Source organism: Herminiimonas contaminans, from assembly GCF_015645465.1.
In the GTDB taxonomy this organism is placed as follows: Bacteria; Pseudomonadota; Gammaproteobacteria; order Burkholderiales; family Burkholderiaceae_D; genus Oxalicibacterium; species Oxalicibacterium contaminans.
In genome coordinates this window covers 1-57266 of record NZ_JADOEL010000018.1, presented here as the reverse complement: position 1 = coordinate 57266, position 57266 = coordinate 1, and the positions used below count along the sequence as shown (strand labels likewise).

Genomic DNA, 57266 nt, shown 5'->3' with positions numbered 1-57266 from the left:
TGAGTGAAGGCGAACCAGTCAGCTTTATGCGTAACTGGCGCGGCAGCCTTGCCGTCTTCCGCCTGCGGAAAAAACAATAAGGCTTAACTGTCCTGCGATGTTGTGGTTTTTGGTGCTGTGCGCGACGCAAACCACAGCAGGACGATGACCGGTAAGCCAAGCAAGGCGGTACCAGTGAAGAAGCTGGCATAGCCAAAGCTATCGACATATGCACCGGAATAACCGGCAATGAATTTCGGCAGTAGCAACATCATCGAACTGAACAAGGCATATTGCGTGGCCGAGTAACTGATATTGGTCAGGCTGGACAGATAGGCAATGAAGGCCGCACTGGCGATGCCGCTGGCCAGGTTGTCAGCTGAAATCACCAGCACCAGCGCCTGCACATCATGGCCGTGGCCGGAGAGCCAGACAAACAACAGATTGCTGGCAGAGCTCAGGATCGCACCCAACGCCAGTATGCGCATCATGCCAAAGCGCATCGACAATGCCCCGCCTATGAAAGCGCCCACCAGCGTCATGATGATGCCGAAGATCTTGGTGACGGCCGCAACCTCATCCTTGCTGTATCCCATATCCACATAAAACGGATTCGCCATAATGCCCATCACCACATCGCTGATGCGGTAAGTGGCGATCAGAGCCAGGATCAGTAGTGCCTGCCAGCGGTAGCGCACGATGAATTCGCGGAACGGCCCTATCAATACATCATCCAGCCATGCTGCAACATTCTTGGCTGGTGGCAGGATGCGCCGCGCCGGTTCAGCGGAGAACAATACAGTGATGACACCAACCAGCATGGAAACTGCCATCGCGAAGTAGGCTACGCGCCAGGCGCCCGGCTGGTAACTGCCGTTGCCGACTACTTCTGCGCGTGCTGCGATCCACAGGACACCGGCACCGGCCCAGATCATCGCGAGGCGATAGCCGGTCTGGTAGCTGGCAGCCAGCGCTGCCTGGCGGTCGGTATCCGCCGATTCAATACGGAACGCGTCGAGGGAAATATCTTGTGTGGCGGAGCCGAAGGCCACCATGAGCGCGCACCAGACCACCGGTTCCAGCGCGACATGTGGGTCATTCAGCGCCATGCCGACCAGTCCGGCCATGATCGCCAGTTGCGACAGCAGCAGCCAGCTACGGCGACGTCCCATCCAGCGGGTCAGCAGCGGGATCGGTACGCGGTCGACCAGAGGTGCCCATACCCATTTGAAGGCATAGGCCAGGCCGACCCAGCTCAGGTAACCGATGGTGCTGCGATCGATGCCAGCCTCGCGCAACCAGAAGCTGAGTGTGCCGAGTACCAGCATAAGGGGCAAACCGGCAGAAAATCCCAGCAACAGCATGCGCAAGGTGGCGGTTTCGAGATAGACCTTGAACGTGTCTGACCATGAACGCCGGGCTACATCGCTGTTGCGAAAAATCATCTTTTCTTACCTTGATTGAAGGGAGTGGCGCCACTGCGCCAACAGGCTGAGATGCTGACACAAGAGTGCCCGGGCAGCAAGCGATGCAGCGATACCTGTCGCCAGAATGCGGGGATGACGGTGTTTTTCCGCTGTAACGGCTAACGACGGTTTATCATGGGAGCCTTCCCTATACCGCTGCAATTATTCCTATGCTGATCATCACCATTAAACAAGGCAAAGAAAAAAGCCTGCTCGCACGCCAGCCATGGATTTATGCATCTGCAGTCGAGCGCGTTGATGGCAAGCCGGCGGAACGCATGAAGCAGGGTGCAACCGCGCTGGTGCGCTCGTCGTCCGGTAAATTCCTGGCGCGCGCCGCGCATGCACCGAAATCCCAGATCCAGGCACGCGTCTGGACTTTCGATGAGGCGCAACCGGTCGATCATGCGCTGATCAAACGTCGCGTCAAGGCTGCCATCCAAAAACGTGTCGCCGCAGCCAAGGGCAAGCGGGTCGGTGCGGCCAAGCGTTTGCCATTGGTAATTGGCGATGAAGATGAATTGTCGGGTTTGCTGGTGGACTGGTATGGTGACCAGAAGGGTTACCTGATTTGCGAATTCCAGTCAGCAGGTGTCGACGCCTGGAAAGTCGCCATTGTGCAGGCACTGATTGCGGAAACGGGTTGCCCCAATGTGTATGAAACGGCCGATGAGTTGATCCGCAAGGGTGAAGGTTTGCCGTTCAACTATGGCGTATTGGCCGGCGATGAGCCGCCGGATGATTTGTTGTAATGGAGAGCCGTGTGCACTGTGAGCTGACGACAGACGATCTGAGGGTATGTAAATAATGGCGGCCCCGTTCCGGCAGAACTTCTGGCCGCATTCCGGCTACCAACTGACTCGGCGTGATGTCGACGGTCGCTTGCTCTTAAGCGATGAGCTGTTGCGTGCCTGGTGGCACCGGCCGGAAGTGGCGCCGATAGATGAATCCTGTGCGCAAGAACGTGCATTGCATGCCGCTTTGCTGGCCGAGCCGCGTCGTGTTGTCACGGACGCAGAGATCAGCGCCTTGCAGGATCCTGATGCGCAGGATAACTATCGCATCCTGCTGGCATGGCGTGATCGCTTGCTGGCAGCACCGACGCTGGAAGCGGCGTATCTCGATCTGTTCCGTGCGGGCAGTATCAATGTGCCGCCGGTTTTCATTGATCAACTGACGCAGTTGATCGTGCAGGGCATGCTGGATGGCAGCGAAGAAGCCTTGCAAGTGCGAGCTGCCGAACTGTTTTTCCGCAAACAAAAAGTGGCGATAGAAAATGGTGCCGTGATGCTGGCCGATGCCGACACCGTCGAATTGCACGCGACGGGTGGCAATTACGGTGATATTGGTCGCTTGCTGATAGAAGCCAATACCAAACCACGTCGTGTCGAGCTGGATGTACTGGATCAGGAAAACGCCGAGACCTATTGGGCGCGCAATGAACGACACGATACGGTCATCAGCTTTGCCTATGGTCGTGCCGCTTTAACTGCATTTTGTCGCGTGGTCGAAAAATGGATACAGCATTTCTACGGTGTTTCTGTAGTCGTGCGACCTTTGCGTGCGATTGAAGCCAAGCACTGGGCCTGGCATATAGGTTTGGATGCAGAAGCCAGCGCTATCCTGAATGATTTGTATGCAGGGGTAGAATTGGAAGAGGAGCGCAATCGCCGCATCCTGTCGCTGTTCCAGCTCGACTTCGTTGATCCGGCCGTGGTTCGTGCTGATGTCGCTGGTCGTCCTGTGTATATGGCTTGTGCGATGAATGCAGAAGAGTTGTTGCGCATCAAGCCGCAAAATCTATTGTTGAACCTGCCGCTGGCATCAATCTCCTGATTTGCATCGACCGGCTATATGAGCGCATCCAGTAATACGCCGCTGACCGACAGCGCACCGCATAATCGCTATGACCGCATGGAGTGGGCTGGTGCTTTTGGTGATCTGGGTACGCTGATTCCGTTCATCGCTGCTTATATTGGCGTGCTGAAAATGAATCCGTTTGGCGTGTTGTTTGCATTCGGCGTTTGCATGCTGGTGTGCGGGCTGTATTACAAAACGCCATTCCCGGTGCAGCCTATGAAAGCCATAGGCGCAGTCGCGGCTTTGCAGGCGGTGCAGACTGCCGTGGTGACTCCGGCCGCAGTATATAGTGCAACGCTGGTGACAGGTGTCATCTGGCTATTGCTCGGCGTGACGGGCCTGGTCTCGCGCGTGGCGCGATTAGTGCCGCCACCGGTCATCATCGGTATCGTGTTCGGCCTGGGCTTTGGCTTCATGTTGCAAGGCGTGACGATGATGCAGACCGATTGGCTGATTGCGGTAATAGGTGGTAGCGGCACCTTGCTGTTGATGGGGAATAAGAAGATCCCCGCCATGTTTGTCTTGCTGGCCTTTGGTGCCGCAGTCGGCGTAGTACAAAATCCGGAATTGCTGACCGCACTGGCACTAAGCAATATAGGTTTTCATCTGCCAACATTCGCCCTGACTGATCTGTCATGGAATCAATTCTTTGTGGGTGCGGTTTTGCTCGCATTGCCGCAAATTCCTTTGACCCTGGGCAATGCCGTGATCGCCATTAAGGAAGAAAATAACCGCTTGTTTCCGCATCGACCCGTAACCGAGCGCAGCGTATCGATCTCAACCGGTTTCATGAATTTGTTCAGTGCATCGGTCGGTGGTGTGCCCATGTGCCATGGTGCAGGTGGTATGGCCGGACATATTGCATTCGGTGCGCGAACCGGTGGCGCGGTAGTCATCCTGGGTACAGTGTTGCTGGTGCTGGCATTTTTCTTCAGCGATTCAGTGGAAGTGCTGTTCAAGCTGTTTCCCACAGCGGTGCTGGGTGTCATTCTGTTTCTTACCGGTGCGCAATTGGCGCTGGGTAGCAGCGTCTTTCCGGTGGATCGTGGCGCCCGCGTCGTGGTGCTGCTGACCGCCGCCTTGTGCATGTGGAATGTCGGTGCTGGCTTCGTGGTCGGCGTGGTCCTGCATCACCTGCAGCAACGCGGTCGTATGCGGATGTAAACAATCCGCACGAACCTTTGTTGCATACATAGGTCTACCGTCGTTCTTGCCTGAACGAACAGGGTATTGCTGTTACTTGCCAGCATATGCCCGCTGCTTATCCATGAATACTGTAATACAGCGCCGCTGGCAGCTCGATGCCTTGCGCGGCTTGATGTTGGTCATGATGTTTTCCACCCACCTGCCTACCCGTTTCAGTATCGGCTTCGGACAGACGCTAGGCTATGTGTCAGCGGCGGAAGGCTTTGTCATGTTGTCTGCTTTCATGGCGGGCATGATCTACACCAGCAAGGCCTTACGTGATGGTGTGGATGCCATGCGCCGGGCTTTCTTCAGACGCACGCTGACGGTTTACGCCTGTCACGTCACTTGCCTGCTCCTGCTGTTTACCCTGATTGCGGCATTAGGATTGAAGTTCGATCAGCCCGGCCTGAAAAACCTGATTGGCTATTATCTGGAAAATCCGCTGACTGGTTTGCTGGGTGGCATGTTATTGATTTACAACCCGCCCTTGCTGGACATCCTGCCGCTGTATGTGATGTTGCTGCTGATCAGTCCGTGGATACTCGCGCATGGCATGCGACATGGCTGGCGTGGCATCTTTATCGTGAGCATAGCCTTGTGGCTGGCTACGCAGTTCGGCCTGTCTTCGTTTCTGTACAGCATGCTGGTTGCAGTCACCGGTTTGCCGGTTCCATTCCGTGAGACCGGATCTTTCGAAACCTTTGCCTGGCAATTGTTGTGGGTATTTGGTTTATGGCTGGGTTCGCTCGATGCAAACGGTGTTTTGCAACGACGTAAGGCATTTGCACCATGTCTGGTTTGGACTGCTGTCGTACTGGCGCTCATGTTTTTCGTCTGGCGTCATGCGGTCGGGCAGATACCGTTCCCCGGCAATGAAACACTGAATCTGTGGCTGGATAAATGGCACCTCGGGCCATTGCGTCTGCTTAATTTTATGGCACTGCTGGTAATCGTCATGCACATAGGCAGTGCCAAACGTGTAGACCTTCCTCGCTTTAAATTTCTGGAAACGATGGGCGCTGCGTCATTGCCGGTGTTCTGTGCGCATCTGATTTTGGTGTTGCTCACACTCGCCATCATCGGCGATGCATTCGATGAACGTTTCGACTGGATGGATGAGATCTTGCTGAGTGGCGGACTGGTCTTGCTGTATCTGTCGGCTGCCGCTTCTTCGCGCTTCAGGAACCGACAGCGAGTATCCAGACGTTGATGAACTATTCGAGCCAGCGTGCGCGGCTGGCTGAGATCGCAATCGCAATCGCCATGATGCCGATCAGGCCGAGCGCAACTTGCATGCCCCACCCCTGTGCCAGGAAGCCGATTACTGGCGGGCCGATCAGACCGCCGCTGTAACTGAACGTGGCGACTGCCGCCAATGCGGTAGCACCATGTCGTCCGGCCGAGCTGAAGACAAACGGAAAGACGGAAGCGAAGCCAGCACCTGCCATGGCGAAGCCGAATATGGTCAGTGGAATGTTGATAGCCGCGACGGCAATAAAGATGCCGCATGCAGCGAATGAAGCGCCGACCGCAACCACACGTCGTGCGCCGTATCTGTCCTTGAAACGATCGCACACCAGGCGTGCGGCCAGCATCAGTGCCGCGAAACCGGCGTAAGCCAGAGGTGCCACGCCGTCATGCGCACCCATGCGATCCTTCATGAAGACGCCGCTCCAGTCGGCGATCGAACCTTCTGCCACTGCGCCACAGAAACCGATGATGCCGAGTGCCACTAGCGGGCCATGCGCAATCGCAAAGTATTGTTTGCTGCTGACATGTTCTATCTGATCCGCAGGTAATGCCTGATAAGCGAGGTACAAGGGCAGGAGCAATGCAAGTGCGGTAATGATGAAGTGGGCGGTGGGTGTAATCCCTATGCCTGCCATCAGGCTGCCGAACAAGGCACCGCTGACAGCGCCCACACTGAACCACGCATGCAGCAACGACATGGTCGAACGCCCCGCCTGTTTTTCCTGCTCGGTGCCGATCGCGTTAATCGCAACATCGAAGCAACCGGAGCCTGCACCCAGTGCCACTGCGACGATCACCAGCCACGTCATGCTGGGTGCCAGTGCCAATGCGGGCAATACGATGATGAGTGCGAGTCCTGAATACCATGCCGCGCGTCGGCCGCCGAAGCGCCCGACTAGCCATGCCGCCAGCGGGAACGAAGCGACTGCGCCAAAACCGCCGCCCAGCAAGACCATACCCAGTTGCGCCGGATTCAATTGCAAGGCATCGCGGATCGCCGGTATGCGTGCTGCCCAGGATGCATAGATCACACCCAGCAGTATGAAGAGAAAGGGCGTGGCAGCAGAACCCAAACGGGCAAAGCGGGGTGCGGCAGATGAAAGGGATTCAGTGGACATCGAATAAGAAGAACTAAGCGGAACCAAGCAGGATGCTTGCGTTTGCACGCAATGCTGAATTGTATTGTGTTCGGACGGATCGCGTGCGGCAGATGTAGAAACAGGCGCAATAGCAGCGCCTGTTATTTATGCAAGACTACTTATCCCAATCGGGCTCAAGCTTTGGATAGCTTGGGCTGCATAGGATCTGCTGTCAGGTAACCAACTGCCGCGCTGAATCTGTCGTTGTAGTTAGCCTTGATCAAGGGATCCAGCTTGTCTTTGACCTTGCTGTGCAATTTGCCACTCCAGTCACCAGCGTGCTGGAAGTTGCTCATGATGTAAGTCCAGCCATTGATTTCATCAACCGCGTGCAGACCGGTGGATTCGGCACCTGCTGGTACGGACATGATGCGCGCCAGTTTTTTAGTGTCTACGTTGTAGGCCCACAGGAAGTTGTTGACGTGTGTGCTGCTGTCTTCACCGATGAAGAGCGTGCGCATCTTTTCGGAGAACTTCAGGTTGTCCGGATTCGCGATCTTGTCCGGATTGGCCAGATTGCCTAATGCATCTGCAGCGATGTCTTCACCAATTAGCAGGGCACGGGTTTGTACTGGTACCCACTCGCTGACTATCGCTGTGTCGCTGGTATCGCGTTGTCCACCGGTCAGTTTGTGCGCGTATACGCCGCCAGCCACGATAGCCTTGTTGACGCTGATGTTGCTTGCAGGATTCCATGCTGGATCGTTTTTCACCATCGAGTTCTGGATGTTTTGCAAGGCAGAGTAGGCGATCTTGTCCTTGATGTTGACAGTTGTCCCTTCCATCTTGGTGAAGCCCATGCTGGCACCGACCAGATTGGCGTAGCGATGCGTTTCGAGGAAGGCGGCGGCCTTTTCCATGGCTGGTTTCAGTTTGACCCAATTCGCAATGCCATCGGCATACAGCTTGGTATAGCTGGCGTCGTTCGGATCAGCTTTGACGCTGTGCATGATGTCGGACGGTTTCAAGGTGTTCGCCAGCTTTTCGATTTCTGCGCTGCTGGCATGACCCAATTTAATCCAGCTCAGTGCTGCGCCAGGTGCAGCCGGATCGACCGAGAAACCTGCGCCGACTTTGGCGACATACAAGGTACCGGCTGACAGGTCTTTCTCCTTGTCAGCGACGAACATGAACAAGCCACCATTGGTGTAGTCATCGCCCATCAATACCGTGCGATTGTCCGGCATCACTTGTATCAGTTCGTGCGAGATGCGGCCGAGGCAAAAATGCTTCTTGATGCTGCCGCTGCCATCTGCATGCACTGTTATTTCTGGCAGATGGCCATAGTGGTAGGGATTGGCTTTGTTTTCATCGCCAAACAAATTCTTGCTGAAAGTTTTGAAGAACGGACTGTCGTTGATGAATTGCGCATCGGGCTCGTACTCTTCACTCGACAGATGCGTGTTCCACGGCGACAGGCTGGCACCGCAAGTGATCCACAAGCCATGTACCGAGGAGGTATCAACGTTGTGATATTTGACCAGCGAGAGTTTGCCGTTGCTTTGATCCTGGTCGAGTGTCAGTACCGCTATCGGTGATGGCAAGGTGCCGTATGCATTGTTCTTGCCGCTGACTGCACCCGCCTGGTCGCGTGTGGTGTATTCAAACTGCACGACGCCGAACACGGCCTTGCCTTTGATGTTGGCGACGTTCGCATTTGGCAACGCGAGCAGCGAAGTGCCGTCCGGCGAGTCAGAGAAAAATTGTCTTTCCTTGCCCGCGACCGAACGATCGATGATGGGCTTGTTATTGATGTCGTAGTAGCCACCGCTGATGACAGTGCCACCCTTGCCATCCGGTACTGCTTGGCCGGTGATGAAGAAAGGTTGATAAGCGAGGCGATAGCTCTGTACCGAGTTGTCACCGTAGTGCACATTCAGGGTGGAGCCGACTGTAGTAGTGGCCATCGCGACTGCATCAGCCAGCGATGGCGCCGCCATAGGCGTGAAGCTGGTGGCGACGTATTCTTTGGCGGCGGATGGAGCAGCTGTGCTGCAGGCAGTCAGGAAAGCGGATGATGCGCCCAGCGGCAATAAAGGTGCGCTGGCGAGGAATTTAAGAGCTTGACGACGTGATGGATGTGGCTGATCGGACATGGCTATTTCCAGGATGGTTGAGTTGCGATGCGCCGGTGGCCGCAAGCTTAACCCCTGTCAACACTATCCGCATGTATGGAGAGGGTTGAAATGAGTCTTAGGAAATTGTCGTGCGATCCCCCGCGTAGTCGGGGATTATAAAAATGCTTTATGACCGCTTCGTGAAAAGCGGTCATGTCATCACTGTTTCCAGTCGTAATCGATCGTCAACGGCGCGTGATCGCTGAAGCGTTCATCTTTATAGATTGCGGCGCTACGTGCGGTCTCTGCCAGTGCCGGTGTTGCTACTTGGTAATCAATACGCCAGCCTACGTTCTTTGCATATGCCTGGCCGCGGTTGCTCCACCATGTGTAGCACTCGTCAGTGGTGTTTGGATGCAGGCGACGATATGCATCGACCAGCTCAACTTCATCAAATACACGCGACAGCCATGCACGTTCCTCTGGCAGGAAGCCGGAGTTCTTGCGATTGCCTTTGAAATTCTTCAGGTCGATTTCATTGTGCGCGATATTCCAGTCGCCGCAGATTACAAAGTCGCGTCCTTGTGCTTTCAGTTCCAGCAAGTGCGGCAGGAATACATCCATGAAGCGGAATTTGGCCTGTTGTCGTTCTTCACCGGATGAGCCGGATGGGCAATACACCGAAATCACGCTCAACTTGCCAAAATCGCATTGCACATAGCGGCCTTCGGCGTCGAATTCGGCGCAACCGAAACCGATCTGCACATTGTCCGGTACGGTCTTGCAGTACACACCAGCACCGGAATAGCCTTTCTTCTCGGCATAGTGGAAATAGCCGGTATAGCCCGGTGGCGTCAGGAATTCAGGCGTCATGTCCGGTGCCTGGGCCTTCAGCTCCTGCACACAGATAAAGTCGGCGTCGTGTTTGGCCATCCAGGTAAAAAAGCCTTTTTTGGCTGCTGAGCGTATGCCATTCAGGTTGGCGGAAACAATTTTCAACATAGCGTCGTTCTAAAAAATGAGGCGATCAGGATAACCGATTCGCAGCCGCGCGGCTTGCCTTCAGCCCCGGCGATGGCTGCGGGCAGGCATATCCTTTGCATTTACAGGCATGCAGACCCGATAACGCTTTAAAATGTGGCCTTAGTCGAGCAAATAACGACAATTTTCGTCACTTTTATCCGTTATGGAGTCGTTTTGAACAATTTACGGCAAGAATTCATCAAATTTTCGGTTGAAACCGGCGTATTGCGTTTCGGCGAGTTTGTGACCAAGGCTGGTCGCACATCGCCCTATTTCTTTAACGCAGGCTTGTTTAACCAGGGCGGTACGCTGGCGACGCTGGCAGAGTTTTATGCACAAACCCTGATCGATTCGGGTATCGAATTCGATATGTTGTTTGGCCCGGCCTACAAAGGCATCACGCTGGCATCGGCGACTGCGGTGGCGCTAGCGAACAAGGGACGCGACGTATCGTTTGCGTTTAACCGTAAGGAAGCCAAGGATCATGGCGAAGGCGGAACGATGGTGGGCGCCAAGTTGCAAGGGCGTGTCGTGATCATCGACGACGTGATTTCGGCCGGTACCTCGGTGCGTGAATCGGTCGACATGATACGTGCGGCCGGTGCGACACCATGTGCAGTATTGATTGCGCTGGATCGTATGGAGCGCTCGGGTGCAGACAACGCATTGTCCGCACATTCGGCGGTGCAGGAAGTCAGTAATACCTACGGCATGCCAGTGGTGTCGATAGGCAATTTGTCGGATTTGTTTGAATACCTGTCGAATGCCGGTGCGGATTCCGAACAGGCGAAATACAAAGAAGCTGTCGCGGCTTACCGCAAGAGGTACGGCGTGGCATAACAAGACTTTTTTCCGCGGGGAGTGAAATGAAAGGTGCAGTCAAGACACTGTTTTTTCTCTCGATGTTGATGGTGGCAAGTGCACAGGCAAAGATTTACATGTGCAAGGATGCATCCGGTAAAACACTCTCCTCCGACCGCCCGATTCCGGAATGCGCAGACCGTCCGGTACGTGAGTACAGCAACAATGGCAGCAAGCATAAGGACTATGCAGCACCACTCACCGCCGAGCAAAAGCGCGCACTGGAATTGCAACAGGAGCGGATAAAAGCCGAGCAGGCTGCAGCTGCCGAACAAAAGAGGAGCGACCGCGCCCTCTCGGCGCGCTATCGCAGCGAAGACGATATAGCCGCAGCCCGCAAGCGTGACACTGACCTCGTCAGCATACAAATCACGCAGTACAAGGCTGCCTTGCATAGTACCGAAAAAGAACAGGCTGCCGGCCTGGAGAAACAGCAACAAGGTGCGCTCTCACCAGCCATGCAAGCCAAACAGGATCGTCTGCAACAAAAGGTGCAGGACCTGAAGAAACACATCAAGGACAGCGAGGCTGAGCTGGCGCAGATGAATGAAAAGTATGATCTTACTTTGCGACGCTATCGCGAGATTACAAAGACCGCATTGGCACCGTAATTGATGTCTGTACAAAATAAAAACGCGCTCGTTTTACGGAGCGCGTTTTTTATGAGTAGACTGAATTAAGCAGTCAGCTTTTTCTTCAGCAATTCAGTCAGCTGTGCCGGATTGGCTTTGCCCTTGCTGGCTTTCATCGCCTGACCCATCAGTGCATTGATGGCCTGCTCTTTACCAGCGCGGAATTCTTCGACCGATTTGGCATTGGCTGCCAATACATCGTCGACCAGTTTTTCCAGTGCGCCGCTGTCGGAGATTTGCTTCAAGCCTTTGGATTCGATGATGTCATCTGCCAGCTTGGCGCTGTCCGATTTGGCTTCCCACATGGCTCCGAATACTTCTTTCGCAATCTTGTTCGAGATCGTGCCGTCCGCGATGCGCTGCAACAGCAATGCGAGCTGTGCCGCTGCAACAGGTGCGGCGGCTATTTCTATGCCTTCGCGATTCAGTGTCGATGCGACGTCACCCATCAACCAGTTGGCAGCAGGTTTGGCTTGTTCCTTGCCTGCCGCAGCGACTACGGCTTCAAAGTAGTTCGCCATTGCTTTCGATTGTGTCAGTACGGCGGCATCGTATTCCGACAAGCTGTAGTCTTGTACAAAGCGTTCACGCATCGCACCCGGCAATTCAGGCATCGCCGCTTTCACACGTGCGATCCACTCAGCGCTGACGACCAGTGGTGGCAAGTCAGGATCAGGGAAGTAGCGATAGTCATGTGCGTCTTCCTTGCTGCGCATTTCGCGGGTTTCTTTTTTGTCCGGATCGTACAGGCGGGTGGCTTGTACTACGCGGCCGCCATCTTCGATCAATTCGATCTGGCGACGCACTTCGTAGTTGATCGCGTCTTCGAGGAAGCGGAAGGAATTCAGGTTTTTGATTTCGCAACGGGTGCCGAATTCTTTTTGGCCGACCGGACGCACTGAGACGTTGGCGTCGCAGCGGAACGAACCTTCCTGCATATTGCCGTCGCAGATGCCGAGCCAGGTCACCAGTGTGTGCAAGGCTTTGGCATAGGCAACCGCTTCAGCAGCGCTGCGCATATCCGGTTCGGTAACGATTTCGAGCAGCGGTGTGCCAGCACGGTTCAGATCGATGCCGGTCATGCCCTGGTAGTCTTCGTGCAGCGATTTGCCTGCGTCTTCTTCCAGATGCGCGCGTGTCAGTTGTACCGAGCGGATTTCGGTTTTGCCATCGACTTCGAGCGCGAAGGAAACGCGGCCGCCTTGTACGATAGGCAGGTCCATCTGGCTGATCTGATAACCCTTCGGCAGATCCGGATAGAAATAGTTTTTACGTGCAAACACCGAGTGCGGTGCGACGGTCGCGCCGATGGCGAGACCGAATTGAATCGCGCGTTCAACTGCGCCACGATTCATGACCGGCAATGCACCTGGCAAGGCCAGGTCGACTGGCGATGTTTGCGTGTTTGGTTCAGCGCCGAACTGGGTCGGCGAGCCGCTGAAAATTTTTGTCTGGGTCGTCAACTGCGTGTGCGTTTCCAGACCGATTACCACTTCCCACTGCATATATTTCCTTACTCGCTTGTTAGCGTATTAACTGAGCGGATTAATTATTCTTCGCGATGTATTTGATGCTTATTCAGCAGGCTGGCGCAAGTGCCAGTCGGTCGCTTGCTGGTACTGGTGCGCGACGTTGAGCAGCTTTGCTTCAGCAAAATAATTGCCGATGATTTGCAGGCCAACCGGACGTTTGGAATTCTTTTCACCCTGACCAAAGCCGCAAGGTATCGACATGCCAGGCAAGCCAGCAAGGCTGGTCGAGAGCGTGAAGATGTCGGCCAGGTAGTTGGCGATAGGGTCATCCGCTTTGTCGCCGAGGTCCCATGCCACTGTCGGGCATACAGGTCCCATGATGACGTCGCATTGGGTAAATGCCTGCTGGAAATCCTGCGCGATCAGGCGGCGGATTTTTTGTGCTTGCAGGTAGTAAGCGTCGTAGTAACCGTGCGACAGTACATAAGCACCAACCAGGATGCGGCGTTTGACTTCTTCGCCGAAACCTTCAGCGCGGGTCTTGCGATACATGTCGGACAAGTCGCTGTAATCCTGTGCGCGATAGCCGTAACGTACGCCATCAAAACGGCTCAGGTTGGACGATGCTTCCGCTGGTGCGATCACGTAGTAGGTCGGGATCGACAGCTCAGTTTTTGGCAGCGAAATATCGACCAGAGTTGCGCCCAGTTTTTCGTATTCTTTCAGCGCTGCACGTACTGCTTGTTCTACATCCGCGGCCAACCCTTCGCCAAAGTATTCGCGTGGCAGACCGATTTTCAAACCTTGCAATGGCCGGCTCAGGTCGCGCGTGAAATCTTCTTTCGCACGTTCGATACTGGTCGAGTCGCGTGGGTCGAAACCGGTCATCGCGTTGAGCAGCAAGCCGCAATCTTCCGCTGTTTTTGCAATCGGTCCGCCCTGATCCAGCGACGAAGCAAATGCAATCATGCCGAAGCGCGAGACGCTGCCGTAGGTAGGTTTGATACCGGTGACGCCGCACAGCGCTGCCGGTTGACGGATCGAGCCACCGGTGTCGGTGGCAGTCGATGCTGGTGTCAGGCGCGCTGCAATCGCTGCAGCAGAACCGCCGGATGAACCACCAGGAATTGCGGTCTTGTCCCACGGATTTTTGACTGCGCCGAAGTAAGAGTTTTCATTCGACGAACCCATCGCGAATTCATCGCAGTTCAGCTTACCCAGATGCACCATGCCAGCCTGGCGGAATTGTTCGACTACGGTTGCGTCGAACGGGCTGACGTAGTTCTCCAGCATCTTGGAACCGGCGGTCGAGCGCCAGTCGCGCGTCACAAAAATATCCTTGTGCGCAATCGGGATGCCGGTCAATGCGGTGGTATCACCGCTGGCCAGACGCTGGTCGGCAAGCGCTGCTTCTTTCAGCGTCAGTGCCGGATCAACGTGCAGGAATGCATTCAGGTCGCTTTGCGCAATACGGGCTAGGAACAGTTGCGCGAGTTCGGTCGCGGAGATCTGTTTGGTATGCAGCAGTGCGGATAATTCTTTTAAGGTCTTGGTATGCATAGTGAATTTCTGGTGTTCGGTTAGAGGGGCAGGATGCTGCCCGCGCGCCTATCTGTATTAAATAATGCGCGACTTATTCAATGACTTTCGGTACCAGGTAGAGGCCGTCCTGGGTCGCAGGGGCGACGGCCTGGTAGTCGTCGCGGCGGTTCGGCTCGCTGACGACGTCTTCACGCAGGCGCAGCGCGAGGTCAGGCTGCATCGCAGCGATCGGGTGATTCAATGGTTCGATGCCGGTGGTGTCGACGGCACGCAGCTGTTCAACCAGCGAAAAAATGCCATTCAGCTTGTCCAGCGTTTGCGCGGATTGCTCGGCGGTCAGTTCGATCTGGGCGAGCGTTGATAGGCGTTTGACATCGGAAAGTTCGAGGGACATGGTCGGATTGCGGTCGTGCCGCTGTTCAATGTTAAGAAAATCGGAAGATGCAAAAGTCTTCTAGTGTTGGCAAAAGCTTTGCAAAATAGCCCATCCGGCGGATATTTTTGCCTTTTTAGACGACTAATTTAAGGTAAATTATAAGGTAGAATATCGGGTTAATGCCTTGCTGGCGCCGATATTGGGGTCGCCGCGGCCATAAACCCCTTTTTTTACTTAAGCGCACCACTGCTGCGCACCAGGACAATTCATGTTTGGATTTTTACGTAGTTATTTTTCGAATGATCTGGCAATCGACTTGGGTACCGCCAATACCCTGATATATGTTCGCAGTGCAGGTATCGTGCTGGATGAGCCTTCGGTAGTGGCAATTCGCCAGCAAGGCGGCCCAAATGGCAAAAAAACCATTATGGCCGTCGGTAAGGAAGCCAAGCAGATGCTGGGCAAGGTGCCGGGCAATATCGAGGCGATTCGCCCGATGAAAGACGGTGTGATTGCCGACTTTACCGTTACCGAGCAAATGCTCAAGCAGTTCATCCGCATGGTGCACGACACCAAACTCTTCAAACCTTCCCCTCGTATCATCATTTGCGTACCTTGCGGCTCCACCCAGGTGGAACGTCGTGCGATCCGTGAATCGGCGCTGGGCGCAGGTGCAGCACAGGTTTATCTGATCGAAGAGCCAATGGCAGCAGCGATTGGTGCCGGTTTGCCGGTATCCGACGCAACCGGTTCGATGGTGGTCGATATCGGTGGCGGTACCACTGAAGTCGGCATCATTTCGCTGGGCGGCATGGTCTACAAAGGCTCGATCCGCGTCGGTGGCGATAAATTCGACGAAGCGATCGTCAACTACATCCGCCGCAACTACGGCATGCTGATCGGCGAACAAACCGCTGAAGCCATCAAAAAAGAGATCGGTTCGGCTTTCCCGGGCTCCGAAGTGCGTGAAATGGAAGTCAAGGGCCGTAACCTGTCCGAAGGTATTCCACGTTCGTTCACCATCTCCAGCAACGAAATCCTGGAAGCACTGACCGATCCGCTGAACAACATCGTTTCCGCCGTGAAGAACGCGCTGGAACAAACTCCGCCAGAGCTGGGTGCCGATATTGCTGAAAAAGGCATGATGCTGACCGGTGGTGGCGCTTTGCTGCGCGACCTGGACCGTCTGCTGATGGAAGAAACGGGCTTGCCTGTGATCGTGGCGGAAGACCCGTTGACTTGCGTGGTGCGCGGTTCTGGCATGGCGCTGGAGCGCATGGATAAGCTGGGTTCGATTTTCTCTTACGAGTAATCGCCCTCTAACCGCATTACCCATCCGACTGGCTGACATGAACAATGTCATGAAAGCACAATATTTTGAAACACAGGTTGCCGCTGCCGGACGCAATGTTCCGGCAGCGCAGTTTGTTGTGGATATCCTCGGCAGGTTCGCCAACAAGTAATACATGGAATACAGCCCACCACCACTCTTCAAACAAGGTGCCTCGGCACGTGCAAAGATGGTGTTCTTCGCCTTGATTGCGTTGGTGCTGCTGGGAGTGGATTCACATATGCGCTCACTCGCAGTGGTGCGCCAGGTCATCTCGACAGCACTCTATCCACTGCAGGTAGTCGCCCTTGCCCCGCGTGACGCGCTTTATTACGTCGGCGATTATTTCACTTCGCTTTCCGATATCAAGAAGGAAAACGAAAAGCTCAAGCAACAGCAAATTCTCAACGCGCGCAATTTGCAGCAAGGTCAGCAACTGCTGGCTGAAAATACCCAGTTGCGTGAATTGCTGGGTACCAGCGAGCGCCTCCCGGTCAAGTCCGTACTTGGCGAAATCCTGTATGACACGCGTGACCCATTTACCCGCAAGATTGTGCTTGATCGTGGCACCCAGCATGGCGTCGCGCTTGGTCAGCCGGTGATAGATCATGTTGGTGTGGTCGGCCAGGTAACACGGGTATTCCCTTTCAGTTCAGAAATCACCTTGTTGACAGACAAGAACCAGGCGATCCCGGTGCAGGTGGTGCGTAACGGTTTGCGCAGTGTTGCTTATGGTCGTGGTCAGTCCAATGTGCTTGATTTGCGCTTCATGCCGACCAATGCGGATATCCAGAAGGGCGATGTATTGGTGACTTCGGGTATCGACGGCATTTATCCGCCCGGCCTGGCCGTTGCGACGGTGGCACAGGTGGAAAACAAATCGGTTGATTCGTTTGCGCGCATCATCTGCCAGCCCAGCGCAGGGATAGATCGTAACCGTCATTTATTGATTCTGTTAACGGAAAACAAACTGGCACCGCGCGCACCGGATGATGCGAAAGACAAGAATGCGAAGCAGGCCGGTATTTTGCGTCACGCTGCCAGCCGTACCAATGGAACTTCGGGCAGGGGTATAGATCTACAACCCGCGCCTCCTCCACCAGCGCAGCCAGCGAGTGCACCGCGATGAACCACCAGCCTCATTACATATTGTTGCCTGCGAGCCCGGCGTTTATTGCGCTGAGCCTGATAGTGGCATTTTTGCTGAATCTGCTGCCGTGGGGACAATGGATAGGCGTGCCTGATTTTGTGGCATTGCTGCTGGTGTTCTGGAGCATGCATCAGCCACGCAAGGTGGGCATAGGCGTCGCTTTCGCGATGGGTATCCTGATGGATGTACATGATGCGGCGGTGCTGGGCGAGAATGCATTGGCATACACCTTGTTGTCTTACATCGCGATCATGATCCACCGCCGTGTGCTGTGGTTCCCGATGGGGACACAAGCCTTGCATGTCTTCCTGTTGTTGTTGATGACGCAGATCATCGAGCTCATCGTGCGTCTGTTCGTCGGCGGGAATTTCCCGGGCTGGCTGTATTTTGCCGAGAGCGCCGTGGCTGCCCTGATGTGGCCGGTGGTGACCTGGATTCTGCTGGCACCTCAACGTCGTGCCATTAATCGCGACGATACGCGTCCGCTGTAAGCGGTTGCCCTGACCTGATGTTTAGCCGGTATTTGAACCCGCATGACTGAATTAAAAAATACCGAACGCGAACTACAACTCTTCCGCCTGCGGCTGTCGGTCGCGGGCTTTGTGGTGTTCATTTTGTTCGGCTGTCTGCTGGCGCGCTTTATCTGGTTACAGGTATACAAACACAACGATTACGTCGCACAGGCAGAAGACAATCGCATCTCCATCGTGCCAGTGGTACCGAATCGCGGCTTGATCGTGGATCGCAATGGCGTGGTGCTGGCGCGTAACTACTCCGCTTATACGCTGGAAATCACGCCCTCGAAAATCAACGGTGATCTTGAAACGCTGATTGATGAGCTGGCGACGCTAGTTGATATCCAGCCCAAGGACAGGCGTCGTTTCAAAAAGCTGCAGGAAGAATCACGCAAGCTTGGCAGTTCACCTATCCGCGTGCGTTTGACGGATGAAGAAGTGGCACGTTTTTCAGCACAGCGTTATCGCTTCCCCGGCGTTGAAATCCAGGCGCGCCTGTTCCGTCAGTATCCGCTCGGTTCGGTTGCTTCACATGTCATTGGTTATATCGGTCGTATCAATCAGCGTGAAGCCAAGGAAATCGATGAGGGTGATGACGCGACCAACTACCGCGGCACTGAGCACATCGGCAAGGAAGGCGTAGAAAAGAGTTACGAAGACAAGCTGCACGGTCGCACCGGTTACGAAGAAGTGGAAGTGTCGGCCGGTGGTCGTCCTATCCGGACCTTGTCGCGTACCGCTGCGACACCGGGCGATAACCTGATCCTGTCTATCGATATCGAATTGCAGAAGGTGGTGGAACAGGCTTTTGGTGATCGTCGCGGTGCATTGATTGCAATTGAGCCATCTACCGGCGACATCCTGGCGTATGTTTCGATGCCGACCTTTGATCCCAACCTGTTTGTGGAGGGGATCGATCAGCAAAACTGGGACATGCTGAATAACTCGCCTGACCATCCTTTGCTGAATCGTCCTTTGTCCGGTGCTTATCCACCAGGCTCGACCTACAAACCATTCATGGCGCTGGCAGCTCTGGAACTGGGTAAACGCAAGCCGTCGGATGCGATTTCCGATCCGGGCTATTTCTGGTTTGGTAACCATAAATTCCGCGACGATAAAGAAGGCGGGCACGGTTTTGTCGATATGTACAAATCCATCGTGCAATCCTGCGACACCTATTACTACATGTTGGCGAACGACCTCGGCGTCGATGCGATCCATGACTTCATGAAACCGTTTGGTTTTGGTCAAAAGACCGGTATCGATTTGCGCTTCGAACGCACCGGCGTGTTGCCGTCTACCGCATGGAAGGCGGCGGCTTATCGCAAGCCTGAACAAAAGAAATGGTATGCCGGTGAAACGATTTCCATCGGTATCGGCCAGGGTTATAACTCCTTCACACCTTTACAACTGGCACATGCGACTGCAGTCCTGGCCAATAACGGTGTCGTGATGAAGCCGCATCTGGTGAAGATGCTGGAAAACGGCACTACGCGCCAGCGTACGCTGACCGTGCCGAAGGAAAGCTACCGCATACCGCTGAAGCAGGAGAATATCGACGTTATCAAGAATGCGATGGTGGGCGTCAACAAGGAAGGTACTGGTGCACGTGCTTTTGCCCGGGCTGAATATGTATCAGCTGGCAAGACCGGTACTGCGCAAGTGATCGCGATCAAGAAAAACGAGAAGTACGACGCCAGCAAGATTTCTGATCGTCATCATGACCATGCGCTGTACACCGCATTTGCACCTGCCGACAATCCGCGCATAGCACTGGCACTGATCGTCGAAAATGGTGGTTTCGGTGGCGCAGCGGCGGCACCGATTGCGAAGAAGGCGATGGACTTCTATCTGCTCGGCAAGCGCCCGGACGACAAGCCTGCGCCTAAACCGAAGAATGAGCCGAAGGAGGAGTTCGTCGAATGAGTAATGAGATGAATCGACGCTCCGTCGGGCAAATCGTCCAGCCCTACATTCAGATGTTTGATGTGCCGTTGATGCTGATCGTTTGCATGATACTTACCGTGGGTACCGTCACCCTGTATTCGGCCGGTATCGATTTCCCTGGTCGTGTGGAAGATCATGTGCGCAACATCGCGATTGCGTTTGCTGTGATGTGGGTCGCCGCTGCGATTCCACCGCAGACGCTGATGCGTTTTGCCGTGCCTTTGTATATCACCGGCATCGTGCTCTTGCTTGCCGTGGCGCAGTTTGGCCTGATACGTAATGGTGCGCGGCGCTGGGTCGATCTTGGCGTAGTCGTGCAGCCGTCCGAAATCATGAAAATCGCGATGCCCATGATGCTGGCCTGGTTCTTCCAGAAACGCGAAGGCGTGACACGCTGGCGTGAATTCCTGGTGGCAGGCCTGATGCTGATTGCGCCAGTCGGTTTGATCATGCGCCAGCCCGATTTGGGTACTGCGCTGCTGGTGCTGGCAGCTGGTTTCTATGTTATTTTCCTCGCCGGTTTGTCGTGGAAGGTATTGGTTGCAGCTGCGGTTGCGGTGGGGGCAAGTTTGCCTGTCGTGTGGTCGATGTTGCACGATTACCAGCGCGGACGGGTGTTGACACTGATAGATCCGACCACTGATCCGCTGGGTAAAGGTTTTCACATCATCCAGTCGACCATAGCGATAGGTTCTGGTGGCATCACCGGTAAGGGGTGGCTGAATGGTACGCAGGCCCACCTTGAATTCATTCCTGAGCGCACTACCGATTTCATCTTTGCCGTGTTTTCGGAAGAGTTTGGTTTGATCGGCAACTGTGTGCTGCTGTTCCTGTATTTGTTGCTAATTGGACGCAGCATGATCATTGCAGCGAATGCGCCGACCCTGTTCAGCCGTTTGCTGGCGGGCGCGATTACGCTGATCTTCTTTACTTACGCATTTGTGAATATGGGCATGGTCAGTGGTATTCTTCCGGTCGTCGGCGTACCTTTGCCCTTTTTCAGTTATGGCGGCACCGCCTTTGTCACGCTCGGATTGGGCGTCGGCATTTTGATGAGCATTCAGCGGCACAGGAAGTTAATGCAAAGCTGATGCCACCGTTTATCGACTGCATTGCACGCAGCATGCGCAATGCGGTCATCATCAGGAGCAAACGATGCAATTTCGCACCGTATTACAAGTCCTGGCGATTTCTACTATCGTCGCTTTAGCCGGTTGCAGTACTACACCGCTTACTACACCATCCGCCGGAAAATCGGCGTCCGGCAGCTCTGCCACCCGTTCTTCGTCTACACCTGTCTTGCCGCCTGCCGGTTCCGGTCGTGGTGGTTATTACAAGGATGACGGCCCGGGTGACGATATTCCTGATGGCCTGGAAAACCTGCCTGACGCCGAGCCACGGATAGAACCGTATGCCAATCGCGGTAACAAGCCTTATGTCGTGTTCGGCAAGCAATACGTCCCTATCGCCGATGAGCGCCCGTTCAAGCAGCGTGGTCGTGGCAGCTGGTATGGCAAAAAATTCCACGGACAAAAAACTTCTTCCGGCGAGCCATACGATATGTACCAGATGACGGCGGCGCACCCGACCTTGCCTATTCCTTCGTATGCGCGCGTTACCAATTTGAGCAATGGCAAGCAGGTCATCGTGCGCGTCAATGACCGTGGACCGTTCCATTCAAGCCGCGTCATAGATTTGTCATACACTGCAGCGCTGAAGCTGGGTTACATTGGGCACGGCAGTGCCGAGCTGGAAGTGGAACGCCTGCTCGCGGCTGATATAGAACGCATTAATGCGAATAAAGGCGCGGCCAGCGTCGCTTCCGATGCATCGCCGGTGCAGGCGCCGACGGTAGAGGCGGTTGCACTGGCAGCACCTGTCATGCAAAACAGTGCGCCAGTAGCAACAGAAGCAGCTGCACAACAGTCAACGGCGGTGTTGCCTACAGGTTTCTATTTGCAATTCGGTGCTTATTCACAAATGGCGAATGCAGAAGCGTTGCGAGCTCGCCTGGTGCAGGATGTGGGGAACAGCTTGCCGCAATTGAAAGTTGAGCCATCGAACAATCTGTATCGTTTGTACAGCGGACCGTTTGCCAGTCGTGACGAGGCTGCAGCGGCCGCTCTGCAAGTACAGCAAAGCGGCGTCAATAAGCCATTTATCGTACAGCGCTGATCAAACAATCGGGATAGGCTGAGCCCGAGTCAGGCCTCGTCCTGGTCGCTGGCGTCGCGCATCTGTAAAGCGCGCTCGTACAGAGAATTCTTTTTCTGGCCAGTGATTTGTGCGGCTAGCGCTGCGGCCTGTTTCACCGAACATTCCTGCAGCAAGATGCCGAGTATGCGTTCGGCTTCGATTTGATCCTGATCACCCGCACTCGGCGCGCCTTCCAACAGGACGACGAATTCGCCTTTTTGCCGGTTGGCGTCGGCATTGATCCAGGCCACTGCTTCGGCCAGCGTGCATCTGTGGGTTTCTTCGAACAGCTTGGTCAGTTCACGTGCGAAAACAATGTGGCGGGTCGGCTCGAAAGCTGCAGCCAATGCTGCCACCGTTTCAGTAATCCGGTGTGGTGCTTCGTAAAACACCATGGTCGCGGCCACGGCCTGCAAGCTGAACAGCACGCTTTCACGCTGTTTGGCTTTGGCCGGCAGGAAGCCGACAAAGTAAAACTGGTCATTCAGCAAACCGCTGGCAGACAGCGCGGTAACCGCGGCAGAGGCACCTGGCAGTGGTATCACCCGTAAACCTGCGTTGCGTACCGCATCGACGATGCGTGCACCGGGATCCGAGACGGCCGGTGTGCCGGCGTCAGACACCAGCGCGATGCGTTCGCCAGCCTGCAGGCGGCTGATGAGTTTATCTGCCACTTCCCGCTCGTTGTGCTGATGTGCGGCGATCAGGTTCTTGGACAAGCCGTAACGTGTCAGCAGATGGCCGGTATTGCGCGTATCTTCGCAAGCAACGGCATCGACTATCGATAAAGTGTGCAAAGCGCGCAACGATATATCGCCTGCATTTCCGATCGGGGTAGCCACCACATATAATGTTGCCGGAGGATAGGTCTGGTTGGACACATCGTGCATAATCGGCAAGATAGTGGAAAGGCTGTTGCTTGTTTCAGTCATTGGGAGAGTCGGATGTTGGGAAATTTAGCGAGAATGTTCGTGCTGGCAAGCTTCATCAGCGGATTGTGCTCGCCTGTGCTGGCAAATACAACTGCCGACATTGCCGCTGACAGTTCTGCCAGTGTAACCGGCATTCAGTCCCAGCGGTCATCGCTGGACAGGATGCAGCTGGCGCAAACCGACCTGGCTTTGCCGGAAGCGATGAGTGCGCCGCTCGATGATCCTATCGTTGAACCGATCGAAGTCCCTGTTATCACCACACGTCTGCCACCAACCCGCATTGGATTGTTGCTGCCGCGCCGCTCCGAGTCGCTGGCGCAAGTGTCGGACGCAGTACGTGCCGGTTTCATCGCAGCTTATCAGCATGAGCCGGGCAATATCGTCGTCAATTTCATAGAAACCGGCGACGCCGCGCAGGATGTACTGAGCGGATACACCGAAGCGGCCGCTAATAATGACATCGTGGTTGGCCCGCTGACACGCAGTGGCGCGACCGCCATCGTACAAAATCACGCAGTCACCAAGCCGACCATCGCCCTGACGCAATTGAACGCTGCAGGTGAAGCCGAAGTGAAGGTGCCGACCAATATGCTGGTCATGGGCCTGTCGATAGAAGATGAGGCGCGCCAGGTGGCGAACTGGGTCGGCAAGAACCGCGCACGCCAGAAAGCATTCGCGCTGTCTACCAATGTGGCGTGGCAACGTCGTGCAGTCAGTGCCTTCGCCGCGCAATGGAGCCAACTCGGCATGACGGCAGAAGTACTGGAGTTGACCATGACTGGCGGCTTCATGAATGCGAATGCGCTGGTTCAACTGAAGAAACGCATACAGGCAGAAAAGCCTGCGTTGATTTTTGTCGGACTTGATGCGGCGCAAGCAATCCAGCTGCGCCTGGCTATAGGCGGCGAAGTCACGATGTACGGCGTTTCGCAATTGAATCCGTTTGCACTTGATGACTGGGCGAGTGCAGATCGCCTGACCGACCTCGAAGGAGTGCGCCTGGTAGACATGCCCTGGCAATTGCAGCCGGATCATGCCGCCGTGATGGCTTATCCACGACTGGCCAAGGCAAGCGGCCAACGCAGCAGCCCGGATGTCGAGCGCCTGTATGCCTTGGGTATAGATGCTTACCGTGTCGCGGCGAATATCGCGATCAAACAAACCGAGTTCAGCCTGGATGGCGTAACCGGCAAGCTGACAGTTCGCTTTGGCCGTGGTGCTCCTTATTTTGAGCGTGTACTGCAAGCTGCAACTTATCGTGAAGGTATGGTGCAGCCACTCGAAGCGCAGTAGGTCATTGATGCGCATGCCTGCCTTTCTGCGCCCACGTACCGCGCAGCAAATCACCGGGCAAATAGGAGAAGATCAGGCATTGGCCTATTTGCAGCAGCAGGGCTTGCGACTGCTGGAACGGAATTTTCGCTGCAAGGGCGGTGAAATCGACCTCATCATGCAAGACGGAAAAGTGCTGGTGTTTGTCGAAGTCCGTATGCGTAGCAATTCCAAATTTGGCGGTGCAGCCGCCAGCGTCGGTAGTGCCAAGCAGAAACGACTGATCATCGCAGCACAGATTTACCTGCAAGGTCACAGCATGCCGCCGCCCTGTCGTTTCGATGTCATCGCTTTTGATGACAAAGAGATGACATGGCTGAAGAATGCAATTGAAGCCTGAAATCCCATGTCTTGCGCCACTCTTGGCGATGGACTGCTCTATAATTCCCACACCATGATTAATCAACGCATACTCAGTCACTTCCACGAAAGTGCCGAGCTCAAAATCCAATCCGCATCCGCATTAGCACGTCCAATTGAACAGGCTGTGGAACTAATGTTCGGCGCCCTGTCTAATGGAAACAAGATTCTTGCTTGCGGCAATGGCGGTTCGGCTGCAGATTGCCAACATTTTTCCGCGCAGCTGGTCGGTCGTTTCGAACGCGAACGTTTGCCGCTGCCAGTGATGGCACTGACAACCGATACTTCCATCCTGACCGCCATCGGTAACGATTACAGCTATCAGGAAATTTTCAGCAAGCAAGTTCAGGCATATGGACAGCCGGGTGATGTCTTGCTGGCTTTGTCTACTTCCGGTAACTCTGCCAACGTCAACGCCGCGATTGAAGCAGCACTGGAGCGCGATATGCGCGTAGTGGCGCTGACCGGCAAAAGCGGTGGTACCACCGCCAAATTATTGACCGATGCGGACGTGCATATTTGCGTGCCGCATGACAGGACAGCACGGATACAGGAAGTACATTTATTAACGATACATTGTTTGTGTGACGGCATTGACGTTGCACTATTTGGAGGAGATGAGAATGAGTGATTTGAAACGTTATATGCACGCGGTAAAACGCCCGGTTGCGATGGTATTGCTGGGTAGTGCGATGGTATTCAGCCTGCAAGGCTGTTTCGGCGTAATCGCAGGCGGTGTCGTGGCGGGTACGCTGGCGGCAACTGACCGTCGTACGCTGGGTGCACAGACGGAAGATAAATCGATTGCCGTCAAAGGCGAAATGGCGATTCCTAAAGTGGTCGGCGATGCAGGTCACGTGAATGTCACCAGCTTCAACCGCAAGGTCTTGCTGACCGGTGAAGTACCGAGCGAAGCAGCGAAAGAAGCTGCTGCACGTGAAGCATCCCGTATTGAAGGTGTGCAATCGGTGGTGAATGAATTGGCGGTCTCCGGCGCATCCGGTTTCGGTTCACGTTCCAACGATACGCTGATCACCGGCAAGGTAAAGGCCTCTATCGTTGACAATCGTACGCTGTACGCGAATTCGATCAAAGTCGTGACCGAACGTGGCATTGTGTATCTGATGGGTCGTGTAACGGAACGTGAAGGCGATCTGGCAGCGAATATCGCACGTGGTGTAAGTGGCGTGCAAAAGGTCGTCAAAGTATTTGAATACATTAGCGATGAAGAGTATCGCATGTTGACAACTACGCCGGAATCACAACCTGCGCAAAAACAGTAAATCTGTCACTGTTTCTTGCGGGGTGTATATTAAAGCCGCGCAGCAAATTGCTGCGCGGCTTTTCTTTTTGGGAGAGAAAAGATGCAACTGATTTTTCCTGTCGGATTGATCTTGATTGTCGTCCTGTGGGGCATATTTTCCCCGGCTTCACTGGGCACAATTTCCCATATCGCGATGGCCGCGATTACCAAAAATTTTGGCTGGCTCTACCTGTGGGTTGTATTGGGGCTGGTACTGTTTTCCGCCTTCCTTGCTTTCAGCCGCTACGGCAACCTGAAGCTGGGCAAGGATGACGACGAGCCGGAGTTTTCATTGCCGGCCTGGTTCGCCATGTTATTTGCTGCCGGCATGGGCATAGGCCTGGTGTTCTGGGGTGTGGCCGAGCCCTTGTCACATTTCACGCAGGGGCCACCGGGTACCATCGCGCGCACGCCGGAGGCGGCGAATACTGCGATGCGTTACAGCTTCTTCCATTGGGGTTTGCATCCATGGGCGGTCTACAGCATCGTCGCCCTGACCATCGCCTTCTTTCAATACCGACGCCAGGGTGTGGCGCTGATCAGCGAGTCCACCAAATCGTTGCCGTGGCAACCGGTCAAACGTATGTCAGGTCTGTTCAATGGCCTGGCGGTGATTGCCACTGCCTTTGGTGTGGCAACTTCCCTCGGTATGGGTGCGATGCAGATCAACGGTGGCCTGGCGGCAGTATTCGGCTTTACCGTCAATAAATATACGCAGGTCGGCATTATCGTACTTGCGACCGCCCTGTTTGTTACCTCTGCCGTGAGTGGCGTGGCACGCGGTGTCAAATGGCTGTCATCTATCAATATGCTGGTGGCGGCACTGCTGACCCTGATGGTGTTCATGCTCGGTCCGACCGTTGTCATCATCGACACCTTCACGAATACGCTGGGTAGTTATATGAGCGAACTGGTGCGCATGAGTTTACGCATGACGCCGTTCCGTGACAGCGAGTGGGTAGGCGAATGGACCGTGTTTTACTGGGCGTGGTGGTTATCATGGTCGCCCTTTGTCGGTCTCTTCATCGCCAGGGTTTCGCATGGTCGCACTATACGTGAATTCATCGTTGGCACCGTGATAGCACCATCGATCGCGGCTTTTATCTGGTTCTCGGTCTTTGGCGGCACCGCCTTGCATATGGAAATCTGGCAGGCCGTACCGATAGCTGCGGCCGCCAAGGCAGATTTGTCGATGGCTTTGTTCACCATGCTGGATGCACTGCCTTTCGGCCTGATCATGTCGGTGGTCGCCACCTTGCTGGTGCTGGTTTTCTTTGTCACCTCGGGTGATTCGGCGATCCTGGTGCTGGGCATGATGAGTACGGGTGGTGAGGCTAATCCATCGAACCGTATCAAGATCATCTGGGGTTCGCTGATCGCGGGTATTGCGATCAGTCTGTTACTGGCTGGCGGATTGGATGCCTTGCAGACTGCGACCATCGTATTTGCCCTGCCATTCACGATAGTGGTTGCGCTGATGGCGCTCTCCTTGTGGCGCGCCGTGCGCGAAGACTGGAAAGAAGAACAACGTGCGGAAAGGGAGCTGCGTCAGCGTATGCGCCAGTTGCTGGGTAAGTGACTGGCAGGTGACCTAGCGAAATAATTGTTAACTACTGGCAACTTAACGTTTTGCAATGCTATATTGAGGCCGCGCGGCAACGAGTCGCGCGGCCTTTTTCTTATGGAGAGACCATGACAGCAGTGCTCGTTTTACTGGCTATCGTTGCAATCGTCGCCTTCTGGGGTGTCGGTGTCTATAACCGCATCATCGCCTTGCGCAATTACTTTGAGAATGCGTTTTCCCAGATCGATGTGCAACTCAAGCGGCGCTATGATTTGATTCCGAACCTGGTCGAAACTGCCAAAGCCTATATGGCGCATGAACGCGAAACACTGGAGGCCGTGATCGCTGCACGCAATCATGCGGTCGATGCGAACAAGAAAGCTGCTGCAGGTCCTGCAGACGCCGCAGCATTCAAAAATATGGTGATCGCTGATAATGCGCTTGATGCCACCCTCGGCAAGTTTTTTGCACTGTCCGAGGCCTATCCGGATCTCAAGGCGAACCATACCATGATGCAGTTGAGTGAAGAGCTCAGCAGTACCGAAAATCGCATCGCCTTCGCACGCCAGGGCTATAACGACAGCGTGATGTCATACAACGTCGCGATCCAGCAATTTCCGGGTTCGCTGATCGCCAATTCCTTCGGTTTCCGGAGGGCCGAATTGCTGGAGTCGACTGAGAGCCCGGAAGAGCGCAAAGCCATCAAGGTCACATTCTGACGCTGCATGTCTGTCCGGAATATATGTAAGTCCTGTATTCAACCGAAATGAATTTTTTCGAGCAACAGGATCACGCCAGACGGCAGAGCCGTATGCTGGTGCTGCTATTTGCACTGGCAGTGGTCGCCATCGTGCTGGCGGTGAATATCGTGATGGCCTTGCTATGGATATTGCTGCAAGGCCAGCCGCTGACCGGCGCTCATCATTATCCGCATGGCTTCTTCTTTACCAATACCTGCATCACTGTCCTGCTGATTTGCGGCGGCACCATGATAGAGATATTCAATCTGCGTGATGGCGGTGAGGCGGTTGCACGCATGGTCGGTGGTCGTCAGGTATCACCGAATACGATAGACCTGCATGAGCGTCGCCTGCTCAATATTGTGGAAGAAATGGCGCTTGCATCCGGCATTGCCTGTCCCAAGGTTTATCTATTGGGAAAAGAAGAATCCATCAATGCATTTGCCGCAGGCTACAACCCGAATGAAGCGGTAGTGGTGTTGACGCAAGGTGCGCTGACACGTCTCACTCGTGATGAATTGCAGGGCGTAGTCGGGCATGAATTCAGTCATATCCTGAATGGTGATATGCGCCTCAACCTGAAGTTGCTTGGCGTGACTTTCGGTATCGAGATGGTGGGTGACTTCGGCCGTCAGGCGATGGAGTTCGCCTGGTACAACTCGGATGATATCGAGTCCAGTTTCAAGCTGACAGTGTTTCGCATCATTGCTTTCATTTTTGGTTTTGCATTCTTCGTGATTGGTTATATCGGTTTGTTTTTTGGCCGTGTCATCAAATTCGCTGTCTCACGTCAGCGTGAGTATCTGGCCGATGCCAGTGCCATCCAGTTCACACGGAATCCGGACGGTCTCGGCAATGCCTTGCGCAAGATCGCAGCCTTGAGTGACAAGGGTTTTTCCGGTGCATACATCGGTCACCGCAATGCGGAGCAGCTATCGCATCTATTCGTCAGTGCGGTGCGGCCCCATTTGATGGCGGGCTTTTTTGCTACGCATCCACCGTTGCAGGAGCGCTTGCGCCGTATCTATGGTCGTGATGTGGAGATGCCGGATGAGCAGGAGTTACGTGTGCCAGACGCGCGTATCTTTCCGGTGCCGTCCGATGTCCTGCCTGCGCTTGCGTATGCCAGCACGCCATTGACAGCGATACGTGCCGACTTGCAGGAAGCCAGTACTGCCATCGCGATGACGGCGGCACAAGCATATGGTGATGGCACCCTCGCACAGATCCGCTTGAGCCCGGAGATAGATAGGGTCGCGCATGATCCGGCTGAAGCACCGTTGCTGCTGTATGCGCTCTTGCTGAATCCAGGCGATGAGCAGAGTCCGCAGCTGCAATCCTTGCTGGAACATATGCCGCATCAGATCGCACAGGTAAAGCGACTTGCCGTCGCCATCGAGCAATTGCCTGAAAATGCGCGTTTGCCTTTGCTCGACCTGATGATGCCTGCGTTACGCCAGCTGTCACTGCCTGAGCGTGACGTGATGCTGGCGCAATTCCAGCGCATGATTGCGAGTGACAAACGTGTGAGCCTGCATGAGTTTGTTTTGCAAACGGTATTGGTACGACGCCTGGCGGCACAAGCGAATCGTGCCGTGCGGATCAAGTATGCGAGTGTCAACGAACTGAAGACAGAGTGCCTGGTTTTATTTTCTTTGCTGGCGCATGTGGCAGCGCCCTTGCGCAAAGAAGCGGTCGCATCATTATTCATGCGCGCTGCACATGCATCACCGACGCTGGCACTGTCTGAAAAGGATGTGCTCGGGATAGATGCATTAAGTTACGGCAGCATCAAGCTGGCACTGGATAAACTGAATCAACTGGCACCACTGGCTAATCCGGCTTTAATCAAATCCTTGCTGGTTATTGCAGGTGAACAGGCACCGCTGCCCTTGCCCCTGGCCGACCTGCTGCGTGCGATATGCGCCGCACTGGAAGCACCGATGCCGCCAGCTGTTGCTGCGGTGTATACGAATAGCGGCTGGCCTGCCGCATCCTTGTCCTGAACCTGCTGCATGTGTCGGTATTTTCGATTAAACATGCAGCGCAGGACCTGACTATAATAGGCACACTGAATTCTTCGGATTGTCGATCATGCAAGCATCTGCCGCACCTCAGCGTACCTGGCTCAAAATCCTGGCCGCCCTCGTTATCGTGGTGCTGGCAGTGGTCGGCTATATGTCGGTCTCCAAGAAGGATGCGATTCCGGATGTGACCTTTACCAATCTGCAAGGCAAGAAATTTACCTCGCAGGATTTGCGCGGCAAGGTGGTGATGATTAATTTCTGGGCGACGTCCTGTGTGACCTGCGTCAAGGAAATGCCGGAGATGGTTGATACCTACAACAAGTACAAGGACAACGGACTGGAATTCATCGCGGTGGCGATGGCTTACGATCCACCTAACTATGTATTGAATTTCGTAGAGACACGCAAACTGCCATTCCAGATCGCACTCGATACCCAGGGTGAACTGGCAAAATCATTTGGTGATATCAAACTGACGCCGACTACTTTGGTGGTCGACAAAGATGGCCACGTCATCAAGCGCTACGTCGGCGAACCCGATTTCGCTGCCCTGCATAAGCTGCTGGAAAAAGCGCTGGCTGCTTGACGTAGTTCGCTTTATTTATCCGCGCGGTATCTGCCGCCACTGACTCTCTCTATACCTGCCAGATCGCGCCAGCTTTGCACCTCGGTGTAACCATATGCGCTCAGTACTTCGCGTACTGCTGCCGCCTGGTCGTAGCCATGCTCCATCAATAGCCATGCGCCGGGTGCCAGATAGGCTCTGGCATCGCGCGTGATGGTGTGCAGATCGGATAGGCCATTGCCATGATCGGTCAGTGCATCGACCGGTTCAAAGCGCAAATCACCTTCGGATAAATGCGGATCGCCTGCGACGATGTAGGGTGGATTCGACACGATTAAATCAAAGCGCTGCGCTTCCACCGCACTGAACCAGTCACTACGCAGGAAGTCTGCCTTGACCTGATTTTTGCGGGCATTACTTGTGGCAATGGCCAATGCTTCTGTACTGACATCCAGCGCGGTGACGCTGGCATCGGGGCGTGCATGTGCCAGTGCAATCGCAATCGCACCGGAACCCGTACCCATGTCCAGTGCACGACCTTGAGATGGCAAATGTTCGATGGCCAGTTCAACCAGCAATTCGGTATCGGGACGCGGGATGAGCACGGCCGGGCTGACGTCAAACGACAAACCAAAGAATTCGCGTTCCCCGGTCAGATAGGCGATAGGTTCACCGGCAAGGCGGCGTGCAAATAGTTGCGATAGCTGTTGTGCTTCATCAGCCGTCAGCGCGCGCTCCGACTGGGTAATCAATTGCACGCGCGAGAGTTGCGTGACATGTGCGAGCAGGATGCGTGCTTCCAGTTGTGCAAGCGGCGCACGCTGCATGATGGCAGAGATGGTGGTGCCGGTCGCGACGCTTGCATCCATGACGCTCATTAGTTCTTCTTGATGGTGGTGTAAATCAGATAAGTAGCGATCACGGCAAACCAGACCAATGCCCATTGTGGCAATGACAGGCCGAGTATCGGTGCGTACTCGGTGGTGCACAGGCCATCCGCCTGGAACAGGAAAGGCAGCAGCTTGGCAGTCGGTATCGTATTCAGCGAGGTTTCCAGCGGATCGATGCCGCAGGATACGGTTGGATTGGCTTTGATATAGATGTGCCAGCCAGCGACACCGGCACCGGCGATTGCTGCCAGAGCCGCCAGCGCGGTGGCGATCTTGCCCGCGCCGCGTGGCAGGTAGACCGCGATCAGACAGATGATGGCAATCGCTGCAAAGGCATAGCGCTGGATCACGCACAGCGGGCATGGCAGCATGCCTTCTACATGTTGCAGATACATGGCGACCGCCAGCAGGGCGAGCGACACAAAGGCGACGGCGAGCAGTACGGGTTTGGAGGTTTTCATTGCTGGTTTCTCAAAAAAGGATGCACATTAAGAGTGGCTTGCAGCGGAATAGTTGCATCAGGTCGCATCGGCGAGCGTAGCCAGCAATTCTGCCTGGTGCTCTGCTGCCAGTGCATTCGTCAGTTCGGTCAAATCGCCGTCCATGATGAAGTCGAGTTTATACAAAGTCAGGTTGATGCGATGGTCAGTCATGCGGCCTTGCGGGAAATTATAGGTGCGTATGCGTTCGCTGCGGTCGCCGGAACCGATCAGTGATTTACGCGTTGCCGCTTCCTTCGATTGCTGTTCGCGCAACTGGACATCCTTGATGCGTGCCGCCAGCACTTTCAGCGCTGAAGCCTTGTTTTTGTGCTGGCTACGGTCATCCTGGCATTCGACCACGATGCCAGTCGGAATGTGCGTGATACGGACGGCGGAATCGGTTTTGTTGATGTGCTGACCACCGGCACCGGATGCGCGATAGGTATCGATGCGCAAGTCGGCCGGATTGATGTTGACGTCCTCGACTTCGTCGGCTTCCGGCATGATGGCGACGGTACAGGCCGAGGTGTGGATGCGTCCTTGCGTCTCGGTAGCCGGTACGCGTTGCACGCGATGGCCGCCGGATTCAAATTTGAGCTTCGAGTAGGCACCGAAGCCGATGATGCGGACGATGACTTCCTTATAGCCACCGACTTCGGATGGCGATTCCGATACCATTTCTATCTGCCAGCGATTGCGCTCGGCAAAGCGGGTGTACATGCGCAAGAGATCGCCGGCAAACAGTGCCGCTTCATCGCCGCCGGTACCGGCACGAATTTCGAGGAAGATATTGCGGTCGTCATTCGGATCTTTCGGTAGCAGCATTTTCTGCAAATCGAGTTCCAGCTGCTCCATGCGCGTTTTGGCGGCGGCGATTTCTTCCTGCGCAAATTCCTTCATATCCGGATCGGACAGCATGCCTTGTGCATCCTGGATGTCGCTTTCAGCTTGCCGATAGCTGGCATACAAGGCGACCAATGGACCCAGTTCCGCATGTTCACGCGTCATCTTGCGGTAGTTGTCCATATTGGACGTGGCATCTTCCTGTGTCAGCAGCACATTCAATTCGTCCAGTCTCTCGGTCAATTGATCGAGCTTGGCGAGCATGGATGGTTTCATCATATTTTTTAATTCTGGTTTGGTTGATCTTGACGATGTGCAGCGCTGTGCGGGACAGCATGCAAGGTATTGGTCGGCGTGAGGGCGGACCGGCGGGAAGAGCGTCGCTAGCGCTTGGTGCGGAACAGCTGTGGCAGCAAGGCAGCGAGACGGGCACGTTCATCACCTTGCGCGTTGTTCAGGGCTTGTTGCGGGCCATGCAGAAATTTCGCAGTCAGTCCTTTGGACAAGGCTTCGAGCACGGCGTCTATGTCTTCACCTTTGGCCAGCAGCTTGCGTGCGCGTTCCAGTTCTATCATGCGCATGCTTTCGCTGGACTCATGCAAGTCCTGGATCACCGGTACGACTGCACGCGAGTCTATCCAGTGCATAAAGGAACGGACGCGGGTTTCGATGATGGCTTCGGCTTGTGCGACTGCTGCCTGGCGATTCTCGACGCCGGTTTGCACAAAGGTGCCGAGATCATCGACCGTGTAGAGGAAGACGTCATCCAGGCGACCAATCTCGGCTTCGATATCACGCGGTACCGCGAGGTCAACCATGAACATCGGTTTGTGTCGACGTGCCTTGATTGCGCGTTCCACCATGCCGAGGCCGATGATGGGCAAGGATGATGCAGTTGATGAAATGACGATGTCGTAGGTGGCCAGTTGATCCGGCAAGTCTGCCAGGCGGATTGCTTTGCCATTGAAGCGATGTGCGAGAGTCTCGCCGCGCTCCAGTGTACGGTTGGCGATGGTGACCGATTTCGGATTCTGTGCCGCGAAGTGGGTCGCGCTGAGCTCGATCATTTCACCGGCACCGATGAACAGCACATTCTGTTCTGAAATTTTGTCGAAAATGCGTTGTGATAAACGTACCGATGCCGCCGCCATCGAGACGCTATGCGCGCCGATCTCGGTGGTGCTGCGGACTTCCTTGGCGACCGCAAAGGTGCGCTGGAACATCTGGTGCAGATAGGTGCCGAGTCCGCCAGCCGCTTCGGCCTGGCGCACTGCATCTTTCATTTGTCCGAGAATTTGCGGTTCGCCGAGCACCATGGAATCCAGTCCGGAAGCGACACGGAAGGCGTGACGCACGGCATTATCTTGCGGCAGCGCGTACAGATACGGGCGCAGATCCGCGTAGGGCAGTTTGTGATAATCGGCGAGGAAATGTGCAGTGATATCTATCGCTTCGTTCACACCACCCGGCAGATTGCTGGCAGCGTATAACTCGGTGCGATTGCAGGTCGACAGGATCGCTGCTTCGTCGGTATATGTCGTGGCATCGCTGCGGCCATACCAGCTACGTGCGGAAGCCACCGCCTGACCAAGCTGGTCAGCGGGAAAGGCTACCTTTTCGCGCAATGAGACTGGCGCGGTAGTGTGGTTAAGGCCGACGGCGAGGAGTTGCATTTATGGCACGAATATTCAATAAGTGAATAGCGATACATTATAGCTTGTTGCACTATGGTACGAGGCTGTTGCCACCGGGCAGCTAGACTTCGTGACAGACCGGCAACATCAGGGTGAAACTGGTCCCTACCCCGGCCTGACTAATGAAGCTTATATCACCTTGATGCCTTTCGATGACTGTTTTAACGAATACCAATCCTAAGCCTACGCCATCATGGCGCGGCTGGTTCGGTAAATCGACACGCTGGAAGCGCAGGAACAGCTTGCTCTGGTCGGCCTCGGCGATGCCGTAGCCGTGATCCAGGATGCGGCATACGACGCGCGGTTGCGGACCGTCGCGGTCCAGCCAGACCGAGCAGATGATGCTGGTATGGTCGGGGCTGTAGTTGATGGCGTTGGACAGCAGGTTGGCCAGCGCGCGCGTCATCAGCGTGCGATCGACCTTGACCGGGTATTCACCGTCGCTGATCTCCATTTCCACACTGATGTGGCGGCTCTTCGCGAGTGACCACATTTCATCTGTGGCGTCGAACAGCACGTCCTGGAAGTCGACTTCTTCGAGTCGGTATTCATGCGATTCGGCGCGTGCCAATTGCACGAAGTTATCCGCCAGGCCCAGTGTTTTGCGCGACGCTTTTTCTATGCGTGCAAAGAGTTCGGCCTGTGGCAAGGCGGATGAGGTTTCACTTTGCAGTTCCAGCAGCGCCAGGATGGATGCCTGCGGCGCGCGCATATCGTGTGACAGGAAGCGCAGGGTTTCATCGCGGCTGCGTTCGGCGGCGCGTATGGTGGAGATGTCCAGCACGCTGACAATCCATCCGGTCAACAGATTGGCGGCCGAGTTACATGGGCTGCTTTTGACCAGCAAGTCGCGTCCTTTGTGATCCTGTACCGAGATGCCGTTGTTCAGGGTTTGCGAACGCTGGATGTCGAGCAAATCCGGCCAGTCAAACGAGAGATTGGTGGCCTGGTCGACCGGCTGCGGGTTTTTCAACTGCGCGAGCAAGTCGAGGATGTTGTGCCCCAGGACATTGTCGATACCCAGCGAGCTGTAATAGTCGTTCGCATGTTTGTTCGCCAGCAGTACCTGTCCTTCAACGGAAGTGACCAGCGTCGCATCCGGCAGGTTATCCAGATTGTCCGATACGAACTGGCGCAGATCGCGTACACGTCGTGCCGCGTTCTTCATGGCGGTGATGCGTTGTTCAAGGACGTCGGCTACTTTGTTTTCCGCTGTAGTGGTTTTTTCTTCAGGCAGTAAATGCGGCTCCTGATCGAGGCGGGTAAATTCCTGCCCCAGATAGGTAATCGCTGCTTCCAGTCGACGCCAGCTCCACAGCGGATACGAAATGATCAGCGTGATGACGGCAGCAGCGGGTGCAATCCAGAGACCCATGCGTAATCCGACGTAGCTGGTGACGAGCGTCACCAGCATCCAGATACCGGTCGCGAATAAGGAGAAACGTGGCGACAGCAGCAAATAGCCGAGCAAGGCCATGAAGACCGGGAATGCATTGAACAGCGCAGTTTGCCACGGCGACGCGATATGGATCTCTTCACCATCCAGCAAGCTGGCCAGGATATTCGCATTGATTTCTATACCAGGCATGGCGCCCGAATTGCGTGACACCGGCGTCGGGTAAGAGTCTGCCATGCCGAGCGCGGTGGCACCGACCAGCACATATTTATCGGTAAAAAATTCATCCGGCACTTCACCGCGCAGTACCGACACATACGGTACCGACTTGAAGTAGCCTATGCCGCCTTCGTAAGGGATGTAGAGCTGATCACCACGTTGCCAGGTATCGATCAGTGATGCGGTCGGTGCGACTGGCAAGGCACCGGTGCCGCTGTATTGCATGCCACTGCCTACGCTCAGGAGTGAGGCTGAGAAGTGCAGCCAGCTTTTGCCGTTCTGGCCTTCGCGCAGGAACACGCTACGCACCACGCCGTCGCTATCGTGTTCGAGATTGATATGGCCGAGTGCGCGAGCCGATGCGGCCAGTGTCGGTATCGGCAAGCCTGCAGTCAGGCCCTGCCCTGCATTTGTCAGGACGACCGGCAAGACGACGCGCTGGTTTTGCGCAATCGCGGTGGCCAGTTGTAGATCGCTTTGCTGGGTAGAGGTTTCCGACAGAATGACATCGAGGCCGATCGCACGTGGACTGGCTTTTGTGAGCTTGTTGATCAGGTCGGTATGCAGATCACGTGACCACGGCCAGCGCCCGAGTTCGGCCAGGCTGTAATCATCGATGGCGACGATGATGATGTCTTCGCGTACCGGTTTGTTGTCGTCGATGGAGAGGAATAAATCATAGAGCGACTGATCCAGTCGCCCCAGCCCGTTTTGCCAGCCCAATGCGATTGCCAGTGTCAGCAAGCCTATGAATAGCATCAGCCATTCGCGCAGTGCCAGGCGCCGCACGAATGGAGAAAGCCAGCGGATCTTCATTAGTCCTGTGTGCGCTTGTACTTATTGGCGATCTGCCGAGCGGCCACTATCGCGCGATGCTTCCTTGCTGCGCAACGGATGGCCGTCATTGATAATCCATTGATCGGTAACGATCAGGGTTTGTGCGGACGAGTAGGGATTGCTGCTGCCATCTACGTTCACGCTTTGTACGCGGGTGAAGTAAGTGCCAAACGATGGACGTGGAAGTTTGACTTCATTGCCGGTGACATTGCTGTTGAACAGCAGCCAGGTAAATTCCAGATCACGTGCAACCTGGATATTGTACTTTTGCGTGGCAGTGCCGGCCCAGCGCAATTCCAGTTCCTTGCTGTAGTTATTGGATACCGACGGTGCACCCTGAATCGCAGATTCCTTCAGCGGCGCCAGGCGATTTTTGATGGTGACGGCGAGCGTGCGCGGCATACCCTCCAGACCCAGCTCATCGATCGCCGAGATTTGCGCAAAGTAATTGCCTTCCTGAATATTCTCCAGCACGATCTCTGGTGAGTTGCCTTTGGTCTCTGCCAGCATGTGCAGGGTTTCGGCATCCTGTGCCAGTTGTACGTGGTAGGCGCGTGCACCTTTGACAGGTGTAATCGCGAACTGCGCATTGCCATTCAGGCGATACGGCATGTTGGCCAATTGCGGGGCTGGTAGCAGGTCGATCGCGCGGCCGACGGAATTGCTCGCGATGATATTGCCCTTCACGCTATCCAGCATGCGTGCTTCCGGTGCCTGCAGTGTGCCGACCGCGACATGACCATCCAGTACTTCAGTGGCAACCTTGTCGCCATTCAGGCCGACGCGGAAATGGGTGCCACGCACGCCTGCGACCGAGCCCGGGGTGCGCACTTCAAAGCGCCCCTTATTGCCATCAAGGGGAGAAACACGTGACACCACGCGGCCGCGCAATAACTTCACTTCAGTACGCGGGCTGCCGGTGTAGAGCGACTTGCGCAGCTTGGCGAGCAGCACATTGCTGTTTGACGGTACGGAGATGCGTGATTCATCGGCCAGTGCCAGCGTCAGGAAACTATTCGCGCCGGTCGTGATGCGCATGCCTTCGGCGACTTTGCTGCCTATATCTATGGTGATGGTGCGGCCATCGGCAGTGGTAGCGGTGATGTTGCCATTGCGCGCAATCACGATGGCATCGGTCGGTTCATCCGCCAGCAATTCGGTCGGGATGATGATGCCGGTACCGATGGGGATGTTGCTGTCTTTGTTGATACGGTTGATGGTGCCGAGGGCGACCCAGTTGCCGGTTTTGGTGGTCAGGCGCTGTGCGATCGACATCAGGGTGTCGCCAGCCTGCGCGTAATAGGTAATGCCGGAAGCCTGGATAGTGATGCTGCCTGGCGCAGCCGCGGATGCAGCTGCCCATACGATAGGGCTTTGCCCTATCGCGAGTGCCAGAACCAACATCAATTTTTGAAGGGTAATGCGCATGCTTGTTCTCCGCGCAACCCTGGTGCGCTTACTAGCCTGTCATTTGCTCCAGGCGGTAGCCGTAGCTATACACCGGAGCCAACCGAAAACCATGTTCTGGACGCAATTGTAACTTGCTCCGGACTCTGGATACATGGGTATCCATGGTTCTCGACGGAATTTCTACATCACGTGCCCACACTGCCTCCAGAATATAGGCGCGCGACAGCGGGCGGCCCAGGTTGCGGAAGAACAGCAAAGCCAGGTCAAATTCTTTTTGCGTGACCTCAATCGGTGCGCCGGACATGGTCAGGCGGCCGGTACGGGCTTCAAAAATGAAATTGCCGAACTGGATTTGCTCGATCGGGTTTTGGCTAGGATAGGCGCGGCGCAACAAGGCCTGCACCCGTGCCAGCAGTTCACCGCGACGGATAGGTTTGATCATGTAATCGTCGGCGCCGGCAGCCAGGCCTGCGACGATATCGTCTTCGCCCGAACGGCTGGTCATGAACAGTACTGGCAGGTTGGTCGGCAGCTTTTCGCGTGCCCAACGCAAAACGTCGGCACCGCTCAGGTCCGGCACCTGCCAATCGATAATTAACATATCGAAGCTTTCACGGCGCAATTGATTCAGCAGTTCCTTGCCACTTTGGAAGGGATGGCAGAAATGGCCGGCGGCGCTGAGCACTTGACAGACTAAGTCTGTCTGGCTGCGGTCATCATCAAGTACGGCAATTCGCATAATTTTGGCGCTTTGAACAGCGGGTTGTATTTCGTTGCTCTAATTTAACAAAGTATTCACACGCTGGGTCTGCAAGGATTGCGATGTGACAATATTTCACAAAATACGGGAGGGAATACTCCGCATTTATGGTTTTTTTGCATCATGTCAGTCTTTTTCTGACCCATGCAACTGATGTGAATTACCTTGATGCTCTAGCAAAATAGACCTAAAAATTGCGTAAGAGTGCAGTAAACGGCGTCTGCTTAGCGACTAAATTCTGTGACATACGCAAAATGTGTGTCTTCTTCTTATACGTAATTGTGACGCAGCCGGATTCACATTTTTAACGACGACGCATGTTGCCGAATAAGAAAACGGCTTGTTTCCGTCAGTTTATTTCCTATACTGGAAGTGCAATTCCGAGAAAGTTAACGTAGGAATCAACCGGAGGCAATCATGAAACTGTCTGATTTTCACCTACCCGACGTTGTTCATACTACCGTTAAGAAAGTAGACGCTGATGGCGATCTGGCTCCGATTGCCGCTTTTGTGGTCGGCGCCCCGCTTGTCACGCTGGGAACCGTTACCTTCCTCGAAATCCTGTTTGCGATATAGGCTGATTGCATCACTGATTCTTGAGCGGAAATAAAAAATGGGCGGGACTGCATGCAGTTCCGCCCATATTCATTTAGCCCGTCAGATGACGGGTGCAGGGATTATTTCTTCGCGAGGCAAGTCTTCATGAATGCTTTGCGCTGATCGCCCTTCATATCTTTGGCATCCGTGTTGCAGCTGGCCATTTTGTCGCGCTGAGCCTGTTGCGCTGCACTGACCTTTGGTTTGCCGCTCAGGCAGTCTTTCATGAATGCTTTGCGTTCATCACCCTTTTTACCCTCTGCATCCTTATTGCAGGTCGTCATCTTGGTTTGCTGCGCCGTTTTTTCCTTGGCTGGAGCAGCGGGTGCCGGATCTGCTGCAAATGCTGCACCTGCGAAAGCGGCGGAGATGAGAAACGCTAGAATTTTATTCATGGGAACCTCTCAAGTAAGGGAATCGGAAACATTTATTAGTATAGCTATGGGTACAACCATGCTGCCTGAACTACAACGACCTGAAACTCTATTCAGTTGACGTGTATTGCGCTGCGCACGGCAAATTCTGCCGTGCACATCTCAATCAGCCGAAAAATTTACCTTTGAGCATACCCAGACCCTGCTCCAGCAAGTCACCTTGCGGGACTTGTCCATTAGGGGTGAGCTGGTCGATGATTTGCGGCAAGAGCTGGGCGAGGCCGGTCGTTGCGTGCTCCGGTGCCAGGCCCGCCTGTTGTGCGATTTGCTGGATGTTGTCGGCACCCAGTGCGTCCTTGATCTGGTCGCCGGATACCGGCTGGTTTTCACCGGTGCCTATCCATGAAGCGACTTGTTCGGCCAGGCCACCGCTTTGCAGCTTCTCCAGCAAGCCTTGCACGCCGCCCGCCTGATTCACCAGTGCCATGATGCTGTTGATTAAATCGCCTTGCGCTACCGGATCCTGTTTTTGCGCACCGAGCGAACCCATTACCTGCCCTGCCAGTTGATCGAGTAATCCCATCACATCCTCCGAAAATAGCAAACCATGTCCGTCGTGTCGGCATCATGGCCGCACGAAATGAGCCGCGAGTCCGCGCCCCACGTCAGCCATACTAAATCAAAAAGATGGCATGCCGATTACATATTAACAATTGTTAATTGCCTGAAGGTAAGGCATGGCTAGCGCTGGTAGGAGTAGCTTATCCGCGATCTGACTGCAAATTCTGATGATGAAAGCGCAGATGGTTTTCGATGAAAGTTGAAATGAAGTAATAGCCGTGGTCATAGCCTGCGTGTCGCCGCAGGGTGATGGGCTGTTGCGCCTGCTTGCAGGCTGCCTCGAAGGACTCCGGTAGCAATTGATGCGGGAAGAATTGGTCACTTAAACCCTGATCGATCAGGATGCCGTCCGGGAACGGCGTATGCATATCCTGCATCAGTGCGCTGGCGTCGTAGCTGCGCCATGCTTGTTGATCGTTACCGAGATAAGCGGAAAAAGCCTTGATGCCCCATGGGCAATGGCTGGGTGCACATATCGGTGCAAACGCCGACACGCTGCGAAAACGATCCGGATTGCGCAGCGCCATCACCAGCGCGCCGTGACCACCCATCGAGTGGCCGGTAATGCCTATGCTGTCTGCTTTGATGGGGAATTCTTGTATGACCAGATCATAGAGCTCAAGTACATAGCTATACATCTGGTAATGCTGTTGCCATAGCGTTTCGGTGGCGTTGACATAGAAGCCTGCACCTACGCCCAGATCCCAGTTATCGCTTTCACCTGCTACGTCCGCACCGCGCGGGCTGGTGTCAGGTGCGATCAATATCATGCCGAGTTCAGCGGCGACGCGCTGCGCGCCGCCTTTGATGACAAAGGTTTCTTCGGTGCAGGTCAGACCCGCCAGATAAAACAATGCCGGAACCCGACCAGCGCTGGCTTGTGCAGGCAGGAATATCGAAAACCGCATCGGTAGCCCGATCGCTGTCGATTGGTGCCGATAAAAACGCTGCTCTCCACCGTAACAGCCATGTTCGCTGATCAGTTCTAGCATTGTCGCCTCCGCGCAGTGACTTAGTACAAGACGACAGAGCGGATGGACTCACCACTTTTCATCAGGTCGAAACCTTCGTTGATGCGCTCCAGTGGCAAGGTGTGGGTAATCAGGTCGTCGATATTCAGTTTGCCTTCCATATACCAGTCGACAATTTTCGGTACATCGGTACGACCACGTGCACCACCGAATGCCGAACCCTTCCATTCGCGACCAGTTACCAGCTGGAACGGACGTGTGCTGATTTCCTGGCCGGCGGCAGCGACACCGATGATGAAAGATTGGCCCCAGCCCTTGTGGCAGCATTCGAGTGCCTGGCGCATGGTGGTGGTATTGCCTATGCATTCAAACGAATAGTCTGCGCCGCCATCGGTCAGTTGCACGATGTGGTCGACCACGTTTTCCACTTCCTTCGGATTGACGAAATGCGTCATGCCGAATTTACGTGCCATTTCGATGCGTCCCGGATTGATATCAACGCCGATGATCTTGTCGGCACCAACCATCTTTGCTGCCTGGATCACATTCAGGCCGATGCCGCCGAGCCCGAATACCACGACATTGGCACCGGCCTCGACCTTGGCCGAAAACACGACCGCACCAACACCGGTGGTGACGCCGCAACCGATGTAGCAGGCTTTATCGAACGGTGCATCTTCGCGTATCTTTGCCAGTGCGATTTCTGGTACCACAATGTAATTCGAAAATGTCGATGTGCCCATGTAATGGAACAGTGGCTTGCCATCGAGCGAAAAGCGACTGGTCGCATCCGGCATCAGGCCGCGCCCTTGCGTCGAACGAATGGCCTGGCACAAATTGGTTTTACGCGACAGGCAGAATTTGCATTGGCGACATTCCGGTGTGTACAGCGGAATGACGTGGTCATCTTTCTTCAGTGTCGTCACGCCGGGGCCGACGTCGACCACTACACCGGCACCCTCATGGCCGAGGATAGCGGGGAAGATACCTTCCGGATCGGCGCCGGACAGTGTGTAGTAATCGGTATGGCATATGCCGGTGGCTTTGATTTCGACCAATACTTCACCGGCTTTCGGTCCGGCCAGGTCAACTTCTTCAATGGTTAATGGCGCGCCAGCTTTCCACGCAACGGCTGCTTTGGTTTTCATTTTTTGCCTCTTTATTATCGGTAAAAGAATCAGGTACAAGAACGTCAGTGATTGTCATTGATCAACTCCGATATATGGGAAAGCCTATGCATGATTGGCCGAAAATGCTGCCATAATGACTCGAATTTAATGGCCGATGCACTGTGCCGCCGTGATGTGCAACAGCACATTTCTGCTTCCGGGCAATAATCCACACCGCGCATTTGTACTGCGAACAACAAGCCATGAATGCATTGAAACCGCACGCTCCCAGAACTGTCGACATCATTATTTATCCGGGCTTCAAGGCACTGGAAGCCATCGGTCCGTTGTCGGTATTCGAATACGCCAACCTGCACCTGCAGCGGCAGCGCAAAGGTAATGGTTATGATGTGCGCTTCGTATCTACCAGCGCTGGACCGGTGCAATCAGATACCCAGATGGTCTTGCATGCGGCCAAAGCGGTCAGCAGCCTGGCCCTACCGGATGACGCCATCATCGTCGGTGCACGGAATATCCAGGGAGCACTGGAAAATGCGGGACCTATCGTCGACTGGGTGGTCGCAGTTCATCCGCAAATCAATCGTCTCGCGGCTCTATGTTCAGGTGCTTTCTTTTTGGCTTCGGCGGGTGTGCTGGAAGGCAAGCGCGCGACGACACACTGGAGCGTGGCGCAAATGTTGCAGGAGCAATTCCCGGCGATTGAAGTTGATGCCAATGCGATCTTTGTGCGTAGCGGTAACTTGTGGACCTCGGCCGGTGTGACTGCCGGGATCGATCTGGCGCTGGCTTTTGTCGAAGAAGATTTTGGTCGTGAACTGGCACTCGACGTGGCGACCGATATGGTGGTGTATCTGAAACGTCCGGGTGGCCAGTCGCAATTCAGTACGCATTTGCTGAGCCAGAAAACCGCAAGGCCGAATATTCGTGAAGTGCAGAACTGGATTCTGGAAAACCTTGATCAGCGCTTGTCATCGACGACGCTGGCGCAAAAAGCGATGATGAGCGTACGCAACTTTGCGCGCGTATTCCAGCAGGAAGTCGGGCAGAGTTCGCAGGAATTCATAGAGGCGAGCCGCCTCGAATTGGCCAAGCAATTATTGGCCGACGTCGCTTTGCCGATCAAAAAAATCGCAGCGCTGAGCGGTTTCACTGATGATGACCACATGCGGCGCGTATTTCAAAAGCGACTCGGGATTACGCCCAAGGTGTATCGCGAACGTTTTGCGACGACCGGGATTAATGAGGGTAACGCCGGTGCAATGCCGGCCCCTGTTGGCAAATTTAAATGAGCTGCCGCAACTCGCTGTGGACGGAAAAATATTTTTCCATTCTGGCGATTTTTTACACGAAGCACTGAAAAATCAAAAAATGCGTAAATTGCACGCACATGCCAAAAAGCAAAAAGCCCACCGCAGAGGGTGGGCTAAGTGCTTGATTTTCTTGGTGGCCCGGGGCGGAATCGAACCACCGACACAAGGATTTTCAATCCTCTGCTCTACCGACTGAGCTACCAGGCCAAGGCGCGCAAGTATAGCAAAGCTGTTGGGATTTGCAAGCACTAGATGCAAATTAAATTGTTGGCAGCCGCTATAATGAGCGCACTGAAATCGTTTTCTCCCTCTTATTTTCACGGATATCCAGCTTTATGCATGTGCAAAGCGACGTTTGTATTATCGGCGACGGGGCTATCGGTAAAGCGGCAGCGCTGGGTTTTGCGCAGGCCGGACTGAAGGTTACTTTGTTAAGCCCGGCGTCAGCCCAGCCCCCTGCGGCCGCGGACGATTGGGATGTGCGTGTTTATGCCGTCAATCATATTGCGCATGCCTTGCTGTCTTCAGTCAAAGTCTGGGAAGCGCTGGATGCGTCACGTGTGGCACCGGTCGATGCAATGGTGGTCAATGGCGACGGTGCCACTGCCGGTGAGCTGGCTTTCGATGCCTATGGTGCGCGAGTCGGTGCGCTGGCATGGATAGTCGAAGACCGTAACCTGAACCAGGCGCTGGATGCGGCACTGAAGTTTGCTTCCAATGTGAATGTGGTACGTGGCCGTGCCGTTGCCTTGCAGACGAATGAGACAGCTGCAAACGTGCAGCTGGCAAATGGCGATACCCTGAGTGCTGAGCTGGTGGTTGGTGCCGATGGTGGCCAGTCCTGGGTGCGTGCGCAATGCAATATCGATTTTGATTATCGTCCGTATGGGCAGCGTGCCATCGTTTCCAACTTTGCCTGCGAAATGCCGCATCACGACGTTGCCTATCAATGGTTCTCGGCGGCGGAAGGCATTATTGCCCTGTTGCCTTTGCCGGGGCAGCGCGTGTCACTGGTGTGGTCGGCGCCGGATGGGCTGGCAGATACTCTGTTAAAAGAATCACTAACGCAAATTGCTGCGCGCCTGACAAAACTGGCAGGAAGCAAGCTGGGCACCTTGTCGCCTTTGCAACCTGAAGCTCTGAAGTCATTCCCATTGTCCTTGCTGCGCCCGCATGCGATTACCGCGCCGCGCGTGGCCCTGATCGGTGATGCCGCGCATGTGGTGCATCCGCTGGCCGGACATGGCATGAACCTTGGGTTTGCAGATGTTGCCGGTTTGATCAAGGCGGTCAGCGAACGCGGACAGCATAGAGATTGCGGCGATGCGCGCGTGTTGTCACGTTATGCACGTGCCCGCAAGGAAGATATACTGCTGATGCAATTAACCACGGATGGCCTGGCTCGCCTGTTCGGCACGGATCTGGAGCCTGTACGTGTGATGCGTAATTTTGGTTTGAACTTGGTGAACCAGTTGCCTGTCTTAAAAAGGCGCCTGATAGGCCACGCACTGGGCAAGTCCCTGTAAAAGTATCAGTAACTCCAGCTAAAAAATCTTAAACGGAATCAATATGAAATTAATCAAGGCTGCCGTAGCAGCATTGCTCGGCTTGGCTTTTGTCTCTGCTTTTGCCGAAACGGCACAGGAAGCTGCAGTACGTAAAGCAATCGAGCCACGTCTGGGCGAAGATGCCAAAGTGGTGGCTGTGAGCAAAACGCCCTATTCAGGCTTGTTTGAAGTGCAAGTGAACGGCGACATCATCTACACCGACGCCAAAGCGCAGTTTTTATTCGTAGGCCGTATCGTCGATACCAAGACCTATCAGGATTACACCAAGGCACGCCTGGAAGAAATCAATAAGGTCGCATTCAGCGATTTGCCGCTGGAACTCGCGATGAAGCAGGTCAAAGGCAATGGCAAGCGCGTCATCGCCGTGTTTGAAGACCCTAACTGCGGCTATTGCAAACGTTTCCGCCAGACGCTGGAAGGCATCAACGACATTACCGTGTATACCTTTATGTACAACATCCTGTCGCCAGACTCGATTGCCAAGTCGCGCAATGTCTGGTGTTCCGCAGATCGCAACAAGGCCTGGGATGACTGGATGCTGAATGGCAAAGCACCGGCACCTGCTTCCGATAAATGCTCGACACCGCATGAAAAGGTTTTGGCATTGGGACAAAGAATGGGTGTGACCGGTACGCCGACCATTATTTTCACTGACGGCTCCCGCATCCCGGGTGCGATTGATGCGAAGGCACTGGAAGTCAAACTGTCTTCAATCAAACAGTAATCACAGCGCTACAGATTGCATGATGGCCACGCTTGCGTGGCCATTTTTGTATCTGCGTTATCCTGACTACTGCTGGCGCACGCTCTGCGCGGCGCGACAGATACAGCTAAACTAGCGTACTTACACATAACGGCGGCACAGCATGAAAAACGCAATCCAATACACCATCGTCCCGAAAGATCTGGCCGCGCATTTGTACGCAGTCAGCGTGACAGTGAACCAGCCTGATCCTGCGGGCCAGCGCTTTTCCTTGCCGGCGTGGATACCTGGCAGCTACATGATCCGTGAGTTCGCCAAGAACATCGTGCGCATACGTGCCGAGTCGGGTGGTTATGAAGTTGCGTTGAACAAGCTGGACAAGCATACCTGGCTGGCGGATGTCTGCACTGGCCCATTGACCGTGTACTACGAAGTCTATGCGTGGGACTTGTCGGTACGTACCGCGCATCTGGATCAGACGCATGGTTTCTTCAACGGCACCAGTGTTTTCCTGCAAGTGGATGGCCAGGAACAGCGCGTGCATGAAGTCGATATCCAGAAGCCGCAAGGTGAAGCCTATGCCAAATGGCGTGTGGCGACGGCGATGCGCCAGCTGAAAGCGAAACGCTATGGCTTCGGCTCCTACATAGCCTCGAACTACGATGAATTGATCGATCACCCGGTCGAGCTCGGTACGTTTGCATTGGCGAGTTTCAAGGCGCATGGTGTGCAGCACGATATGGTGTTCACCGGCCGCGTGCCGAATCTGGATTTGCAGCGCCTCGGTGCCGACTTACAAAAAATATGTGAAGCGCAGATTTCGCTGTTTGAACCCAAGACACATAGGGCACCGGTGGATCGCTACGTCTTCATGACCATGGTGGTGGGTGATGGTTACGGCGGACTGGAACATCGTGCTTCAACCGCGTTGATTTGTTCGCGTGCGGATCTGCCAGTGAAAGGCCAGAAGGAAATGACCGACGGCTATCGCACCTTCCTCGGTTTGTGCAGCCATGAATATTTCCACACCTGGAACGTTAAGCGCATCAAGCCAGCGGCTTTCGCTCCGTACGACCTGACGCAGGAAGGCTATACGCCTTTGCTCTGGTTGTTCGAGGGCTTTACCAGCTATTACGATGACTTGATGCTGGTGCGCAGTGGTGTGATAGACGAAGCGGCTTATCTGAAGCTGGTCGCTAAAACCATGAATAACGTATTGCGCGGCAGCGGCCGCCACAAGCAAAGCGTGGCGGAATCCAGCTTCGATGCCTGGGTCAAATATTATCGCCAGGATGAGAATGCATCGAATGCCATCGTCAGCTACTACACCAAGGGCTCTTTGGTTGGCCTGGCGCTGGACCTGACCATACGTGAGCAAACCAAGGGCAAGAAGTCGCTGGATGATGTGATGCTGGCCTTATGGCAGCAGTATGGTCGTGACTTCTATCAGGATGGCAAAGCGGGACGCGGTGTAACGGAAGAAGAAGTCGATGCACTTTTCGACAGCGTGACCGGGCTCAAGCTGAAACGGATACTGGATCGTTGGGTGCGCGGCACCGAAGACATTCCGCTCGCCAAATTGCTGGCACCGTTCGGTGTCGACTACGCCGATGCGCGCAAGAATGGGAAACCGGGTCTGGGCATGCGCACGGTACGTGATGGCAATGACTGCAAGATCGCCAGCGTGTATGAAGGCGGCGCAGCGCACAAGGCTGGTTTGTCAGCCGGAGATGTATTGGTCGCCATCGATGGTTTGCGCGTAACGGCGACTAATCTGGATAATTTGCTGGGACGTTATCGCGTTGGTCAGGCGATAGGTGTACATGCCTTCCGCCGTGATGAATTGATGATCTTCAATGCTGCGCTGGCGGCGTCGGATGTGCCAGCGGTCAATCTGAAAAATGCAGACAAACCGGTAAGCGCCCAGCGCTTGCGCAAGGCATGGCTGAATCTACAGGATTGAGAAGGAAGGCAGGTGCGCGTAGCTCGCGCACCTGAAATGGATTTGGACGCTACTTAGTTAAACAGGCGGCCCAGTTCGACACCCGGATCCGGCGCACGCATAAATGCTTCACCAACCAGGAAGGCGTGGACATCGGCGTCACGCATTTTCTTCACATCGTCAGGCGTGACGATCGCGGATTCGGTAATGACCAGCTTGTCCGGCGACATACGCGGCAACAAATCCAGCGTTGTTTGCAAGGAAGTCTCAAAGGTACGCAGATTGCGGTTGTTGACACCGAGCAGCTTGGTTTTCAGTTTCAGCGCGGCAGTTAATTCTTCTGCATTGTGTACTTCCACCAAAACATTCATACCCAGTTCATGCGCGCAGGCTTCCAGCTCTGCCATCAAGCCATGATCCAGCGCAGCCACGATCAGCAAAATACAATCCGCGCCCCATGAGCGTGCTTCATACAGTTGATACGGATCGACGATGAAGTCTTTGCGCAGCGCAGGCAAGGCACAGGCGGCACGCGCCTGTTTCAGGTATTCAGGTGAGCCCTGGAAGAACTGCACATCGGTCAATACGGATAAGCAGGCTGCGCCGTGCTTTTCATAGCTGGCAGCAATCTCGGCCGGATGGAAGTCCGGACGTATCACACCTTTGGATGGCGAGGCTTTCTTGATTTCCGCAATGATGCCTGCCTGTCCTGCGGCTATCTTCGCGCGCAGGCTGGCTTCAAAGTCGCGTATCGCTGCACGTGCTTCTTTATCGCCTTCCACTTCGTCGCGCAGGCTGGCCAAGCTGCGGTATTTTTTCGCAGCAGCGACTTCGTCAGCTTTGACGGCTAGGATTTTGTTCAGGATATCGGACATGATTTCTTTTACCTTGGAAGGCAGCTTACGCTTTGCCGAGTGCTTGCGTAACCTGCACAAATTGTTCGAGCTTGGCACGCGCCGCACCTGATGCAATTGCTGCACGTGCTTTGGCCAGGCCATCAGCGATGGAGTTGCTGACGCCAGCGGCATACAGTGCGGTACCGGCATTCAGCGCGACGATATCGCGTGCCGGGCTGTCTACATTGTCCAGCGCTTCAAATATCTTGGCCTTTGACTCCACCGAATCGGCTACTTTCAGATTGCGGCTCGCAATCATCTGCAGGCCGAAGTCTTCCGGATGGATTTCATATTCGCGGATTTCACCATTGACCAGTTCACCGACCATGGTGGCCGCGCCCAGCGATACTTCATCCATATTGTCGCGGCCCCAGACCACGATCGCATGTTGCGCGCCCAGGCGTTGCAACACACGCACCTGGATGCCGACCAGATCAGGATGGAATACACCCATCAGGATGTTAGGCGCACCGGCAGGATTGGTCAGCGGACCGAGGATATTGAAAATGGTCCGTACGCCGAGTTCCTTGCGCACTGGTGCGGCGTGCTTCATCGCAGCATGGTGGTTAGGCGCAAACATAAAACCTATGCCGGTCTGCGCGATCGATTCGGCGACCAGTTCCGGCTTCAGGTTGATATTCGCACCCAGCGATTCCAGTACGTCGGCGCTGCCTGACGATGAGGAAACGCTGCGGCCGCCATGCTTGGCGATGCGTGCGCCAGCTGAGGCGGCAACGAACATCGATGCGGTGGAAATATTGAAAGTGTTGGCGCCATCACCACCGGTGCCGACGATGTCGAGCAGATTGGTGGTGTCGGTCAGCGGTACTTTGGTCGAGAATTCACGCATGACCTGCGCCGCTGCTGCGATCTCGCCTATGCTTTCTTTCTTGACGCGCAGTCCCATTGTCAATGCGGCGATCATGACCGGCGACATTTCACCGCTCATGATCTTGCGGAACAAATGCAGCATCTCATCGTGGAAGATTTCACGATGATCGATACAGCGCATTAAAGCTTCTTGTTCGGTTATCGGCATGACGGTGCTTTCTGTATTCAAATGACTTGCGGCACTATTCATCTCAGCGCACGAGGAAGTTTTTCAGCAGCGCATGTCCGTGTTCGGACAGTATGGATTCCGGATGGAATTGCACGCCCTGAATATCGAATTCCTTGTGACGCACGCCCATGATTTCACCGTCGTCAGTCCATGCGGTAACTTCCAGGCAGTCCGGCAGCGATGCGCGTTCGATCGCCAGCGAGTGATAGCGAATCACAGTGTATGGCGATGGCAAATCCTTGAAGACGCCGACGCCGGTATGTGTGATCTGCGAAGTCTTGCCATGCATGACTTGCTGCGCGCGCACGACTTTGCCGCCGAATGCCGCGCCGATAGCCTGATGACCCAGGCAGACGCCGAGGATAGGCAGCTTGCCTGCGAATTGCTGCAGGATAGGCACGGACACGCCAGCTTCATGCGGTGTGCAAGGGCCAGGTGAAATGCAGATGCGCTCAGGATTCAGCGCTGCGATTTGTTCCAGTGTGATCTCGTCGTTACGCACGGTGTGCACGTCTTCGCCCAATTCGCCGAAGTATTGCACCAGGTTGTAGGTGAACGAGTCGTAGTTATCGATCATCAGTAACATTTAAATCTCCCCGTCCAAACCGTCTTGTACCTGTTCCGCAGCTCTCAGCACTGCGCGCGCCTTGTTCTCGGTTTCCTGCCATTCCATCTCGGGCACCGAATCGGCGACGATCCCTGCTGCCGCTTGTACATACAGCATGCCATCCTTGATGACGCCGGTACGGATCGCAATCGCCAGATCCATTTCGCCACCGAAGGACAGATAGCCGCAAGCGCCGCCATAGATGCCGCGTTTGGTTGGTTCCAGTTCGTCGATGATTTCCATCGCGCGGACTTTCGGCGCGCCGGACAGGGTACCTGCCGGGAAGGTTGCTTTCAGCACGTCCAGATTCGACAGGCCGGACTTCAATGTGCCTTCGACGTTGGAAACGATGTGCTGTACGTGCGAGTATTTTTCGATGACCAGCTTGTCGGTGACTTGCACACTGCCGGTTTCGGCGATGCGGCCTATGTCATTACGTGCCAGGTCGATCAGCATTACGTGTTCGGCGATCTCTTTCGGATCAGCCAGTAATTCTTTTGCCAGCGCTTCATCTTTCTCTGGCGTCGCGCCACGTGGGCGGGTACCTGCCAGCGGACGGATGGTGACTTTTTTCTTCTCTTCGGAAATGGTTTCGTTGCGCACCAGGATTTCCGGTGACGAACCGACGATTTGCATATCACCGAAATTGTAGAAATACATATACGGCGAAGGATTCAGCGAACGCAGTGCACGGTACAGCGTGAGCGGCGAATCGACGTATTGCTTCTTGATGCGCTGGCCGATCTGCACTTGCATCAGGTCGCCCGCCATCACGTATTCCTTGGCTTTGGCAACCGCGGCCAGATACGATTCCTTGTCGAACTCACGGATGGTTTCAGTGCGTACCGACGCGGTGGTGATCGGCAACTCGACCGCGCGATGCAACATGGCGCGCAAGTCTTTCAGGCGTTGACGACCTTTGCTGAATGCTTCCGGCTGGGTCGGGTCGGCATACACAATCAGGTACAGCTTGCCGGACAGGTTGTCGATGACAGCCAGTTCTTCGGTTAGCAGCAACTGGATTTCCGGCAGACCCAGATCGTCTTTCGGTGTCGTATGCGCGAGGCGTTTCTCGACGTGGCGTACCGTGTCGTAACCGAAGTAACCAGCCAGGCCGCCGCAGAAGCGTGGCATGCCGGGCAGGATGGCTACCTTGTAGCGTGCCTGGAATTCCGCGATGAAATCGAGCGGATTACCTTCCTTGGTTTCAATGACAGCGCCATTTTTAACAACCTCTATGCGCGTACCGAAGCTGCGCATCAGTGTGTTGGCAGGTAGGCCGATAAAGGAATAGCGACCGAAACGCTCGCCGCCGACGACAGATTCCAGCAGGAAGGAATTCTTCCCGCCATTCTGGGTTTGCGCCAGTTTCAGGTAGAGCGTGAGCGGTGTTTCCAGATCAGCGAAAGCTTCGGCGATCAGTGGAATACGGTTGTAGCCTTGCGCGGCCAACGATTTGAATTCGAGTTCAGTCATGTTTCTCTCCGGACCGCTATTGTAGTCGAGCGGCGTGGTAGTTCAAAAAACGTTGCTGATCGCGCAATGGGCGCGGACGATCAGCGGCAATTGGTGTTTAAGACCAGTTTTGCCAGCGTCGCCATAGCCAGGCCTCATGGGCGCCTGGTGATGCGAGTCGTTTTTTGTTGAGAAACATGATGTTTATGATGAAATTAGATGAGCTGCTTCCAGCAGCGAAGAAACTATACCATCCGAATCGACGTCTTGTATAGCCTGCCCGTGGTTGTAGCCATACGGTACCGCGAGTACCTTGCAACCCGCAGCCCGTGCGGCTTGCGAGTCGTTGATCGAATCACCGATGGCGACGATTTGCTCCGGCGCGAGGCCAAAATCAGCGCAGACTTGCAGCAATTGCATGGGGTCGGGCTTCTTTTTCGCAAAGGAATCACCGCCGTAAATGATTTCAAAGTAATCATGCAGGCCGGTCTTCTTCAGCAGTGGTAGCGTGAAAGCGATGGGTTTGTTGGTGACGCAGGCCAAGCGCAAACCTTTGCGCTTCATTTCCTGCAAGCCTTCGTGCACGCCGGGATAAGCAGTGGCGAATTCGCCATTGACGTCAAAGTAATGTTGCTCGAACAAGGCCATGGCTTCCTTGAAGCGCAGTTCGACTTCGCTTTCCGAGAAATCGACGCCTATGGTCTTGCGCACCAGGTTTTCTGCGCCCTTGCCGACAAAGCTGATGGCGGTGTCGAGGTCCAGCGGTGCCAGGCCGAGTCCGGCCCGCATGCGATTGACGGCAATGTGCAGATCTTGCGCGGTATGCAGCATGGTGCCGTCGAGATCGATAATGACACCGCGTATGCCGTGCAACATTTGGTTTTCAGTCACTGCGTTCAAGCTCAGACTTTCGCCAGTTCGCTGCGCATCGCATCGATCACGGCTTTGTAATCCGGCTTGCCGAAAATAGCGGAGCCAGCGACAAAGGTATCTGCGCCTGCTTGGGCCGCAGCTGCGATGTTGTCGATTTTGATGCCGCCATCGACTTCCAGCATGATGTCGCGGCCGGATTCGTCGATCATTTTGCGTACGGCTGCGATCTTCTTCAGCGTATGTGGAATGAAGGATTGGCCGCCGAAGCCTGGGTTGACCGACATCATCAGGATGATGTCCAGCTTATCCATGACGTGTTCGAGGTGATTCAACGGCGTTGCCGGATTGAATACCAGGCCTGCTTTACAGCCGTTATCACGGATCAATTGCAGGGTGCGGTCGATATGCTCGGACGCTTCCGGATGGAAGGTGATGATATTGGCACCTGCCTTGGCAAAGTCGGGAATAATGCGATCAACCGGTTTGACCATCAGGTGCACGTCGATAGGTACTTGCACATGCGGGCGTATCGCTTCGCAGACCAGCGGACCGATGGTCAGATTAGGCACATAATGGTTATCCATCACGTCGAAATGGATGATATCGGCGCCGGCAGTGACGACATTGCGTACTTCTTCGCCAAGGCGGGCGAAATCGGCGGATAGAATACTGGGGGCGATGCGGTAGTTAGGCATGGTAGTGACTTTGCTAAAGAAGCCGCTATTTTACCCGTGACTCCGCCCGCCTGCCTTGCATGCGCCGGGAATTTCGTGTGCAATGGCTTGTTGCTCTATATATATGGGCATGGCGGCGCAACAACGACATATACAAGAAGCAAGGGAACTTGCAGCGCAAAAGGAATCAAATGGCATCTTATGAATTTACCGTGACTATTAATACGCAGTACCTGGAGGAGCAGTCCGATCCGGCTCGTTCCAATTATGTATTTGCGTATTCAGTGACGATCAGGAATACAGGACAGGTCGCGGCGCAATTGATTTCGCGCCATTGGGTGATTACTGATGCAAACAACCATGTACAGGAAGTGCGTGGCCTGGGTGTGGTCGGCAATCAGCCTTTGTTGCAGCCGGGTGAGCAGTATGAGTACACCAGTGGTACCTCGATGGCGACGCCGCAAGGCACCATGGCTGGAGATTACTTCTGTGTAGCCGAGGATGGTGAAAAGTTCGAGGCCAAGATCCCCGAGTTTGTGTTGTCCCTGCCGCGTACCCTGCATTAATCCTGTTTTTTCTCGTCTTCGGTCGGCGGTAAAGATTTTTGTGCTGGTGGCTGTGTTGGCTTTCTGCCGGAGAACATGGTCCACCACACTATAAAGAACAGTAAAAACAGCGCGATTCCCGCTTCAACCAATAGTAGCCACATTGCTTATCACCCCTATGTCATTTATCCGTCTTAGTTTACTCGCATCCCTCTTGCTCGGCCTGGTTTCCTGTTCCACCTTGCCGCCACCGCCGGAAAAGCCGGTCGTGGTGCCGCCTAAACCGACAGTTACTCCGGGCGATTTGCCGAAAACCGAGATCGGGCCAACTCTGCGCCCGACTACTTATGCGGCACTGCCGGGATGGCGTCAGGATAATCTGCGCGAAGCATGGCCTGCTTATGCAGCATCGTGCTCGGTGCTGATACGTCGGGTGAACTGGAAGAACGCGTGTACTGCAGCTGCGAATGTTGACACTAAAAATAGCGAAGCCATCCGCCAATACTTTGAAACTTACTTCGCGCCCTACGAAGTACGTAATCCGGACGGTTCGGATAATGGCCTGGTCACCGGCTACTATGAGCCGCTGCTGCGCGGTTCGCGCAAACGCGGCGGCCCATACCAGACACCTTTGCACCGTACGCCGGACGATATCCTGACTATTGAACTGGCCAGCGTCTATCCGGAGCTCAAAGGTATGCGTCTGCGGGGCCGCTTGGTTGGTAACAAGGTAGTGGCTTATCCGTCGCGTGCTGAAATGGCGCAATCGAATTCGCTGGCAGGTAAGGAAATCCTGTGGGTGGACGATCCTATTGAGGCTTTCTTCCTGCAAGTCCAGGGTTCCGGCCGCGTGCAACTGGCGGATGGCAAGGAAACCGTGCGTGTCGCCTATGCCGATCAGAATGGTCAGCCGTATAAATCCATAGGCCGTTACCTGGTGGATAAAGGTGAGATGACGCTGGATCAGGCTTCGGCGCAAAGCATTAAAGCGTGGGTTATTGCCAATCCGACACGTCAACAGGAATTGCTGAATGCGAATCCTAGCTATGTTTTCTTCAAGGAAGAAAAGATCGCTGATCCGACTGTCGGGCCGAAAGGCGCGATGGGTGTGCCGTTGACGCCGCAGCGCTCGATTGCCATCGATCCCCAATATATACCTATGGGCGCGCCGGTCTTCCTCTCGACCACTCAGCCCAACAGCAATGCCGTACTGCAACGCCTGATGATGGCGCAGGATACCGGCGGCGCGATCAAGAATGCAGTGCGTGCCGACTTCTTCTGGGGTTTCGGCGCGCAGGCGGGAGAGCAGGCAGGTCGCATGAAGCAGCGCGGTACGATGTGGGTGCTATTACCAAAGTGATGTCTGAATAGTATTTAGTGCAGTTGAGCGTACTTATATAAGGAGCGATTCCATGCAATACGAAAATATTCTGGTCGAAATCCACGGCAAGGTAGGCCTGATCACCTTGAATCGCCCTGCTGCGCTGAATGCGCTCAATGACAAACTAATGGATGAGCTGGGCCTGGCCTTGCAATCCTTCGATGGTGACGACGATATCGGTTGCATCATCATTACTGGCAGTGAAAAAGCCTTTGCCGCAGGTGCCGATATCGGCGCGATGGCGAGTTATACATATATGGATGTATATAAAGGCGACTACATCACGCGTAACTGGGAGCAAATCCGCAGTGTGCGCAAACCGGTCATCGCCGCAGTTGCCGGTTATGCATTGGGCGGTGGTTGCGAACTGGCAATGATGTGCGATTTCATCATCGCCGCAGACACGGCCAAGTTCGGTCAGCCTGAAATCAAGCTCGGCATTATTCCTGGTGCAGGCGGTACGCAGCGCTTGCCACGCGCAGTATCGAAAGCGAAAGCGATGGACCTGTGCCTGACGGCGCGCATGATGGATGCGGCGGAAGCAGAGCGTGCGGGTTTGGTTTCGCGCATAGTGGCTGCTGATAAGTTGCATGAAGAAGCATTGGCGGCGGCTACAGTCATTGCCAATATGTCTCTGCCTATGGTGATGATGGTCAAAGAGTCTATTAACCGTGCATACGAGACGACGCTGGCAGAAGGTGTGCAGTTCGAGCGCCGTTTATTCCACAGCACCTTTGCTACTGCGGATCAGAAGGAAGGTATGCAAGCGTTTATAGAGAAGCGCGCACCTCATTTCAAGAACAGTTAATAGCACCTGAAAAAACTAATTTGAAGTATTTCAAAATTATTTCAGGAAAGCGCTTGCCAACTCCAAAGAAGCTTTGCTATAGTTCGGCTCCCGTCGCAGAACACGCAGCGAAACGCGCAGTAAGCGAGCTGAAATGTGAGTGTGATGGGGGAGTAGAAGTGGCGGTTTTCGAAGGTCGTTTCGGTGGTTTGGAAGCGAGTCTTTTTGAAGTAGTTTTTAGAAGAGTTAGTTAAAAAATCTTTTAAAAATAAAATCAAAAAGATGTTGACGAAAACTGAAACATGCCACATAATCTCGCTTCTCTGCTGCTGACGAACAAAACGATTCGCAGCGACGCAAACGACGCAAGTTGATAGCGAAGCAGAACAGGTTCTTTAAAAATTAACAGCCGATAAGTGTGGGCGTTTAATGGA

General features: G+C 54.7%; 54 protein-coding genes and 1 tRNA gene (1 of these 55 running past the window's edge). 29 read left to right on the top strand and 26 right to left on the bottom strand.

Annotated features, from left to right (window positions below; all coding sequences use genetic code 11):
- Positions 1 to 80: the end of a methionine biosynthesis protein MetW gene (metW, locus tag IXC47_RS17050; protein ID WP_175624246.1), read on the top strand. The gene continues 526 nt to the left of window position 1, outside the view; only the last 80 of its 606 coding nucleotides appear in the window; its start codon lies off the left edge, out of view; its stop codon occupies positions 78 to 80.
- A gap of 3 nt (positions 81 to 83) precedes the next feature.
- Here metW and IXC47_RS17045 read toward each other — a convergent pair whose 3' ends face one another.
- Positions 84 to 1424: an AmpG family muropeptide MFS transporter gene (locus IXC47_RS17045; protein WP_195876440.1), complete on the bottom strand. Its 1341-nt coding sequence runs from the start codon at positions 1422 to 1424 to the stop codon at positions 84 to 86.
- 191 nt (positions 1425 to 1615) lie between these two features.
- Between IXC47_RS17045 and IXC47_RS17040 the strand changes: the two genes are divergently transcribed.
- The 4 genes from IXC47_RS17040 to opgC all read left to right on the top strand — a co-directional run bounded on the left by IXC47_RS17040 (position 1616) and on the right by opgC (position 5703).
- The gene (locus tag IXC47_RS17040; RefSeq protein WP_175624244.1) at positions 1616 to 2197 is read left to right on the top strand and encodes an SAM-dependent methyltransferase; all 582 of its coding nucleotides are present in this window, start codon (positions 1616 to 1618) and stop codon (positions 2195 to 2197) included.
- Positions 2198 to 2252: 55 nt separating this feature from the next.
- Positions 2253 to 3281, top strand: a complete 1029-nt coding sequence (locus IXC47_RS17035; protein ID WP_195876439.1) for a DUF6352 family protein — start codon at positions 2253 to 2255, stop codon at positions 3279 to 3281.
- Between the two features lie 18 nt (positions 3282 to 3299).
- Positions 3300 to 4469 carry a putative sulfate/molybdate transporter gene (locus tag IXC47_RS17030; protein WP_175624242.1) on the top strand — a complete coding sequence of 390 codons (1170 nt, stop codon included), beginning with the start codon at positions 3300 to 3302 and terminating at the stop codon, positions 4467 to 4469.
- A gap of 103 nt (positions 4470 to 4572) precedes the next feature.
- Complete coding sequence (gene opgC / locus IXC47_RS17025; protein ID WP_195876438.1) at positions 4573 to 5703, top strand: OpgC domain-containing protein; 1131 nt, start codon at positions 4573 to 4575, stop codon at positions 5701 to 5703.
- 4 nt (positions 5704 to 5707) lie between these two features.
- Here opgC and IXC47_RS17020 read toward each other — a convergent pair whose 3' ends face one another.
- The 3 genes from IXC47_RS17020 to IXC47_RS17010 form a co-directional block, all read right to left on the bottom strand.
- The gene (locus tag IXC47_RS17020) at positions 5708 to 6862 is read right to left on the bottom strand and encodes an MFS transporter (protein ID WP_195876437.1); all 1155 of its coding nucleotides are present in this window, start codon (positions 6860 to 6862) and stop codon (positions 5708 to 5710) included.
- Between the two features lie 155 nt (positions 6863 to 7017).
- Positions 7018 to 8979: a PhoX family protein gene (locus tag IXC47_RS17015; protein ID WP_195876436.1), complete on the bottom strand. Its 1962-nt coding sequence runs from the start codon at positions 8977 to 8979 to the stop codon at positions 7018 to 7020.
- A gap of 180 nt (positions 8980 to 9159) precedes the next feature.
- The gene (locus IXC47_RS17010) at positions 9160 to 9942 is read right to left on the bottom strand and encodes an exodeoxyribonuclease III (RefSeq protein ID WP_195876435.1); all 783 of its coding nucleotides are present in this window, start codon (positions 9940 to 9942) and stop codon (positions 9160 to 9162) included.
- Positions 9943 to 10137: 195 nt separating this feature from the next.
- Between IXC47_RS17010 and pyrE the strand changes: the two genes are divergently transcribed.
- Both pyrE and IXC47_RS17000 read left to right on the top strand, forming a co-directional pair.
- A complete protein-coding gene (pyrE, locus tag IXC47_RS17005) occupies positions 10138 to 10803 on the top strand; it encodes an orotate phosphoribosyltransferase (protein WP_124573154.1) in 666 nt (221 codons plus the stop codon).
- A gap of 26 nt (positions 10804 to 10829) precedes the next feature.
- Positions 10830 to 11435, top strand: coding sequence for a DUF4124 domain-containing protein (locus IXC47_RS17000; protein ID WP_195876434.1), 606 nt, complete (start codon positions 10830 to 10832; stop codon positions 11433 to 11435).
- A 65-nt stretch (positions 11436 to 11500) separates the two neighbouring features.
- Here IXC47_RS17000 and gatB read toward each other — a convergent pair whose 3' ends face one another.
- From gatB to gatC, 3 genes are all read right to left on the bottom strand, one after another.
- Positions 11501 to 12961 carry an Asp-tRNA(Asn)/Glu-tRNA(Gln) amidotransferase subunit GatB gene (gatB, locus tag IXC47_RS16995; protein WP_195876433.1) on the bottom strand — a complete coding sequence of 487 codons (1461 nt, stop codon included), beginning with the start codon at positions 12959 to 12961 and terminating at the stop codon, positions 11501 to 11503.
- A 69-nt stretch (positions 12962 to 13030) separates the two neighbouring features.
- Positions 13031 to 14488, bottom strand: coding sequence for an Asp-tRNA(Asn)/Glu-tRNA(Gln) amidotransferase subunit GatA (gene gatA / locus IXC47_RS16990; protein ID WP_195876432.1), 1458 nt, complete (start codon positions 14486 to 14488; stop codon positions 13031 to 13033).
- A gap of 73 nt (positions 14489 to 14561) precedes the next feature.
- Positions 14562 to 14864, bottom strand: coding sequence for an Asp-tRNA(Asn)/Glu-tRNA(Gln) amidotransferase subunit GatC (gene gatC, locus IXC47_RS16985; protein ID WP_175624234.1), 303 nt, complete (start codon positions 14862 to 14864; stop codon positions 14562 to 14564).
- A 250-nt stretch (positions 14865 to 15114) separates the two neighbouring features.
- On the opposite strand from gatC, the gene IXC47_RS16980 reads away from it, so the two are divergent.
- The 6 genes from IXC47_RS16980 (at position 15115) to IXC47_RS16955 (ending at position 21963) form a co-directional block, all read left to right on the top strand.
- Positions 15115 to 16158, top strand: coding sequence for a rod shape-determining protein (locus IXC47_RS16980; RefSeq protein ID WP_011979422.1), 1044 nt, complete (start codon positions 15115 to 15117; stop codon positions 16156 to 16158).
- A 154-nt stretch (positions 16159 to 16312) separates the two neighbouring features.
- Entirely contained in the window at positions 16313 to 17305 is a 993-nt protein-coding gene (mreC, locus tag IXC47_RS16975; RefSeq protein ID WP_175624233.1) for a rod shape-determining protein MreC, read from the top strand.
- On the top strand, positions 17302 to 17817 hold the full coding sequence (gene mreD, locus IXC47_RS16970) for a rod shape-determining protein MreD (protein ID WP_175624232.1): 516 nt from the start codon (positions 17302 to 17304) through the stop codon (positions 17815 to 17817). Before mreC ends, mreD begins: the two co-directional genes overlap by 4 nt.
- A 42-nt stretch (positions 17818 to 17859) precedes the next feature.
- Complete coding sequence (gene mrdA / locus IXC47_RS16965) at positions 17860 to 19767, top strand: penicillin-binding protein 2 (RefSeq protein ID WP_175624231.1); 1908 nt, start codon at positions 17860 to 17862, stop codon at positions 19765 to 19767.
- 8 nt (positions 19768 to 19775) lie between these two features.
- A complete protein-coding gene (rodA, locus tag IXC47_RS16960) occupies positions 19776 to 20879 on the top strand; it encodes a rod shape-determining protein RodA (RefSeq protein ID WP_370458584.1) in 1104 nt (367 codons plus the stop codon).
- A gap of 64 nt (positions 20880 to 20943) precedes the next feature.
- The gene (locus IXC47_RS16955) at positions 20944 to 21963 is read left to right on the top strand and encodes a septal ring lytic transglycosylase RlpA family protein (RefSeq protein ID WP_195876431.1); all 1020 of its coding nucleotides are present in this window, start codon (positions 20944 to 20946) and stop codon (positions 21961 to 21963) included.
- A 29-nt stretch (positions 21964 to 21992) separates the two neighbouring features.
- Here the strand turns inward: IXC47_RS16955 and rsmI are convergent, their stop codons facing one another.
- The gene (rsmI, locus tag IXC47_RS16950; protein ID WP_195876430.1) at positions 21993 to 22916 is read right to left on the bottom strand and encodes a 16S rRNA (cytidine(1402)-2'-O)-methyltransferase; all 924 of its coding nucleotides are present in this window, start codon (positions 22914 to 22916) and stop codon (positions 21993 to 21995) included.
- A 12-nt stretch (positions 22917 to 22928) separates the two neighbouring features.
- Between rsmI and IXC47_RS16945 the strand changes: the two genes are divergently transcribed.
- The 8 genes from IXC47_RS16945 to IXC47_RS16910 all read left to right on the top strand — a co-directional run bounded on the left by IXC47_RS16945 (position 22929) and on the right by IXC47_RS16910 (position 30828).
- Positions 22929 to 24209 (top strand): penicillin-binding protein activator, encoded by a 1281-nt coding sequence (locus IXC47_RS16945; RefSeq protein WP_175624227.1) that lies wholly within the window; start codon positions 22929 to 22931, stop codon positions 24207 to 24209.
- A 7-nt stretch (positions 24210 to 24216) separates the two neighbouring features.
- On the top strand, positions 24217 to 24588 hold the full coding sequence (locus IXC47_RS16940) for a YraN family protein (protein ID WP_195876429.1): 372 nt from the start codon (positions 24217 to 24219) through the stop codon (positions 24586 to 24588).
- A 54-nt stretch (positions 24589 to 24642) separates the two neighbouring features.
- Positions 24643 to 25239, top strand: coding sequence for a phosphoheptose isomerase (locus tag IXC47_RS16935; protein ID WP_175625167.1), 597 nt, complete (start codon positions 24643 to 24645; stop codon positions 25237 to 25239).
- The gene (locus tag IXC47_RS16930) at positions 25232 to 25891 is read left to right on the top strand and encodes a BON domain-containing protein (RefSeq protein WP_195876428.1); all 660 of its coding nucleotides are present in this window, start codon (positions 25232 to 25234) and stop codon (positions 25889 to 25891) included. The genes IXC47_RS16935 and IXC47_RS16930 overlap by 8 nt, the downstream gene beginning before the upstream one ends.
- An 81-nt stretch (positions 25892 to 25972) precedes the next feature.
- Complete coding sequence (locus tag IXC47_RS16925) at positions 25973 to 27490, top strand: BCCT family transporter (protein WP_195876427.1); 1518 nt, start codon at positions 25973 to 25975, stop codon at positions 27488 to 27490.
- A gap of 113 nt (positions 27491 to 27603) precedes the next feature.
- Entirely contained in the window at positions 27604 to 28194 is a 591-nt protein-coding gene (locus tag IXC47_RS16920) for a LemA family protein (RefSeq protein ID WP_195876426.1), read from the top strand.
- A gap of 47 nt (positions 28195 to 28241) precedes the next feature.
- Entirely contained in the window at positions 28242 to 30221 is a 1980-nt protein-coding gene (locus IXC47_RS16915) for a M48 family metallopeptidase (RefSeq protein ID WP_195876425.1), read from the top strand.
- An 88-nt stretch (positions 30222 to 30309) separates the two neighbouring features.
- Positions 30310 to 30828 carry a TlpA disulfide reductase family protein gene (locus tag IXC47_RS16910; RefSeq protein ID WP_195876424.1) on the top strand — a complete coding sequence of 173 codons (519 nt, stop codon included), beginning with the start codon at positions 30310 to 30312 and terminating at the stop codon, positions 30826 to 30828.
- Positions 30829 to 30839: 11 nt separating this feature from the next.
- Here the strand turns inward: IXC47_RS16910 and prmC are convergent, their stop codons facing one another.
- From prmC to IXC47_RS16875, 7 genes are all read right to left on the bottom strand, one after another.
- On the bottom strand, positions 30840 to 31685 hold the full coding sequence (gene prmC, locus IXC47_RS16905) for a peptide chain release factor N(5)-glutamine methyltransferase (RefSeq protein ID WP_195876423.1): 846 nt from the start codon (positions 31683 to 31685) through the stop codon (positions 30840 to 30842).
- Positions 31685 to 32158: a disulfide bond formation protein B gene (locus tag IXC47_RS16900; protein WP_175624219.1), complete on the bottom strand. Its 474-nt coding sequence runs from the start codon at positions 32156 to 32158 to the stop codon at positions 31685 to 31687. Before IXC47_RS16900 ends, prmC begins: the two co-directional genes overlap by 1 nt.
- A gap of 57 nt (positions 32159 to 32215) precedes the next feature.
- The gene (gene prfA, locus IXC47_RS16895) at positions 32216 to 33298 is read right to left on the bottom strand and encodes a peptide chain release factor 1 (RefSeq protein WP_175625166.1); all 1083 of its coding nucleotides are present in this window, start codon (positions 33296 to 33298) and stop codon (positions 32216 to 32218) included.
- Between the two features lie 107 nt (positions 33299 to 33405).
- Entirely contained in the window at positions 33406 to 34695 is a 1290-nt protein-coding gene (gene hemA / locus IXC47_RS16890) for a glutamyl-tRNA reductase (RefSeq protein ID WP_195876422.1), read from the bottom strand.
- An 82-nt stretch (positions 34696 to 34777) separates the two neighbouring features.
- On the bottom strand, positions 34778 to 37147 hold the full coding sequence (locus IXC47_RS16885) for a CHASE2 domain-containing protein (protein ID WP_175624217.1): 2370 nt from the start codon (positions 37145 to 37147) through the stop codon (positions 34778 to 34780).
- A 21-nt stretch (positions 37148 to 37168) separates the two neighbouring features.
- Entirely contained in the window at positions 37169 to 38596 is a 1428-nt protein-coding gene (locus tag IXC47_RS16880) for a FecR family protein (protein ID WP_195876421.1), read from the bottom strand.
- 31 nt (positions 38597 to 38627) lie between these two features.
- Positions 38628 to 39317: a response regulator transcription factor gene (locus tag IXC47_RS16875; protein ID WP_011979443.1), complete on the bottom strand. Its 690-nt coding sequence runs from the start codon at positions 39315 to 39317 to the stop codon at positions 38628 to 38630.
- A 438-nt stretch (positions 39318 to 39755) separates the two neighbouring features.
- Here IXC47_RS16875 and IXC47_RS16870 point away from each other — a divergent pair, with 438 nt between their 5' ends.
- Positions 39756 to 39914, top strand: a complete 159-nt coding sequence (locus tag IXC47_RS16870; protein ID WP_175624215.1) for a hypothetical protein — start codon at positions 39756 to 39758, stop codon at positions 39912 to 39914.
- A gap of 101 nt (positions 39915 to 40015) precedes the next feature.
- Here IXC47_RS16870 and IXC47_RS16865 read toward each other — a convergent pair whose 3' ends face one another.
- The 4 genes from IXC47_RS16865 to IXC47_RS16850 all read right to left on the bottom strand — a co-directional run bounded on the left by IXC47_RS16865 (position 40016) and on the right by IXC47_RS16850 (position 43049).
- Entirely contained in the window at positions 40016 to 40330 is a 315-nt protein-coding gene (locus tag IXC47_RS16865; protein ID WP_175624214.1) for a PsiF family protein, read from the bottom strand.
- Between the two features lie 145 nt (positions 40331 to 40475).
- Positions 40476 to 40892, bottom strand: coding sequence for a YidB family protein (locus IXC47_RS16860; RefSeq protein WP_195876420.1), 417 nt, complete (start codon positions 40890 to 40892; stop codon positions 40476 to 40478).
- Positions 40893 to 41070: 178 nt separating this feature from the next.
- On the bottom strand, positions 41071 to 41922 hold the full coding sequence (gene fghA / locus IXC47_RS16855; RefSeq protein WP_195876419.1) for an S-formylglutathione hydrolase: 852 nt from the start codon (positions 41920 to 41922) through the stop codon (positions 41071 to 41073).
- Positions 41923 to 41942: 20 nt separating this feature from the next.
- Positions 41943 to 43049, bottom strand: coding sequence for an S-(hydroxymethyl)glutathione dehydrogenase/class III alcohol dehydrogenase (locus tag IXC47_RS16850; protein ID WP_195876418.1), 1107 nt, complete (start codon positions 43047 to 43049; stop codon positions 41943 to 41945).
- 224 nt (positions 43050 to 43273) lie between these two features.
- On the opposite strand from IXC47_RS16850, the gene IXC47_RS16845 reads away from it, so the two are divergent.
- On the top strand, positions 43274 to 44320 hold the full coding sequence (locus tag IXC47_RS16845; RefSeq protein ID WP_195876417.1) for a GlxA family transcriptional regulator: 1047 nt from the start codon (positions 43274 to 43276) through the stop codon (positions 44318 to 44320).
- 152 nt (positions 44321 to 44472) lie between these two features.
- Here the strand turns inward: IXC47_RS16845 and IXC47_RS16840 are convergent.
- Positions 44473 to 44548 (bottom strand) — tRNA-Phe (locus IXC47_RS16840).
- A 128-nt stretch (positions 44549 to 44676) separates the two neighbouring features.
- Here IXC47_RS16840 and IXC47_RS16835 point away from each other — a divergent pair.
- From IXC47_RS16835 to IXC47_RS16825, 3 genes are all read left to right on the top strand, one after another.
- Entirely contained in the window at positions 44677 to 45867 is a 1191-nt protein-coding gene (locus IXC47_RS16835) for an FAD-dependent monooxygenase (RefSeq protein WP_195876416.1), read from the top strand.
- Between the two features lie 43 nt (positions 45868 to 45910).
- Entirely contained in the window at positions 45911 to 46633 is a 723-nt protein-coding gene (locus IXC47_RS16830) for a DsbC family protein (protein WP_195876415.1), read from the top strand.
- 142 nt (positions 46634 to 46775) lie between these two features.
- Positions 46776 to 48575, top strand: a complete 1800-nt coding sequence (locus IXC47_RS16825; protein WP_195876414.1) for a M61 family metallopeptidase — start codon at positions 46776 to 46778, stop codon at positions 48573 to 48575.
- Positions 48576 to 48628: 53 nt separating this feature from the next.
- Here the strand turns inward: IXC47_RS16825 and trpC are convergent, their stop codons facing one another.
- The 6 genes from trpC to rpe form a co-directional block, all read right to left on the bottom strand.
- Positions 48629 to 49429, bottom strand: a complete 801-nt coding sequence (trpC, locus tag IXC47_RS16820; RefSeq protein WP_195876413.1) for an indole-3-glycerol phosphate synthase TrpC — start codon at positions 49427 to 49429, stop codon at positions 48629 to 48631.
- A 25-nt stretch (positions 49430 to 49454) separates the two neighbouring features.
- The gene (trpD, locus tag IXC47_RS16815) at positions 49455 to 50489 is read right to left on the bottom strand and encodes an anthranilate phosphoribosyltransferase (protein WP_195876412.1); all 1035 of its coding nucleotides are present in this window, start codon (positions 50487 to 50489) and stop codon (positions 49455 to 49457) included.
- A gap of 43 nt (positions 50490 to 50532) precedes the next feature.
- Positions 50533 to 51096: an aminodeoxychorismate/anthranilate synthase component II gene (locus IXC47_RS16810; protein ID WP_076592547.1), complete on the bottom strand. Its 564-nt coding sequence runs from the start codon at positions 51094 to 51096 to the stop codon at positions 50533 to 50535.
- Entirely contained in the window at positions 51097 to 52593 is a 1497-nt protein-coding gene (gene trpE / locus IXC47_RS16805; protein ID WP_195876411.1) for an anthranilate synthase component I, read from the bottom strand.
- Between the two features lie 183 nt (positions 52594 to 52776).
- Positions 52777 to 53448, bottom strand: coding sequence for a phosphoglycolate phosphatase (locus IXC47_RS16800; protein ID WP_195876454.1), 672 nt, complete (start codon positions 53446 to 53448; stop codon positions 52777 to 52779).
- Between the two features lie 26 nt (positions 53449 to 53474).
- Positions 53475 to 54140, bottom strand: coding sequence for a ribulose-phosphate 3-epimerase (rpe, locus tag IXC47_RS16795; RefSeq protein WP_195876410.1), 666 nt, complete (start codon positions 54138 to 54140; stop codon positions 53475 to 53477).
- Positions 54141 to 54310: 170 nt separating this feature from the next.
- Here rpe and apaG point away from each other — a divergent pair, with 170 nt between their 5' ends.
- The 3 genes from apaG to IXC47_RS16780 all read left to right on the top strand — a co-directional run bounded on the left by apaG (position 54311) and on the right by IXC47_RS16780 (position 56853).
- Positions 54311 to 54685, top strand: coding sequence for a Co2+/Mg2+ efflux protein ApaG (apaG, locus tag IXC47_RS16790; protein WP_175624202.1), 375 nt, complete (start codon positions 54311 to 54313; stop codon positions 54683 to 54685).
- Positions 54686 to 54842: 157 nt separating this feature from the next.
- Positions 54843 to 56024 carry a murein transglycosylase A gene (gene mltA / locus IXC47_RS16785; protein WP_175624201.1) on the top strand — a complete coding sequence of 394 codons (1182 nt, stop codon included), beginning with the start codon at positions 54843 to 54845 and terminating at the stop codon, positions 56022 to 56024.
- A 52-nt stretch (positions 56025 to 56076) separates the two neighbouring features.
- Entirely contained in the window at positions 56077 to 56853 is a 777-nt protein-coding gene (locus tag IXC47_RS16780; RefSeq protein ID WP_195876409.1) for an enoyl-CoA hydratase, read from the top strand.
- The last annotated feature ends 413 nt before the right edge of the window (positions 56854 to 57266 follow it).

Excerpts from the sequence above, each read along its gene's own strand:
- IXC47_RS17045 (WP_195876440.1), bottom strand. The coding sequence starts at position 1,424 with ATGATTTTTCGCAACAGCGATGTAGCCCGGCGTTCATGGTCAGACACG.
- IXC47_RS17040 (WP_175624244.1), top strand. The coding sequence starts at position 1,616 with ATGCTGATCATCACCATTAAACAAGGCAAAGAAAAAAGCCTGCTCGCA.
- IXC47_RS17035 (WP_195876439.1), top strand. The coding sequence starts at position 2,253 with ATGGCGGCCCCGTTCCGGCAGAACTTCTGGCCGCATTCCGGCTACCAA.
- IXC47_RS17030 (WP_175624242.1), top strand. The coding sequence starts at position 3,300 with ATGAGCGCATCCAGTAATACGCCGCTGACCGACAGCGCACCGCATAAT.
- opgC (WP_195876438.1), top strand. The coding sequence starts at position 4,573 with ATGAATACTGTAATACAGCGCCGCTGGCAGCTCGATGCCTTGCGCGGC.
- IXC47_RS17020 (WP_195876437.1), bottom strand. The coding sequence starts at position 6,862 with ATGTCCACTGAATCCCTTTCATCTGCCGCACCCCGCTTTGCCCGTTTG.
- IXC47_RS17015 (WP_195876436.1), bottom strand. The coding sequence starts at position 8,979 with ATGTCCGATCAGCCACATCCATCACGTCGTCAAGCTCTTAAATTCCTC.
- IXC47_RS17010 (WP_195876435.1), bottom strand. The coding sequence starts at position 9,942 with ATGTTGAAAATTGTTTCCGCCAACCTGAATGGCATACGCTCAGCAGCC.
- IXC47_RS17000 (WP_195876434.1), top strand. The coding sequence starts at position 10,830 with ATGAAAGGTGCAGTCAAGACACTGTTTTTTCTCTCGATGTTGATGGTG.
- gatB (WP_195876433.1), bottom strand. The coding sequence starts at position 12,961 with ATGCAGTGGGAAGTGGTAATCGGTCTGGAAACGCACACGCAGTTGACG.
- gatA (WP_195876432.1), bottom strand. The coding sequence starts at position 14,488 with ATGCATACCAAGACCTTAAAAGAATTATCCGCACTGCTGCATACCAAA.
- gatC (WP_175624234.1), bottom strand. The coding sequence starts at position 14,864 with ATGTCCCTCGAACTTTCCGATGTCAAACGCCTATCAACGCTCGCCCAG.
- IXC47_RS16980 (WP_011979422.1), top strand. The coding sequence starts at position 15,115 with ATGTTTGGATTTTTACGTAGTTATTTTTCGAATGATCTGGCAATCGAC.
- mreC (WP_175624233.1), top strand. The coding sequence starts at position 16,313 with ATGGAATACAGCCCACCACCACTCTTCAAACAAGGTGCCTCGGCACGT.
- mreD (WP_175624232.1), top strand. The coding sequence starts at position 17,302 with ATGAACCACCAGCCTCATTACATATTGTTGCCTGCGAGCCCGGCGTTT.
- mrdA (WP_175624231.1), top strand. The coding sequence starts at position 17,860 with ATGACTGAATTAAAAAATACCGAACGCGAACTACAACTCTTCCGCCTG.
- rodA (WP_370458584.1), top strand. The coding sequence starts at position 19,776 with ATGAATCGACGCTCCGTCGGGCAAATCGTCCAGCCCTACATTCAGATG.
- IXC47_RS16955 (WP_195876431.1), top strand. The coding sequence starts at position 20,944 with ATGCAATTTCGCACCGTATTACAAGTCCTGGCGATTTCTACTATCGTC.
- rsmI (WP_195876430.1), bottom strand. The coding sequence starts at position 22,916 with ATGACTGAAACAAGCAACAGCCTTTCCACTATCTTGCCGATTATGCAC.
- IXC47_RS16945 (WP_175624227.1), top strand. The coding sequence starts at position 22,929 with ATGTTGGGAAATTTAGCGAGAATGTTCGTGCTGGCAAGCTTCATCAGC.
- IXC47_RS16940 (WP_195876429.1), top strand. The coding sequence starts at position 24,217 with ATGCGCATGCCTGCCTTTCTGCGCCCACGTACCGCGCAGCAAATCACC.
- IXC47_RS16935 (WP_175625167.1), top strand. The coding sequence starts at position 24,643 with ATGATTAATCAACGCATACTCAGTCACTTCCACGAAAGTGCCGAGCTC.
- IXC47_RS16930 (WP_195876428.1), top strand. The coding sequence starts at position 25,232 with ATGAGTGATTTGAAACGTTATATGCACGCGGTAAAACGCCCGGTTGCG.
- IXC47_RS16925 (WP_195876427.1), top strand. The coding sequence starts at position 25,973 with ATGCAACTGATTTTTCCTGTCGGATTGATCTTGATTGTCGTCCTGTGG.
- IXC47_RS16920 (WP_195876426.1), top strand. The coding sequence starts at position 27,604 with ATGACAGCAGTGCTCGTTTTACTGGCTATCGTTGCAATCGTCGCCTTC.
- IXC47_RS16915 (WP_195876425.1), top strand. The coding sequence starts at position 28,242 with ATGAATTTTTTCGAGCAACAGGATCACGCCAGACGGCAGAGCCGTATG.
- IXC47_RS16910 (WP_195876424.1), top strand. The coding sequence starts at position 30,310 with ATGCAAGCATCTGCCGCACCTCAGCGTACCTGGCTCAAAATCCTGGCC.
- prmC (WP_195876423.1), bottom strand. The coding sequence starts at position 31,685 with ATGAGCGTCATGGATGCAAGCGTCGCGACCGGCACCACCATCTCTGCC.
- IXC47_RS16900 (WP_175624219.1), bottom strand. The coding sequence starts at position 32,158 with ATGAAAACCTCCAAACCCGTACTGCTCGCCGTCGCCTTTGTGTCGCTC.
- prfA (WP_175625166.1), bottom strand. The coding sequence starts at position 33,298 with ATGAAACCATCCATGCTCGCCAAGCTCGATCAATTGACCGAGAGACTG.
- hemA (WP_195876422.1), bottom strand. The coding sequence starts at position 34,695 with ATGCAACTCCTCGCCGTCGGCCTTAACCACACTACCGCGCCAGTCTCA.
- IXC47_RS16885 (WP_175624217.1), bottom strand. The coding sequence starts at position 37,147 with ATGAAGATCCGCTGGCTTTCTCCATTCGTGCGGCGCCTGGCACTGCGC.
- IXC47_RS16880 (WP_195876421.1), bottom strand. The coding sequence starts at position 38,596 with ATGCGCATTACCCTTCAAAAATTGATGTTGGTTCTGGCACTCGCGATA.
- IXC47_RS16875 (WP_011979443.1), bottom strand. The coding sequence starts at position 39,317 with ATGCGAATTGCCGTACTTGATGATGACCGCAGCCAGACAGACTTAGTC.
- IXC47_RS16870 (WP_175624215.1), top strand. The coding sequence starts at position 39,756 with ATGAAACTGTCTGATTTTCACCTACCCGACGTTGTTCATACTACCGTT.
- IXC47_RS16865 (WP_175624214.1), bottom strand. The coding sequence starts at position 40,330 with ATGAATAAAATTCTAGCGTTTCTCATCTCCGCCGCTTTCGCAGGTGCA.
- IXC47_RS16860 (WP_195876420.1), bottom strand. The coding sequence starts at position 40,892 with ATGGGATTACTCGATCAACTGGCAGGGCAGGTAATGGGTTCGCTCGGT.
- fghA (WP_195876419.1), bottom strand. The coding sequence starts at position 41,922 with ATGCTAGAACTGATCAGCGAACATGGCTGTTACGGTGGAGAGCAGCGT.
- IXC47_RS16850 (WP_195876418.1), bottom strand. The coding sequence starts at position 43,049 with ATGAAAACCAAAGCAGCCGTTGCGTGGAAAGCTGGCGCGCCATTAACC.
- IXC47_RS16845 (WP_195876417.1), top strand. The coding sequence starts at position 43,274 with ATGAATGCATTGAAACCGCACGCTCCCAGAACTGTCGACATCATTATT.
- IXC47_RS16835 (WP_195876416.1), top strand. The coding sequence starts at position 44,677 with ATGCATGTGCAAAGCGACGTTTGTATTATCGGCGACGGGGCTATCGGT.
- IXC47_RS16830 (WP_195876415.1), top strand. The coding sequence starts at position 45,911 with ATGAAATTAATCAAGGCTGCCGTAGCAGCATTGCTCGGCTTGGCTTTT.
- IXC47_RS16825 (WP_195876414.1), top strand. The coding sequence starts at position 46,776 with ATGAAAAACGCAATCCAATACACCATCGTCCCGAAAGATCTGGCCGCG.
- trpC (WP_195876413.1), bottom strand. The coding sequence starts at position 49,429 with ATGTCCGATATCCTGAACAAAATCCTAGCCGTCAAAGCTGACGAAGTC.
- trpD (WP_195876412.1), bottom strand. The coding sequence starts at position 50,489 with ATGCCGATAACCGAACAAGAAGCTTTAATGCGCTGTATCGATCATCGT.
- IXC47_RS16810 (WP_076592547.1), bottom strand. The coding sequence starts at position 51,096 with ATGTTACTGATGATCGATAACTACGACTCGTTCACCTACAACCTGGTG.
- trpE (WP_195876411.1), bottom strand. The coding sequence starts at position 52,593 with ATGACTGAACTCGAATTCAAATCGTTGGCCGCGCAAGGCTACAACCGT.
- IXC47_RS16800 (WP_195876454.1), bottom strand. The coding sequence starts at position 53,448 with ATGTTGCACGGCATACGCGGTGTCATTATCGATCTCGACGGCACCATG.
- rpe (WP_195876410.1), bottom strand. The coding sequence starts at position 54,140 with ATGCCTAACTACCGCATCGCCCCCAGTATTCTATCCGCCGATTTCGCC.
- apaG (WP_175624202.1), top strand. The coding sequence starts at position 54,311 with ATGGCATCTTATGAATTTACCGTGACTATTAATACGCAGTACCTGGAG.
- mltA (WP_175624201.1), top strand. The coding sequence starts at position 54,843 with ATGTCATTTATCCGTCTTAGTTTACTCGCATCCCTCTTGCTCGGCCTG.
- IXC47_RS16780 (WP_195876409.1), top strand. The coding sequence starts at position 56,077 with ATGCAATACGAAAATATTCTGGTCGAAATCCACGGCAAGGTAGGCCTG.